This window comes from Alteromonas sp. PRIM-21, from assembly GCF_027563165.1.
Classification (GTDB): domain Bacteria; phylum Pseudomonadota; class Gammaproteobacteria; order Enterobacterales; family Alteromonadaceae; genus Alteromonas; species Alteromonas macleodii_A.
The window spans coordinates 1-57,671 of record NZ_JADOEK010000014.1 but is presented as its reverse complement, the minus strand read 5'-3'; the positions used below and the strand labels follow the sequence as shown (position 1 = coordinate 57,671).

Genomic DNA, 57,671 nt, shown 5'->3' with positions numbered 1-57,671 from the left:
ATCTGAATATCAGAGGCATTGACTGAAATAGCAATAGTCTTGTTTGAACGAGAGATAACATTAACCTCACCGCTTTTTAGCTCAATTTCGGTAGAGTTAAATAATTTAAAGTGCGAATGAGCAGAGAGCATTAAGCTATCACCAGAGCGCAATTCAAGCTCAACCGGTTGCTCGGTTTTATACATACCAGGATAAACGAGAGTGTTTTGTACCTTACCTTTTTCGTCAATTAACAACTCCCCACTAACTATTTCTCCTATAAAGGGTTCGTCGGGAAGCGGTTGAAATTGAAAAATTAGGTATACCGCCAGCATGCACAGCACGGTGAGTCCCCCCGCTAAATAAAACTTACGTTTTGTACTTGCGGTTCTCTTTTCAGAAGAGGCTTCATAAGGTTGGTTTTGATGAGGTAAACTTGAAGCGTGAGTGGGCCGCACAATAAGTTCGTCGACGAAGGTTTTACGCCTGACTATTTCGAGTTCTGGAATAGCATTCGATTTAAGATGAATGTGAAATTCGATGTAATCAAGGTAAAACCGTTGAGCCTGCTCATCATTACTCAACAGTGATTCAAGTTTTTGAAGCTGCACCTGTGTAACGGTACCTGCGCAAATATCATCTGCTATGGCACGGACTTCATCAAACCTTTCTGAGCGATTCAAGTGTCGTGCTCCACTTTTTGTTTATCAACGCAGTCGAAGAGCTTACGGCGAAGCAAATGGATAGATTTACGAATACCAAAAATCGAGCGCCCAGTTTTGTCTGCAAGTGCCTGTGCGCTTAAATTTTCTATGTAAAAACCATAATATAATTGGTGTGCGGAAGTAGTAAGGTGAGAAACGCAATGCTGCAGCATGCTCCATCTTTGGTCTGTATTCTCATGATGGGCAGCTACTGCTGACAGCTGCTCTAGCAACTCATCACTCAACCCTGAGACGAGTTTTTTTTGTTGTCTTCGGTACGTTCTTACACAGTTAAACACTATAGTATTTGACCATTTTCTAAAACTCGTTCCTTGCTCAAAAGTCGCGAACTCTTTCCACAGAATAACGCTTGTCTCCTGAAAAATATCATCTGCGGCTGCTTTGTCTAAAACAAAGGCATAGATATAGGCGTACAGACGTTGCTTTTCCGATTCAAATATTGCCGAAAACATGTCTGAGGTTGTATCCAAAGAACCTCGATTAACCTGTGGTGATGGCGTGTTTTGAGACACCTTATCCTCTTTTTTACGATGTGATCATCAAATTCATCGCGACAGTTCGCTAGTCATTCAGCAGCGTAATTACTAAACAAATAATTAAACCGTAACACTGAGTTAATTTACGCAAATTTAACATTTAAGACTTTGTTTGACCATATTTGATTGAATTTAAATTTTAAGGGTATCAATCTCACAATTCGATGCCTTTTCTAATTATACAAAGTCTGATTTGAGCCAAACAATGTCATATTATCGTTACTCAGTATTATGTTTATTCGCTATTTTTGTTGTTGCCTGCGAGCACTTAGGGCCTGACTCTATCAATGACAATGAGTCATCATTAATAGCTCCTCCCATTAGACTTACGGTGGGAGAAGGGATGGTAAATCCCATCGGCCACTACGAGAGCGTGCCACGTTTTAGTTGGCAGCTTGATACCGAGTCTTCTCAGCTAGCTCAGCAAAGCTACCAACTTCAAGTTGCAAGCGACGATGCATTCAAGCCCGAACAAATCATTTGGGATAGTGGGAGAGTAACCTCCTCTAGAAACGCTTGGATAAGACCTGAAGGTCTCGCTTTGGAGTCGAGGCAGCACGTGTTTTGGCGAGTTAAAACATGGGATGTACAAAGCAATAGTTCACATTGGAGTGAAATACAGACGCTCGAAACTGGCTTATTGAGAAACAGTGATTGGCACGCTCAATGGATAGGGCATCCAGACATTAATGAGCGTACGCAAGTGCTTAGTCCTAACGCTATTGAACAACCAGATAACCAATACTACCCGCCACAGTATTTACGCAAAAACTTTGAGCTTAATAAGCCGATTAAGCGGGCTCGTCTTTATATCACTGCAAAGGGCGTTTTTAAGCCATTCATCAATGGTCAGGCTGTCAGTGAAGATGTCATGACTCCGGGATGGACGCCGTATCATAAACGTATTGAGACGCTGACTTACGATGTTACTAACCTACTACAGCTAGGCGCTAATGCTATAGGTGCTGCATTGGCGGAAGGGTGGCAAGGTCGTATCTTCCATCCTACAAAACAGGATTACGTAACACCACTGCGTCTTATTGCGCAGCTTGAGGTCACCTTTGAAGACGGTACTAGCTCGCGAATTGTAACGGATGATAGCTGGCTATCAACGGACCAAGGCCCTATTCGCACTGCAGGTAATTACGATGGTGAGCGCTATAATGCGAATTATGAGATGCCTGGTTGGAATACGCCAGAGTTTGATAGTAAGGGCTGGAAACGCGTTTACGCTGAGCCACGTGAACCTGAGGTTAAGCTACGGCCGAAACGTCATGCGCCAGTAAGAGTAACAAAAACAATTCCTGCTATTGCACTTGTAAGCGTGAAAGATGGTGTAGCCATCTTCGATATGGGTCAAAACATGGTTGGCGTGCCCGAAGTATCGCTACCGGTGAAAAGGGGGCAAACCTTAAAGATTCGTTTTTCTGAAGCACTGCAAGGAGAGGAATTTTATGTTAAAAATCTACGCTCGGCCAAAAGTACCGATTGGTATATTCCTAACTCTGATGGTCTCATTACCTATCAACCAACATTTACGTTTCATGGCTACCGTTACGTAGAAGTGTCTGGCTATGACAAAACAGCAACGCCAGCGCTGGATTGGGTTACAGGGAAGGTGCTTCATTCTGATTTCGATGTATATGACAATTTTTCCAGCAACCATAGCAAACTTAATAAGTTATCAAGTAACGTTTCGTGGGGGCTAAGGGGTAACTTTCTTGATATTCCAACCGACTGTCCGCAGCGCGATGAGCGGTTAGGCTGGACGGGTGACGCTCAAGTTTTTGTGCGCACATCCTTATATAAAGCAGACGTTTACGCATTCTGGGCATCATGGCTAGAGAGCATGCGAGAAGAGCAGGGCATTGACGGGATGATCCCCAAATTTGTGCCGTTTCGCCCGTTTCTTACTGAGGGAACTGCCGCTGCATGGGGTGATGCGGCAACCATAGTGCCATGGGAGTTATATCAGCATACAGGTGATTTAACGATCCTTTCGGAAAATTACTCAATGATGAAGCGGTGGGTAAAATTCACCGAATTTAATAGCTTTGATTATATTTCAAATATCGGCACGTACGGTGACTGGCTACAGCCTTTTACAGAAAACGGGCGTGCATCAGGTGACACGCACCCAGATTTGATAGCTACAGCCTATTACGCGCGCTCGGTCGACATTTTGGCCAAAACTGCACAGACGCTAGGCTATGAATCTGACGCTCAGCAATATCGACGGCTATTTAATAACATTAAGCAAAAATTCAGAACGTTCTTTTTTGATGATGCCCTGAACGTTGTAAGCACAACGACTAAGCAAATTAAGAGAGAAAAAGGGAAACGGCTTAAATCACCAAAAACTGTTGAACTTAACCTCAAAACTACTCAAACAAGTTATTTACTGCCGCTAGCATTTGGTTTGTTTTCCGAGGACCAACAAGCCACTGCAGTTGAGAAGTTATTAGACTTGCTAGAGAAAAGCGATCGGCATTTACGTACCGGTTTTCTCGGTACGCCTATGCTCCACCAAGTGCTCCAGCAATATGGCCACAGCGAATTGATGTACGATATTTTGCTGAAGGAAACCTATCCGTCGTGGTTCTACTCAATCAACAATGGCGCAACGACCACTTGGGAGCGATGGAATTCGTATTCTATTGAAGACGGTTTTAACAAAGCAAATATGAATTCACTAAACCACTATGCTTACGGTGCAGTGGCTGAGTGGTTTTATACAGGAATGCTTGGAATAAGAGCACTAGAGCCAGGGTTCAAAACCTTTCAAATCAATCCGCAGTTCACGAGTAAGCTGAACAACTTACAGGGCACTGTGCCAACCACAAATGGCGATATTAGCGTGGCTTGGTCTATTGCCGCCAATCAATTATCAATGAGTATCACTGTACCCAAAAACACCCGTGCTGAATTGAAACTTCCGTCTATTGAGAAGCTAACACTGACCCGAGATGGTAAGGCGTTGGCAGATACGGACTTATGGCTTGAGCCAGGTTCTTATAGCGTCTCGGGCAACATGAGCACCTTAAGATAACGTGTTCTAGGCTCCTCAACCACATTTTTTGCAAGCGTTTATGGACAATAAAATATGCGTACAAAAGAAATAATAATAGCTAGCATCATGCTATTCGGCTCGGTTTTACCTCATTCTGCGCTTGCCGTTGAGTGGACAGCAGAGTGGATTTGGGCAAAAGAACGATTTACCGACCCAAATACCTGGATGGCATTTCGTAAAGAAATTAGCCTAGATGAAAAGCCCCAAGAAAGCCTTGCTTATATCAGCGCAGATACCAAATATTGGTTGTGGATTAACGGTGAACTTGTGGTCTTCGAGGGAAGTTATACAGGGGGGCCGTCTCCGGTAACACCTGCGCCACGTACTGATTTCTTTCCTATTGCATCTAACAAATACTATGACCACGTTGATATCAGCCAATACCTCACTGAAGGCACCAATACTATTGCGGCATTGGTATGGTATTACGGTGACAACGGGCAAAAGGGCACCCATATTTCGTCTAACAAAGGGGGCTTTATCTTTCAGGCTAACGTGAGCGATACCCAAGTTATTTCCGATAACTCATGGAAAGTAAGCTCACACCCAGCTTACGCCACGAGAGTGACAAAGCAATCACCGTATCGCGTGGCTGCATGGAACATTAACTATGATGCCAGAAGTAGCATGGAAGATTGGACGGATAATGCTTGGTATATGCCAGGCTATGACGATACCTCATGGCAACAAGCAAAAAGCCTGCACCGCCCACCGCGCGCGCCTTTCAATGCGCTTTTTCCAAGTGAAATCCCAATTCTTAACAACTATGGATTAGCGTACTGCGAGAATTATCCCGCCAGCAAGTTTCCCTTTGTGAGTAACGGCGAAACCATTAAATGTGTGCTTGATTTTAATAAAAATGTGACGCCTTATTTTGATATAGAGGCGGAACAAGGCCAAACCGTACATATCGATTCGAATATGCGACTTAACACCATAGCGACCGAGTACACGACAAAAAAAGGTCGGCAGCAGTTTGAGTCGTATTCATGGTTTAACGCCCGCACCATAGAGTACACCTTTCCAAAAGGTGTGACAGTGCATGGCTTAAAATACCGCTGGACTGGGGTTGGCTCAACGCCTGGCCATTTTGAAGCAGACGATACTTGGTTTACGCGCATTTGGCAGATGGCTGAAAATACCTTGTACATTTGTGCCCGCGATAACTTTATGGATACCCCTGACAGAGAACGTGGTTTATGGATTGGCGATGTAGCTGACCAAGCAAGCTACCTATTTTATTCAATGGATAAGCCTGGCCGAGACTTACTTAAAAAGGCGATTAAAGTGACACTTGCCTTCAGCGATAGTGAAACCGGTATTTTCGCAGGTTTAGGGCCTGGTCGATTTAGAGAATTGCCCGCACAGAGTTTACAGTTTATTGAGCAAGGTATTTGGCACTACTACTATAATACAGGCGATCGTGAGACGCTTGAGTTTGCTTATCCGTATGTACATAAGTACCTCACATTATGGGGAACCCGTGAAAACGGTCTCGCCACATTCAGAAGTGGCGCCTGGAAATGGACAGACTGGGGACCACAAGACACCATAGATTATGACGTTATTCAAAATGCACTGTATTACAGTGCGCTGGTATCTGCGCGCAAAATGGCCAGGGAGGTAGGTGACGATACTCACCTTAGTTTCTATGATAGCCGCATTGCCGCGCTAAAAGACGCGTTTAGGGCTATGTTTTGGCAAGACGGCTTTTACAGCAGTAACCCCACGCAGTTTAAAGATGACCGAGCTAATGCGGTTGCAATCTTGTTCGGTTTAGCCGAGGAGTCGCAATACAACTCAATAGTCGACAACGTATTAGTCCCCAACCACTTTGCCAGCCCGCATTTTGAATGGATGGTTTATAACGCCATGGCAAAGGCTGGGCGTTATGATGAAGCGCTCTCTAGAATGAAAGAACGTTATGGCAAACAGGTAGCAAATCCAGTTAGGTCTACGTTAACCGAATATATGAACGGCGGGGGAACTGAAAATCATGCATGGAATGCACCTAGCACGGTACTGAGTAAATATATTGCCGGCATAGCGCCAACTTCTGTGGCCTGGGAGACCTATCAGATTATGCCTAACATGGCGCACATGAAACACATTGAACAACGCGTGCCTAGTGTGCAAGGCGATATTGATTTTGTAATAAGTCGCACCTCGGAAAACCTTACGCTTGAACTCTCCTCCCCAGTTAATACAGTGGCCTTAGTCGGAGTGCCTAAAAAATATTTTGATATCAGCAAAATATCCATTAACGGAAAAGTAGTGTGGCAAAACGGGCAAGCTAGAAACAATGTGAGCGGTGTGAAGTTTGTGTCAGAGACATCAAAATACATCAATTTTGAAGTTGACCCAGGCACCTGGGAAATAAACGCAACTTAAGTTTTAGAGGTAGAAATGAGATTAATATTTAAATACTTAGCTGCGCTTATGCTCGTGTCTTCAGGTGTATTATTCAGCATAACGACTTATGCTAGTCAATCTGATAAATCTCCTAACATTGTGGTGTTTTTGATTGATGACCTTCGACCTGACTTGGGCGTTTATGGTCACGATTTGGTGCATAGCCCCAATATCGATCAGCTGGCCAGTGAAGGCGTGAAGTTTACTCGGGCCTATGCACAACAAGCTATCTGTGGGCCCTCTCGGGTCAGCATTATGACAGGCTTAATACCGTAAACTACGGGGCTGTATACGATTAAGCGAGACGGCAGACTTAGACCCAATCAACCTAATGTGATGTCGATGCCGCAGTTGTTCAAAGCAAATGGGTATAAGACGGCTAGTATTGGTAAGGTTTATCACAGTACAACAGACGATGCAGAGAACTGGTCTACTCATATTAAAAAGCTCGATAATTTTTACGTCATAGACGGTAATAAAGAGAAAGGGTTTGCCTATGAGGCTGGCGAGGTTGAAGTCGACTTTTATAAAGATGGAAAAGTAGCCAGCGATGCCATACGAGCGTTAAAAGATCTGAAAGACGACAGGTTTTTAATGTTCGTTGGCCTCAGTAAGCCGCATTTGCCTTTTAACGCCCCCAAACGTTATTGGGATCTCTATGACGGCGACGAGTTTGCAGTGCCAAGTCGAAATAAGCCAAAGGACATGTATCGCCTTGCACTTACAAACTGGGGGCGAGCTTCGAATGTATGGCGGTATTCCTAAAGAAGGCGACGTTGATAATGAACTTACCAAAAAGCTCAGGCATGGATATTTCGCATCGGTAAGCTACATGGACGCGCAAATGGGCAGAGTAATGCAGGCACTTAACGAAATGGACCTGCGAGAAAATACCATGGTTGTGTTGATGAGCATGGCACAAATTGATAGCGAAATTAATATTGAGCAGCAATTCTTCAATGACTTTCCTAAAGCCATGATTATCGAAAGTGAAGGCGGGTGGCGAAAAGCCGGTGCTCATCCTATAGCATCTGTATGCGATGCTTTAAATGAAACAGGGCGAAATTTCTTTCGCGAACAGCGTGAGAAATACGGGAAGGTTAACTTCTTAAAGTGGAGTGACTGGAAACGCAATAGTACTAAAGGAAATAACGAAGCATCGATAGTTACAATCGAAGAGACTATTCCCTCATTCGCTGTACAAAAATATGAGGTGAAATGGGCAAATGAATAAATTTATAAAAATGGTGTAAGGCAATAATTGATGCGTGTAACCGCTACCTTGTATATCAAAAGTGTGCTTTCAAGTTTGCGCGTGACTTAATATGATTGTTTTTGATGATTTAGTCTGAATTATTCGTTATTCTGTTGAACAATATTAGTTACCACGGTATGTATTGGATGAACAAAAAACAACAGATTATAACTTCCATGTTAGCCGCGTGCATTATATCGGCATGCAGCGCTACGGATAAGCAAGCCAGCGCGCCGGCCATAGAAGAAACAGTACCTAACACAGTTACTTATTCAAAGAAAATTGATTGGCCGGAAAATAATGCTAAATTTTGCGCAGCAGCATTAGATCATGCGACTATTCAGTACGACGGTTTTAGAAAAGCTTATACCGACACTAAAAATGTGCCCAGATCATATAGCCAGGGAAAAGTAAGGTTAGAGCCCATGCTAGGTTGGACTACTGGTTTTGTCGCTGGGAGCTTTTGGAATTTATACGAGCATAACCAAAATCAAAGTTGGCTAGACACGGCAACTGAATGGACAACTGCGCTAGAGAAGAATCAATTCAATCGCAAAACCCATGATATTGGTTTTATCATCTACGACAGTTTCGGAAATGGCCTGCGATTAACCGACAATAAAGAGTACGAGGCGGTTATTGTAAATGCAGCTAAAACCTTGATGGAACGTTACAACCCCAAAATCGGCGTTACCTATTCTTGGAGTTGGGGAACATGGGAATTCCCGGTTATTATCGACAACATGATGAATCTAGAGTTGTTGTATCGCGCATCTGAAATCACCGGTGACCCTGTTTACCGTAATGCTGCTATCAGTCATGCAACTATCACGATGGAACACCATTTTCGTGATGACTACAGTTCATTCCACTTAGTTAATTACGACAGAGAAACGGGTAAGCCCAACTGGAAACAAACTTTCCAAGGTATTGCTGACGATTCGTCATGGTCGCGCGGACAAGGTTGGGGGTTGTATGGTTACACCATGTCATATCGATTTACCCAAGACGAAAAGTTTTTAGAACATGCAAAGGGTATCGCAAACTATATTCTTAACCACCCGAATATGCCCGATGATTTAGTGCCTTATTTTGACTACGATGCACCAAAACATGAAGGGACAACCTTGTACCGAGATTCGTCTGCTGCTTCGTTGGTAGCAAGTGCGTTGCTTGAACTATCAACGTTTGTTGAAGGTGCCGAGTCAGAGCGTTACTACGATGCTGCTATGAAAATGCTACGGACACTATCGTCACCAGCCTATCTCGCTGATATTGGCGAAAACGGCCACTTCTTGTTAAAACAGGCAACGGGTAATTTTCCTGCGAATGATGAATTAAATTCGTCGTTAAATTACGGTGATTATTATTATCTGCAAGCGTTGAATCGTTGCAAGGTGATGTAGCATAACGAGCGATAACTAATGTTACTAAACCCGCGCGTTTAGCGCGGGTTGAACAAAATCTACTTAATTTAATAAGTCTCTGGGGACGACTTCGCGATCCGTTTTCATTTTTCGAAAAAAGAGGGTTCTTGCTCAAAAAACGTATAATACCTTCGCGTGGGTATGCGGTTTGCCAATTTCGGCATTAATCAGTTTATATCGGGTGGAATTTCGAATTTTGGGGGGGAGAGTCGCTTCTTAATATCTTTTTTCTATAAATCCCAACACGAAAAAGTAATCCGTCAGTAAAAACTAGTTGCAGATTGCACACTGAATGCCGAAAACGGTAATCCGTCAGTAAAAACTAGTTGCAGATTGCACACGAAATGCCGAAAACGGTAATCCGTCAGTAAAAACTAGTTGCAGAATGCACACGGAATGCCGAAAACGGTAATCCGTCAGTAAAAACTAGTTGCAGATTGCACACTGAATGCCGAAAACGGTAATCCGTCAGTAAAAACTAGTTGCAGATTGCACACGAAATGCCGAAAACGGTAATCCGTCAGTAAAAACTAGTTGCAGAATGCACAGGGAATGCCGAAAACGGTAATCCGTCAGTAAAAACTAGTTGCAGATTGCACAGGGAATGCCGAAAACGGTAATCCGTCAGTAAAAACTAGTTGCAGATTGCACACGGAATACCGAAAACGGTAATCCGTCAGTAAAAACTAGTTGCAGGTTGTACACGGAATGCCGAAAACGGTAATCCGGCAGTAAAAACTAGTAGCCGTCACGTAAACCCGATTTAAGTAAGCCTTACAGGTTGGAGCAGATAAACATTAGTTGTATTTCCTGAACAACGCAGCTTGTTCTGATAAGTTATTATTACCGCTGCTCAAGGAGAGAAACACCTTCATTATACTTTTCAGAAAGTTCGTTAATGAGTCCGACTTCCTCATCACTGAGCAAACCTTGATGGAGGTATTTAATTCTTTTACGAATGTAAAAAAAAAGTACACTTTCTTCAATTTCGTCTGTATTGAAATCCCATAAAATTAGCGCTATCTCAGGGTACTGAGATAATAAAAATATCCTTTCCGACATAAACATTTCCTCCCCCCCGACTTTGATTTTTGTTCTGGTATCGCTTTTTGAGGAAGTAGCGTAAATATCTTCCAATACTTAATTATCAACACACGGTATGATACGCCAATGCTCCTATTTTTTGCCATTTAAAAGCACTCCGCAACTATTTTTTCAATAAAAATCATGATGTTGCATATCATATACATAATATGCAACACCTCAAATACAAAACGCTATTGGTGCTGGTTTCGTGTCTCAATAGTTGACAAGGCCGAGCTTATCAAACGTTTTAAAAGTAGTTTCAGTAGGCGCTTTCACTTATTCAAGAAGCTGAATGGTGTCAATGACGTACAAATCTGCTCCATGCCCATTATCTAATTCTGGGAAGAGCTTAAGAGTATAGGCTATAACGTCGTAAGCATCGCCCAACTCTTCTATAATTGTCTCTACCGAATGTAAAACGGACTGTGGGTATTCAATAAACTGAATTCGACTAAAAGCAAACAACAGTCATTCGTCCTAACATCTGCATTTAATTTATATCATTTTTCCTAAAGAACTTACGCTTCAAGAATTTGATCAGCTATACCGCTCTTGATGTAATATTGAAATAGCGGACTTGTAACGAGGCGTTCATCAGAGAGATGACAAGCGCCTAAAAAGTTGGGCAGTAGTGCTTTAAGGGGGCAAATGTTCTCCCTAACGGAATAAACACCTAGCCAAACTATCTGTGGATACCTTATATCTGACACTTTTTGGTTCAGAGTCTGGCCTAGCTAAACAGTGGTAAAAGAGTAGCTACTTTGTTGAGACAACTAACTAAGAAAACGTCGTCCTTGCTCTGTCCACAATCATTGAATTCCAACCATTTTTCGCAGACCCCTTGATTTTAATGGGCTTAGCTAGGTACCACAATCTTTATAATGAGTTTTTTAATCCCGAAATAGGTGTTTTCGAGTTGTATTTTTTGCTCTGTCCACAATCATCAAATTCCAACCATTTTTCGTAGGCTCCTTGAGCTTAAAAGGCTCAGCTAGGTACCACAGTTTTCATAATGAGTTCTTTAATCTCCAATTTTTAATCCCAAAATAGGTACTACATTCAGAAACACTTCACATCGTTTGAAATTCTTAACAAAATCTGACTTTTTACAGGATAACTGAAGTGTGTGATTAATAGAGATCGTTTCAATATACTATTACTCTATGAACAAAGAACTTAGACAACGTTTAAAGTGTATTAAGCTTTACGAAGAAAGCAATAACGTGGTCCCTTATAGTCAGTGTGAAATTCCTAAGCTCAGTCTTTGAAAATAGTACGAGCGATGCGAATAGAAAGGTATTCCGGATACGACATTTTATTCAGCATAAAGAAATAGAGTATTTAGTTTTTGAGTGTAAACAGGCGTTACTATGACGTCTCAGTAATAAACTGTTAATCCAAAATTTGGTTCACGATAAATTTCAAATATTAATCAAGCAACTTTATATAACAGTGAGCGAAATAGAGGCAATATCCTTTGGACGCCACTAAGCCTAATTTTTTGCAGCTGGATCTGGCTCCCGGTAAATCCCTGGTTCTATTCTTACATTCACTATCTCATCGTTTGTGGGCCATGCGAGCACAACTAGCTGTTGTCTATCAGCATCCCAGATAAAATCGCTGGGTTTTGTGTTGGCTTTAGATGAATATACGCGGAAACCAGTTTTCATTGGACTGTGCGTAATAATTAAATCGTCGCCTACGTGAACGGAGAATCCATCAGGGTAGTGACGATCTGCGCCCACAAATATTCTTGATGCCCCTTTACTGTTATCGGTTTTGATATTGAGATCTAACGTGCGGGTGGCAAAATGAAACATAAAGTTTTTAATATCGCCAGCAATATACTGCGGGTAGGGGCGAGCAATTATATCGGTGATATATTTTCGCTCTACAGTTCCGTCGGCTTGTTTATCAGAGAAAATAGCCCAAGTCGATTCACCGCCTGGCAAGAAATTTTGGTAGCTACGGTTGCCTAGAAACCAAGCTTTAATTGAACCGACACCCATTTGATCAAAAATTTCTGCAGTACGAATATAAAACTCAATATAGTGCAACTGTTCCTCTACTGATTTGTCGGTAGTAAGTAGCGTGGGAAAGCCCCATTCGCCTACTAAAATTGGCGCTTGAAGTAAGTCCGCTTCTTTATCAAACCGTTCCATAGTTGGAGCGATGTAGTCAATATACTCTTGGTAAATGTGTGGTGCGAAAACAATGTTTTTGCGGTCTACCCTTTTCTTAATCTCCGCGTACTGATTTTTGTTTATTGCTTCACCTTTGTTCATAAAAATAGTTTGAATCAAGAACAACTTTTCGTCGCTGTAGGGCAGTGCGGCATCGATAATTTTTTCGTAGAGCGGAATTAAATAATCGCTAGTTAGCTCGTCATAAGACTGCGTTAGTTCTTTTTTTCTCGGCTCGTTTACCAAGTCGTAGCCGATAACTGCATCGTTGTCTTTAAACGCGTCCCAAATATGTCGCCATGCGCTAATGTACTTTTCTTGAGCATTATTTTGATTGAAGTATAAATCTGGCCATGAAAAACCTTTGGCGCCATATACCGTTAACTTAAACACGGTTTTAATACCGGCTTCTCTTCCAAGGCGCACAGCACGTTTTAAACGGGCCAAGTATTCTGGTTGAAATTTTGAATTGCCGAATGTACTCAATTTACCTAGTTCTAACCTTACAACTTGTACATTGGCGCCCATTCGCACCATGCGGGCATAATCTTCTTGTGAGAAGTTAACTTCTCCACCCGCATCGTTAGTGTTTACTACAAAACCGCGCGGGATCATGTGTCGGCCTGCTTCATCGCGCAGGCCATGTTTAATGTCTTGTGCAAGTACTACATTATTTGCAAAAAGTGGAAGCAGCAAAGTAAGTAGCAGTGCTCTCAATAGTGATTGTGTCATCTAAAAAACCTCTTGTTGTTCCTATTAGTTTCACACCGGCAGAGCGCAAATGAACGGGTTGTTTTCCATGTGCGCGATGGTATCTGTAATAAATGTTACTTTTCGCCTCAAAAGGGTCTGATTTTGAGTTCATAACACCACCGCGCGGTGAACTTTGAAACGAAATTACCTAGCGTTATTTCAACGAAAACACTTGTAGATACAAACTACGCGCATCGCCTGTACCTTCCGAGTCTTTCAGGAAGTAGTAGGCCTTATTGTCTTTAAAAAAGACCACGGCTTTATCGAATGTCGGACCTTGCTTGTGCTCGTAGATAGTAGTGAAAGTTTCTAAGTTATCCTCAGCCTTTGCGATAGCCACATGGCCATTTTTCAACCCAGTAAGATAGACATCATCCCCGTTACTAAACAGTTGCCCACCATACGGGACCTGAACGGTAGTGAAGTCCTTTTGCCCGAATTTGCGAAATGTGTGCAGGTTTATCTCTTCATTGAATTCAAGGTCTACTACTTTACTTATGAAGTGTTCATCGCCACTGTTCGTCACTGTGAAGTCAAATCCGTGAACAATGGATACTTGGTTCTTTTTCTTTGTTTTAGCCCAGTCTCCAGGCTCTTCAATTTGGATGTGCTCAGAAATAGCTAATGGAATTTCAATTGGTTCAGCGTACGCATTTTTCCAATCCGAGACGCCGTGCGGGTCTTCAGAATAAGCGTAGTAGATACCGTTTTGATAAAGGTATTTGTCTGACTTGTTTTTTGAGCGTCGTTGAAACGCTATCCGAAATTTACCGCCTGTGTATTTGAAGTCACCGTATAAACCCCAGTTGTATTCGCTACCATGCTCTGAAGCTAAAACCTGGTTGAAGTCATAATATCCATGCCACTTTCTGCCATCGTAACGGGCAAAAAGCATTTTCCCATTCGCTGAAAATCCGTAGCGCATTTTCATAAACAAATCTCCATCCTTTCCTGTGAAAAAAGCAGGGTAGGTAAGAAGTTTTGTCGTATTGATGTCGTCTATGCCATCGAAGGCTAAATGCTTGTAGTGACCAGCACTGGAGTTGACAAATTGTGCCAAAGTAAATTTGTTGTCTGGCACTGAAGCCGCGCCTTCTAGAGAATAAGAGTAACGAAGATAGTCTTGTGCGAACGCTTCCACTCTGCCGTTGCGATGCATGTCGTAAAGCAAGTGAATTGTATCGTTTACGGGGCTTATGCCCACCGCAATAGTATTGTGTGTTTCGCCTAACCACCATTTGCCTCTAAACCCTGTGTGCTGGTGGGGAAACTGAATCGTTTTAAGCACACCGGTTTGCATGTTGAGGCGAGAAAGCATCACATGCCGATTGTTTTTACCTCCTTGGTACCACGTCATAAATACAAAATGCTTATATACCTTAATGCAGTCACCGTGAGGAGATAATGCATTGCCAAAAATATAATCGTAGCCATCTGGATTATTGGCTGTATGAGAGCCTTTGACTTTATTTCCGTTGAAAAAAAGCGCGTTGTCGGTGACGAGTAATTCTGTATCTAGTTTTACAGTAGCGTAGGTATTTACACTAAAAGATAAGAACCATATAAGAGATATCGTGGCAAGCCTGTCCTTAACGAAGATAGCTAACTCTTTTAATCTTTTTGCGTGATGTAATAGCAAGTTTCGGCCCTCTATCTAAAAGTTGTATGCGTTCTAAGGTTACTTATTTAACGTTTTATGATTAGTTTTTATTCTTGCCCATAATTTGTACTCAATTTCGCGTGACTGAAAGTGGTTATTTTTGAGTGGAAATGGTTTTAATTAAATGTACACTGGTTGTAAGTGTATAGCGAGTGAATCCGATGATTTTGAAACAAAAAATACGTGGCTTGGCGCAGAAAACAAGCGCTCCTGTAAAAGCTATTGCCGTGCTTTCAATGTTAACAGCTTGTGCATTGAGCGATACTGTAGGCTTATCTTCAAATACAAACAAAGCAAGTGGGGTATTTCTAGAGAGCAGTACAAAAATAACAAATGGCGCGCTCCATTTTGATGGTAAAAAGCTCAATCACAAAACCTTCGAAAACCCTTCGACAGGGCCCGAGTACGATTACTTTTTTGGAAGAAATATTTCGGCTCATGGCGATGCGGTCAAACCGTATAAACACTACGTTTTCATGACGTGGTACAAGGGCGGAAAAGAAGAACGCAATGTTATGCTCTCTAGGTTTAACACTAAAACGGGCGTTGTAAAAACTGTTCAGTTTCCCCATCGACACACAGGGTTTCGAGGAAATCCGTTAGTAGGGGAGTCACATAACACGATAGGGTTAGCCGTGAGCCCGAAAAATGGCACTATTCATATGGTTTACGACATGCACGCCTATGTCGACGATGACGCAAGCGGCCGATTTAAAGGAAGGTTTGTTAACGACTTTTTCCGCTACTCTCATTCTGTGGTAGGTGCAGCAGATGTACCGGATGACGAATTTACATTAGAACAGTTTGTAAAAGATACCAGTGAAGTGAGTCAGGGCTCCGATGACTACAAACATTTGACCATGACAGGCAACTTAGCAGATAAAGAGAATTTTTCTGCGCTGACGTACCCTAAATTCTACACAAGTAAAGATGGCGAACTTTTGCATTACATGCGTTGGGGTGGCAATAACAACGGTGCTTATTATTTCAATAAGTACGACGCCGAAAAACAAGTGTGGACACGTTTTACACCTTTCAATCATAAAGACCAAAAAACGCATGGAAATGCGTACGACTGGGGCTTATATGGCCAGATGAAGTACATAAACGGTAAGTTACGCGTAGGCTTTCAGCAACGTAGTGCGAATAATAATGACCGCTACAAGTATCAAAATGGTGTCTACTATGCGTACTCTGACCATCCCGATGGCTTAGGTGAATGGAAAAATGTAGATGGCGAAGACATAACCTGGCCTTTGGTTAACTCTGATGAAATAAAAATCTTTGAGCCTGGTGATTACATCGATCATAAGGAGCCTAACTCCGTATACATTGTACGGGGCTTTGACTGGACGGTTACCGAAAATGAAGATATTCACTTTATTACTCAAGTTCGTTCTACAGATGCGAAACGAAGTGATTATAAGGAGGTGTCGATACATGCATTCAAACCTGCCAACGCAGAAAACTTTACGGTAACGACTGACTTTACCGGAGCCGACTCTATCTACACATCGGGTGATAGTATTTTCATAATCGGACTTAAAAATGGTTATCCGTTTGTTGAAAAAGCTAAAGGTGGTACCAACGCTTTTGAAGTAGTGTACCAGCAAACTACAGGTACGAAGTTCGACCACGGCACTATTCATATTGAAAACGGCAAAGCATATTACTATCTGATGGAGAAAGGGGCTGGAAATGCGCTACCGCTTTATCTACAGGTCATTGATTTAGGTGTTTCTGAGTAAAGCGACGATTCCATTCGGTGTAATTTAGAACACTGAATGGAGTAACGCCACGAATTTTGTGGTAACGGAGAATTAGTATGTTCAGTTTGAAAAAGTACTCTACCATTCTTTTCGCGGGCGTCTTTAGCTTTAATAGTTATGCTGTGAATGTCTTAAAAGCAAATACTGAGTTTAAAAAAGGAAATTACGAAGCTGCGTTGCCCTTGTATGAAGAAGGCGCCAAGTTGGGCAATGCCCATGCTCAGTATCAACTTGGTGTAATGTATTTAAAAGGGCTTGGGGTTAAATCAAGTGCTATATCTTCATTGATATATCTATCGTTGGCGGGTAAGCAAAACTACTATAACGCGCAACGCATTGTTGCAAAAATGCGTTCGTCTTTAGATGAACAAGACCTGTCCCTTCTTGATAAAGCCATAGAAGACGAGCGAGCTGCTCTTGGAAATTATCAGCGCGAGTTTTTACCTGAACTGAATCAACAGAACCTTGATGAGAAAGTAACATTTGACGGAGGTAAGGCTTTAACGCAGAAAGTGTACTTTGAAGAGTTAGTTGAATTTCAGAACTTTGATGATGAGTTACTAAACTCTGGTGGTTTTGATGATTTAGACGGCGGTAAATCTTTAGATACTGCTATTGTGGTGACGAACCCCGGCTTCTTGGTGGTAGAAAATGATGTGGCTAGTGATGGCTCTGTTCGGTACGTACGCGAAATTCAAAAATCTGGAAATGCGAGACGTTTTCTCGACGCTTATAAGCTATTCCCGTTAGGACAGCCTAAACTAGGTGGCGCGTCGACTGATTTTGTCCATCGAGCATATTTGGGAGCGGCCGTTAATGATCAGTTTTATCTCAACGACAACTTGCCTCAATTATATAAAGAAACACGTCGTGTCTTACGAACAGCCAAAAAAGAACCAACACTTGAGTCACTTTACGAATATGCAATGGCGATGGTCATTTTTCCTTGGATGGAAAGTGAAGACAACGAAGCTGAAACATTACTCAAGCAGCTTGCTGAAAAAGGGCACCCAGGCGCTATGTATGAGTACGGTTTACAGTTGTATATGCAGCAGAAAGACATACCTGAAGCAATAAAATGGATAGCTAAAGCGAGCAAATATGGTCTTTCTCGGGCAGAGTATCGTCTGGGCAAACTGTTGCTTGCCAGCCCTTGGGTAATTAACGATGAGAAAAAAGCACTGTTTTGGTTCAATTCTGCAGCAGAAAAAGAAGATAAAGCAGCAGCCTTGCATGTCGCAAAGATAAAACTGACAGCAACGGATGAATCGTTAATAGACGTTGCTGGCGCAATAAAGCATTTAAACGCTACTTCAAGTTCACAAAGCCTAAATCCGGAGTATCAATATTTACTGTCTATCTCTTACAGACTTCGCCCAGAACGCGACTTTAAAAAGTCTGTTGAATTGTTAGAGAAAGCTATTTCGATGGGAATGCGGGCTAATTGGGATACGTCTGAGTGGCAGGCATTGCTGTCAAAGATGTTAGAAGGAAATATCTCGGTTATAGACCTTTAACACAAAGCAGTGCTCAGTAACTTAACAAAGTGGCAAGCGCATTTGTTAGAGGTAAATCCCTCGGCGCGATAGACGACAATTGATTCAGCCACTATTCTAAAAGCGGTTTGTTTATTAGTGGGTGCGGAAATATAATCCGTAATGTTAAAACTTCTTCTTGGTTTATTTCGGCCAAGGCTTGTGGCCTAGTCTGATTAACAACGTCATCCTAGTAATTACTGAAATGATGATGTAGCTCAATCTAGTCTAAACCCTTACTCACGATCTGAGCGCGACCATTCGTTTTCGCTTGGTAAAGCGCCTCATCAGCTTGAGCGATAAGAGATTCGATATCGAGCCCAACTTGGTGTTCAACCATACCAATAGATAGAGTAACGCTTAAGCCTTTAATATTAAGAGCGGCCGGTATTTTTGCGACCTTTTGTTGGAAACGTTCTAACTGTGAAATCGCGTCTTTTAGATTAGTGTGAGGGAATGCAAACAAGAACTCTTCACCACCCACGCGTCCTCGAATATCTGTTGTTCGAAATTCAGCAAGTGCTAATTGCCCAAATGACATCAGCACTTTATCACCCACTTGGTGGCCGAAGGTATCATTTATTTTTTTGAAAAAATCTAAATCAATCATGGCAACAGTAAGCGAGTTGTTGTGGCGATTAGCCAACTCTATTTGCTGATCAATTAATTCAAAGCTGTGCCGGCGTGTTAAAAGTCCAGTTAAACCGTCGGTATTGGCAAGTTTTTCCAGTTTCTTTGCGTGTTGAAGACTCTTGCGATACTGCAGCAAAAACAGAATGCAAATAAGCATTAACAATATTATGACTAAAGCTAATAGCCCCCTGCGTTGTTGGGACGTCTCTAAAAGCTGTTTTTGTATCTGGTTTTCCTGTTGCAGGTAATTGTTCGCAGCTTCTTTTTGAGCTACATCAAATTGAGTTTGTAGTGTCTGCAGCTGCAACGTGTTTTGTCGCCGCAAATAGATATCCTTTGCTTCGTAGCTACCTAACAGTAAAGTGAAAGCCATTTCAAAGTCTTTTAACGCAGCATAAACCTGCGCCAACCTTCGATCTAAATTAATTCTTTGCTCAGGCATCGAGTCTTCGGATGTTAGCGATTTTGCTTGTTGCAAATAAGATTTAGCTAACTCCCAGTTAGACTGTTTTATTGCTATCTCAGCGAGGCCTGAATAACTACTTACTTGCATATCATTGTTATTTGCTTGGGCAAAAATGTCAGCGGCACTGCGGAATAACGCTTCTGCTCGGTTGTTCTGCTTTTGTTGTAAATAAATTCCGGCCATTTCGTTATAGGCGTACGCTATCCCTTGTTGATCGTTTAGCTTAATTGAAAATTGTTCAGCTTCTTTGAGATGAATAAGTGCTTCGTCAAGATTTCCTAACTTACGCAATGATCTGCCAAGGCCATATAAACTAATGCTGATAGCAAGAGGACTATTACTTTTACGATGATGCTCTAATGATTCTTTGTAATATTTGATTGCCTGACTATCTTCGCGTCGATAGTCATAAACGATTGCGATACTATTTGCTATATCACCTGTCGAAATATCAGTGTGATATTCCTTTGAAAGTGAATATGCACTTAACAAGTGTTCCAAAGCGTCGTTATGCTGCCCTAAAGTTAAGTATAACAAGCCAAGTGTAGAGTAGGCTTCAGCTAGCATGTTGTAATCTTCATTTTTCGATGCCCAACCTAATGCATTTTCAGCTAGTACTAAACCGGGCGTGGCGTTCGCCGCGATATCAAATGCATTGGCTTTGGCCAGAGCAAGTGAATGAAACAGCCAAGGCTGTGTGCGTTCTTGAATGAGTTCTAAGCCTTGCTGCGCATGAGAAAGCGACTGGTCAGGAAAAACCAGATTGTAGTAAGCTCGAGATAAAATTAGGTGCGCCTGAGCTTTTTGAATCGGATCGGAGGTGGTGAGTATTTTTGCTTGAACTTTTTCAACTACTTGTTGTGGTTGTGTATTAAGAGAGTCACTGAGGCCCTGCCATTTTGCCCCGAGCTGATATAAGACGAGGGAATTTTGACCTTGCGTATCCGCAATTGCGCAACACGAGACCATTGTCAGACACATCACCCATGTAAAAACATGCAAAATTGCCGACATATTAGTTAGTCTCAGTACAAGCCTTAACACTTTTTCTTTGCCATCCCTGTGAGTAAATCATTTGATTGATTCAATTAAAATATAACTATCATTCAGATAATCCTTTATAAACATGATAGACAATGAAACCGGGGTTTGCTATCAAACAAGCCTTATTTGCGTTGAAGGTTCAGCCCTGTGTGGGTAGACAATAACCGCCTTATTTTCAAAATTTTTACTCAAGCGTAAATTGGTCTATGTTAGGGCCGCTCTCGCCTACGGTTCTAAATTCTATATGGTTGGCGCCTTTTACTAGCGTGAAGCTTACTGCTTGTTCGTCCCACTTACTGTCCCAACTCCCGGTAGGCTCAAATTCAACCATAGCCGCCTTCTTGTCATTTACATAAATAGCAAGAGGCCGCTTCGAGCTTTTGTCGTTGTGCGTGTAACGAAAAACCGCAGTGTATACGCCCTCAGCACCATCGTTTTCGTGGTACCAATACATCGTGCCTTCTTTGTCATTAAAGGTGCCATAAGCCCCTCCATGAACACCGTGAGCGTCTCGCACTGCTGCAGCGCTTTGGCCATATTCTGCGTCTTCGCCCTGTAAGGATAAGCCGCGACCTACCCACATATCGGCTGAGTTTTCATCGCCCCAGAAAAGACCCACACCCTGTCCGAATTGTTGCTTCATTTGAAAGGCAAATCGGCCATTGATAATTATATTTGCGTATACCGTGTCACCATCGTTAACTGCGAAAGGGGTAAGATAAGGTTTCATTTCTTCTTCATTGGGGGTGTTCACGCTATAGCGAACTTGAATTTCTTGGGACGCGATATTTGCAGTGTCAGTGATAGCAATGGTTTGAACATCGATCGCCACCTTGTTCGAGAGCCTTAACGCCTCGTCACCCACGATAGCAGCTATAGTGACAAATTCGCGAGCATTAGGATAAGCAACTTCAACAAACGCGCGGTTTTTTCCCATAAATAAGTGTCGATAATTAGATTTAACACGATTGGTGTGTTCGTAAGGAGAGCCGTTTTCAAGTGCTTTTACTTTTAAACCTTCACTAAAGTGATAATAGGTCTTATGACTCCCATAGGGGTAAAAGTTGTTATTCTTATCAACGGTTTCGGTGGTGATTACTTTCGCAGTATTGAAACCATCCTCAGCGGCATAAGTGTCGATGCTGTGTCTTAGACCAACAGGTGAGCCAGCGGTTTTAATTTCTTTTTCTAAGAGCTTTTTACCGTTCTTGTAACCCACTGCGCGTATTGATCCCGGTGTCCAGGGTACGAACCATTCAGCTTGTATCTCATTGGATTGTTTTCCCGGTTTATCACGGCCAAGGGATTTACCATTTAGAAATAGCTCGACTTCATCAAGATTAGAATAAACCCATACTGGCACCAACGTACCTTCTGTCATCGTTGGATGTGTCCAGCTAGGTAGAATATGAAGCGAAGGTTCATCTAGCCATTGGCTTCGATAAAAGTGGAAAAGGTCTTTCCTAAAGCCGGCTAAATCCAGTGCGCCACCCATAAAAGCAATATAAGGCCAACCTCCGTGTGCTAACCCTGCTTCTCCATGGTAGTCGAAACCGGTCCAACGAAAGTGCCCCGCGTGGTGCGGCAAGTCACGTGCAAGCTCCCAGTTTTTACGTGCACTTATCCGAACTGTAGCATTATCGTAAGAGGAGTTAAGGTGCTGTTTTTGATTCGACCATTCTTTGGGATCTTTCCAGTCGTAAAAAAATATCTCCTTTTCTGTGATATCAGGTAATTCAAACGTGTCGCCTTTAGGACCGTCTCTCCACCACGTCTGGGTGCGATAGTATCCGCGGGTTTGCCAAGTGTGAGGAGCTTCCGTTGATACGAAAGGACGGTCAAAGCGTCGTTCGAAGAAGCTCTTGTTTTCTGACCCTCCGTTAATACCTATTACATCGAGTCCCTCCTTATTGGTAGAACCAGAGGTAACAAGTCGAGTTGGGTCATGTTTTTTCACAGCAGCAGCAAGCTCAGTAACAATGTCACCGTGCGTCTCATTACCTACACTGTAAATGATGATTGAAGGGTGATTTCTATTGCGTGTAACCCACTCAGTTAAGTCTCTCTCCCACCACTCATCGAAATGATATCGGCCGTAGTCGTGACGAGCCTTTTGTTTCCATCCGTCAAATACTTCATCCATCACCATTATGCCTAGCTCGTCACACAGCTCATAAAACATGGTGGGGTAGGGGTTGTGCCCGGTACGAATGGCGTTGACTCCCATTTCTTTTAGAAGGCTTAATTTCCATCTTAGAAGTGGCTTCGTCCAAGCGCCTCCAACAGGCCCTCCTTCATAGTGTTCGGCCACGCCCTGAATCTTCACATTTTCGCCGTTTATCCAGAAGCCCGTATCTGTCTTCCATTCGATATCACGAACGCCAAATTTTGCTATTTGAGAGTCAATGACGTTTCCGTTATCTAAAAGAGTTAGCGATAACCTATACAAATATGCATTATGCGGCTTCCAGCGTTTAGCACCGGACAAGTTGAAAGATAGGGCATACTCCGTCTTTTCATTTTCGACGTTGCTAACTTTTTTAAGCGGGGTGAGGTGCGTTAATATCTGTTTATTATCTTGATCGTATACAGCGTACTGAAGCTCATACTCAGAAATATTCTGGGCGTTGTCATTTACTACAAAGCTAACAGCGACCTCTGTTTCTTGGCCGACGCTGGGAGTATGGATAAATAACGAGTTATGTTTAATATGGACAGGGTTGAGGATAGCTAGTTTGACTGGTGCATAGATACCGCCTGGGTGATACCACCTGGCTGATGGTTGCAGTTCGTTATCTACTCGCAAGCTAATAACATTGTCTCCCTGCTTTAAATACTTGCTTAACTCATATTGAAAACTGATGTAACCGTACGGTCTATTCCCAAGATGGTGCCCGTTAATCCACACCTCACTGTTCATATATACGCCGTCGAACTGAAGCCAGATTTGTTTACCTTGCCAGCTTGTGTCGTACACGAAATGCTTTCTATACCAAGCTGTCCCTCCTCCGTGATAGCCACCTGACTGTCCTTGAGAACCAGACTTATTTACGCCCTCTTCAAATATATAGTCATGAGGTACGTCTAGCTTTTTCCAACCGCTATCGTTGAAGTTTTCATTTTTAAAGATTTCATTGTCATCAAGCTTAAACAGCCAGTCTTCATTAAAGCTTATGGTTTGTCTTGCGGCGTTTGCAGCAAATTCTTCGGCTGATAGTAGTGCGTTAAATAAGGTCAGGGCCAAAAACAAAAAGCATGTCAGGCGGTTATTATTTAAAACATTACGCGTCATTGTTATGGCCCTTTTTTAAGCTATATAAAAATTATGTTGTTACCTGAAATGCTTACTTAGATAGCCGAGGCGCTACATCCTCGTAAGTGGCGTCAGTTGCATCAGTCATCCGAATCTCATCAAGATATAAATAATGGTCGTTCTGCATACCGCTCAAATCACCGTTAAAATACATTCCCCACGATGGGTAAATGCCTTTATCATCGTTATATCCAAATCGGATGTTTTGTTTATCTAATACCTTTTTGCCATCAACCCAAAGTTCTAGAAAACCGGTGCTAGCTTGTGTGTAGTCAACTTTGGCGTGAAGAACGAAGTCGACCCAACGGTCTAGATAAGCTTGTTTTTTACCTGGTATTTCAAAATGAGCAGTACCATCACCATGTCGGGTAGGGCTTAGTTCGTGAGGGTCCCATTTCCAAGCCCCTCGCATGCCCTCTGGAGTGAGAGTCAAGGAAAAAGGTGGGTTTCGGGAATGCTCTTTTAATCGTTTATCGGCGCTACCGTGAATCTGAAAGAACAACCAATTGTTCGGTTCATTACGCGTGCCTTCGCTAGGAAAATAGAAACTAAAGCCGTACCATGCTTCAGCGCCTAAAACTTTGCTGGTTTTAAAGCCATGAAACATCGCTTTTCTATCTACGTTATCGATCTTTTGAGGATCTCCATTGTAGGAAGCTGGCGCTTTATGCTTCCAATACAATTTTGCTGAGTAATCACCGCTACGAACAATATTTTGTTCTAGCGAAAACGCGGAGTCAGTTTGTAGTTGATTAAACATGAAATTTTTCGCGAGCGCGTTGTCTAGGCCTGGTGTAAAACCGCGAGGAGAGGCCGCATTCCAGCCTCCATTTTCAAACGATTCATGAAACAGTGTTGCGTCAGTTGCGCCGTCGACACCAGTCGAGGCGAGCTGACCCGGTCGCTGAAACTCACCTTCATGCCAAAGGTATAAGCGTTGGGCTGCCCCCTTTTTAATATTTAAAATAACACCTATATTGAGTCCAGCATCATCTTTGATTGCTTCCATCTGTATACGCGTATTATCAAGTGCTAAATGGGCATTGACGACTTTCCAGTCAGTACCGTTTGAACTTTCCACAGTGGAGAAATAGGTTGTGCCATCTGCGTCGCGATACACAGTAACAGCGGTGTGTTTACCTGATGGCGTGCCTAACACTACCAAATCGAGAATATTAGAAATTGACTTATTTTCTTCATCTTTTAGCGTTCTGTTTACCGTACCTGGCATAGGTAAACTATGTTGCCATTGACCGTTGTTAAAGGCTGCCATTCGCCACTCGCGGTAAGCTTTAGTGCGAGCCTCATAAGCTACTGCTGGCTGACCACTTTTTAAAATGACTGGAGAAGTACCAAATGGCGTTTCCTCTCTATCTGTTGAATCGAACGCCAGCATTTTGTCGTTCGCCACATCAATTGTGATCGGAAGGTCAATGTTTTCACCTTGCGCGTTAAAGAATAGCCCGCTGTTTGTATCTAAACGCATGTAATAGGCGTTAATGCGGGCATAGGTTTCTTTATCGTGAATTTCTAAGAAGTTACATTCGTGCCATAGAAAGCTAATGGCTATCTCTGTATCTGAGATTTTAAGCGGGTTGATGTAAAACGTATCAACATTAATGGGCTCGTCTGATTGAGGCGTTGGCCAAGTAATAATGACAGGCTTCTCAAAACGTTTAGTTCCGGCAGGCATCTTATAATAGACCCATGGGGACTTATGAGTTCCAGCCCGCGTAAATAAGTAGATATCGCCATTACCCATCTTATAGCTTTTAGTGTATGACGCAAAAGGCGTAATATCATCTACGTATTTGAACTCGCTAATATCATAAGGTTTTTTAGATACAACATGCAGCATTCTACCGCCAGCGTGAGGCGTGTCGATAGAAAGCGGATTGAGCCCATCCTCACGTTCTCCACCATGCCCGCCATAGACTATGTGTAGGTAGCCTTGCGTATCCATTTCTATGATTGGCCGGCCGTGACTATCAATCTTTCTATCGCCTTTTGATAAGGTACTTTCGGCGGCTCTGAAAGGTCCTTTCCATTCTTGCGTTACAACATCATAGCTGGCGACGTATGGGTCAGTTAACTTACCTTGATAGGTGATATATAGCGTATCCCCATCAAGGTATTGCCATCCGCGATGAGGATTTCCAGGCAAATTTTCAGTAAAGTGACCTTTTGGTAGCTTTGGTAGAGCATCAGGAAGAGTTTTTTTGGACCCTAGGTCTTCTTTTACAAGAGGGTAAATATTTTCGAATTTCTTTCCCTCTTTGAACCCGTCATAAATTTGTTGATATTCCGGATACTGTCCATAGAGGTATTGATCAACGCGCCATTGCCAGTACTGTTTACTTGCAGGATCCGAAGGCTCTATTTGTGCTCTTAAGGCTGAAAAAACGTCGTCGGTTTTAGAGTACTTGGCAATCAGAGCTGCTCTTTGTGTGTAGAAGTCATTTTCCGAAATCGTTTCTTTGGGGGTCTCTGTTGGGGCGCAAGCCGCAGTTAAAAAGCTTATTGCCAACCCGAAAGCGGCGGTTTTGAATAAACCAGCACTTTTTAATCGAACTATCGTGGCCTTCTTCTTAATTTTCATTTTATTTCATCTCAATGAGAGTCGTCACCGTTGCCCTATTCTTCTGTTTCAAAGACAGCGATGTTGAGTTATATTCAATCACATGTAATCACAATGTAACAAAATTAGTCACCATGAATCAAAATCAATTTGTTTTTGTGTTAAAAAATGTCTTTGTGTTATTTTTTTTTATAGCAGTTGTGTTTATCGTCACCCCATTGAAAACGCTGGCGCAGTCTGTTTTAGAGTCGGAGTTCGCATCGCCTGAGCCATCCTATCTTCCTAAAACTTGGATGCATGCGATGAACGGCAATATGAGCAAAGAAGGGTTTACCGAGGACTTCAAAGCTATGCGAGATGCAGGCATTGGAGGGGCAATCTTCTTTCATGTTCATAGACGTAACTGGCCATATTCTTCCCGCGGCCCCATTAGATTTGATACTGACGAATTTTATGAACATTTAATTCATGCCGCCGAGCAAGCAGATAAACAAGGTATTGAGTTTGGTATTCACAATTCCGACGGGTGGACGTCGAGCGGTGGTCCATGGGTAACGCCAGAACAGTCAATGAAACGGTTGACGTGGTCAGAACTAAGCGTAAGTGGTAAGCAAATCTTAGTCCCCCCTCAGCCCGGATATGCAGAGCAGCTTTATCGTGATGTCGCTATTATTGCCATACCCAAAGATAAGTATGTATCAGGCAATCATTTTAGACACGCCAAGATCACTACTTCTGATAAAACTCTCGATGCTAGTGTTTTAAAAGATAGCGATTGGGATACTGAACTGACCTTTTCAAAAAATGAAGATGACGTCTATTGGGTACAGGTAGAGGTGGACAAGCCGTCTACACTCAGAAGCCTGCAGATAGAGACCCCAAATCGACATGGCGATGCTTCTCTTTGGGTATCGGATGATGGAGAAAACTTTCGCCGCGTTGTAGAGAAACTACGTAGACCAAGAACTGGTGCCAGAATGTGGGCTTTCAGCCCACAATTGGTGACTGACAAGAATGATGGTTTTAATGCCAAGTATTTTCGCGTTGTATTTGATAAACCTATTACCATCAAGCGTTTCGACTTGTGGTCAACGCCGCGTATGGATAACTGGCTTTCAATGAACTCTATGGAACGAGGAAAGTTAAGCTTAGCACCGAGTATAGCGCCTGATGCCTTGATTAGGCGTGATGACATTGTTGTATTGAATAGAGGAGAACTGCCGCCAGAAGGTGTAAATGTGCCTGATGGTGACTGGCAACTTTTACGTTTTGGATACACCAGCACGGGTGCTTTTAATGTGCCTGCTACGGTGGAAGGAGAAGGTTTAGAAGTTGATAAATTTGATGCCGAAGCCTTGCGTTTTCACTTTGAACAATTTGTTGGAAAAGTGATGGAAGGAGCCAAAGACGCCGGTATCAAATCACTTAAAACGGTCGAGATTGATAGCTACGAAGTGGGTGGGCAAAACTGGACTGATGATATAGCGCAAAGTTTTGAACACAAGTTTGGCTATGACTTTATTCCGTGGTTACCTGTTATGACTGGCCGAGTTATTGAGTCGCCTGAACATACGGGAGCTGTTTTACAAGAATTTAGACAGCATCAGTCAGACCTAATGGTAGAAAACTACTTCGGTGAATTTACCCGTTTAGCAAACGAATATGGGCTTGAATCCTATATTGAGCCTTACGGATGGGGGCCCTTTGACGAACTCGCTGCAGGTGGAAAAGCAGACCGCTTGATGGGGGAATTCTGGGTACGCGAGAAAGAGTACAACGGTCGCATTATGGCTGCCATTTCGTCAGCGCATATTTATGGTAAAAAAGTGGTTTCGGCTGAGTCGTTCACATCCATCAATACGGTAAATTGGTATGGACACCCTTACTTCTACAAGCATTACGGTGACGAAATGTGGGCGCGGGGCATCAACGAAACCATGTTTCATCGATTTGCCCATCAACCGAATAACCATATAAAACCTGGCATGACAATGGATTCTATCGGTTCTCACATCGATAGAACGCAAACATGGTGGAACAATGGCGGCAAAGTGTGGTTTAAATATTTAGCCAGAGGCTCTTATTTACTCCAACAGGGCGTACCAGAGGCAGACTTCCTTGTGCATTTAGGCGATGTGGCGCCTCTTAGAGTGGGTAACTCTAACAACACTTCTGTGCCCAATGGCTACGGCTACGATTACACCAACACAGATGTTTTACTTAACCGCGCAAGTGTAAAAGATGGCATGTTAGTGCTTCCCGAGGGCACCAGCTACAAAGCGTTACATTTGTACAAAACTGAGTATTTACACTTTAAAACGTTGCAGCGCATTGAAGAGCTAGTCGCTGCAGGTGCAACTGTTATTGGCGACAGGCCCAAGCATGTTATTGGTTACAGTGAGTGGGCGTACCAAAATGAGTTCGACCAGATTGTAAAGTCACTATGGGGCGATGAAGAGAATAATGCACCTCGATTAAATCGCTACAAAAAAGGGGTCGTTAGTAGCTATTCGTTAGACGAATCAATCGACGTATTGGAGATGGAGGCTGATTTCGAAATTAATGGCGAACCAGCACAATTTTTTGCGCACAGACGAATTGGGCCAAACGATCTTTATTATTTCTACAATGACGACCCTGAATTCAAACGTGTCGAAATAAGTCTACGTGAGGGAAAGGGGACGCCGGAAATATGGAATGTGGATGATGGCACCATAGAGAAAATTAAAGACTTCCAAATAAACAACTCTCGACTCACAGCTAAGCTTTCTTTAGAGCCATTTGCATCTAGGTTTATTTTTATTCGACGTGATGATGAAAGCCCAATATATAAAGGCAATCATAGTTCAAAGATCGATGATATTTACGTACGAAAGAGTGAGCATGAGACTATTTACACATTCAGCAGACCATGGCTTGTCAAATTTGATCAAGCATGGGCAGGGCCAGGCGAGGTTACGTTTGATGAACTTATAGATTGGACAGATAGTGACATCGAAGGCATTAAGTATTATTCCGGTACAGCCCAATATCAAACTACTTTTCAATTAGACCGCGATCGATTAGTAAAAACGGGTCCAGCATATTTGGACTTGGGAAACGTACAACAAATTGCTGAGGTTACAGTGAACGGTCAAGAATTCGAAACCTTGTGGAAGCCTCCTTTTGTTCTAAATATTCAAAGCGCATTAAAGTCCGGTGGTAATACGCTTAAAATTTCGGTGACAAATACGTGGGTAAACCGACTTATTGGGGATGAAGCATATCCAGACACCAGCGGTTATTCGATGACTGGCGATACTGTGCCCTGGCTGGTCGAAAATAGACCTCCACCTCAAAGTCAGCGTGTCACTTTCACTGGATTCAATTTCTTTGTTAAACAACCGAAAAAGCTGCAACCATCTGGCTTGATTGGACCTGTAAGGCTTCTAAAGATGAAAAAAACGTCTGGTGAAGAAATTCACTAGAGCCAGTCGTGCATCGGCTTGTTACGTGGTAAATGCAGTTTAATCTGAACGTCATTGTGAAGAGAATTTTTGATTTTTGTACTGAAGCAGCAAGTATTTGCAGAAGAGTATCCTAGATGAAATTAACAATAAAATGGGCAGTATGCCTACTTGCAGTTGTAACCTGCACCGGCGAAGTTAGCGCTCAGAATGTTGTGCGCCCTTCTATTTGGGTGACACCATCCGAAAGACAAACGATATTAAACAAAATTGAGCGCAACGAATGGGCAGAAAAGCTTTTTCGTAGTTTACAAAGCCGTGCTGATGCAGCAACGTCGCTCACATTTGAAGAAAGGCGAGAAAAACTTTTGGACTTACCCTTAGTATGGTCACAAAGTTCGGAAAACAAACAGGCGCCGACCTTAGTCACTTACACAAAAGGTTTAGGTAATCAAAGCGACGATAAGCTTAGGTGGGGGTATCCCAGAGAGCCCCAAGAAAAGATGCTTAAAGGCATTCAAGACGCAGTTGACTGCTCAGTGCTTTATTACCTCACCCAACAGGATAAGTACGCAACATGCGCAGCTGACATACTAGCCGTCTTTATAAATGCACTTGTGCAGATACCGGTGAATGAAAATGGGTTTATGAATAGCGGGTGGATGTATCAGGACGATCATCTATTGGAGGCAAGATTGGTAGGCGCGCAATTACCTATAATCTATGACTTCGTGTATCCGTTTCTAAAAAATGGCGGGCAAGTCTTAGATGTTGCATCTAATCAGTTGGTGGATTTTGACTTTTCCGCAGCACAAAAAGTGTTCGAAACCTATGTTTATCTGGCACTTAACCGTGGGTTACTTGAGTCAAACTGGCCTGTATTAGAGTCGTCGAGCCTATTACATAACATTCATGCACACGATGACCCACAAAAGGTTGCCGAACTACTACCTTACTATTTAGATAAAAACACTCAGCATCAAGCTTCTTTGGCGATGATTGCCGAGATGTTTAAAGAACCCGGAGATATTTGGCCCGAATCAATTAGCTATTCTAAACACGTAACTTCTTTAAGCGTGTACCTGATGACTTTAATTGACCGTAAGTACCCTCACTACAAAGTGGGTTCTCTCTACAGTAACATCCCTCAGTCATTAACTGCGATGTACAACTTACAGTTTCCTAATGACGGTTATCCTTATTTTGGCGACACAAACCGTTTTATGGATGTTGATTTTCAAGCATATGAAATGGCATTGCAATTGGCTAAACTCAACGACAATCAAGAGCAGATAGCCCAATTTTCAGGTGTGTTGAGGGGAAGTCTTCAAAATGGTGAGTATGATAGAGGCACGTTGCCAGAACGGGACTATTACCCAAGCCCCTATATTTTACCATTAACACTGCTCTGGTCGCTTGATTTACAGGAGTTAGAGCTGCTATCTACAGACAAGTCAACAGTAAAAAAGCCTCTGCGTCCTCGTAGTAGTCAACTGCCTCATGCTGGTCTAACTATTCAACGCAACCGAAGCCAAATAGATCCAGAGAAAAACAGTCTTATGACATGGGTCGGCGGCGGTAGCTACATTCACGGTCATGCTTCAGGCATGGATATGGAATTGTACGGCCAAGGCTACGTGTTAGGCATTGATGGAGGCAAAGGCACCTATCGCACTGACATTCATGAAAACTACTATCGTCTGTTTGCAGCCCATAATACCGTGATTAGTAACGGTGCTTCAGGAAGCCATGGAGGGTGGATTAACATGGGTATTGATCAAGTAAAGACAATTGCAATGGAACCCGCCATTAATATGCAAGGCGTTTCACCCAACCATTCTTTTGCTACCACTGAATTTTATGACGAGTTTAACCTTGTTGCCCCGGCTCAGCATCAACGAACAATGGCGCTCATCCAAGTTAACGACAAACAGGGGTATTACGTTGATATATTTAGAGCCAAATCGAACGCGTCAAAAGAGTTTCACGATTATGTGTATCACAACATTGGCGATACCATGGATGTGGTAAGCAATGGTAAAAAAGTAGAGTTGGCGGCAGAACCAGAAAGGTATCAAGACTCTGACAAAATAAAGTGGGAAAAACATAAGGCTTACCAGCATCCCGGTTGGCACTTTTTCAATGATGTGCAAAGCGGTAAGGTGAGTAACCAGAACTTTCAGGTTACTTTTACTGCTTATGAACTTGAGCCGCATCCAATCATCATGGAGGCATTTATTCCCCAAGATTCAAACATTCAGTTTACTCAGGTCAATGCGCCGCCATCTAGCGCTGCTGCTAAGCCATACAATAAGAAACCATTACCCACATTTTTACTGCGTCGACAAGGCGAAGCTTGGGAAAACCCTTTTACGGTTGTATACGAGCCTTATACTCAGGATGGTCGGCATCAGGGGGCTGTACGAAAGGTAGAGCGGCTGATGGATAAAAAGATGTTTAAGGGGGTGAAGGTGACACTCAATGTGGATGGTGAATATCTCCATCAGTATGTGCTTGTGCAAAACGAAGACGATGATGTCTATAATAACTTAGCGCTGGATATACATTTTACTGGTCGCTTTGCTGTGATTACTGTGAACTCGACAGGTGAATTGTTGAATGCATATATCGGCAAAGGTCACGCTTTGCGTTACCAAGATATCTCGCTAAAAACAGACAAAAACCAAGCTATATTTAAGACGTTTTAGCGAACGGGAGCTTCATGGTGGGCTTTTATTCCATCAGCTCGGTACCGGTAATGTCTAGGTAGCGTGTGTTAAGTAACCAACGTTTACTGCGACCTATTCTTGGCTGATAACGCTCACTATTTTCGAAGCCGCTTTCTGTTCACCCTGCGGCACTTAGAAAATTATTCTCTCGTAAAAAGCTCGCAGTCATATGTTGGATGATCAGGAAATATAGCTCCTGCTTGACTCAAGGTAAGTCCAAGGTGTTGTTTTATAGCGGTAGATATCCAAGAAAACGTATTCGTCGTTGGAGCAAGGTCGCGCTTCTCGAAAAGAGCGTCATCTGAAAGCCCAGGCCACGTTCCATGGACCGAGCCTCCTAAATGAGAGCCACCCGCAATAAACATACTGCTGGCTGTGCCATGATCTGTGCCGCCTGTTCCATTTTGTCGCACTGTTCTTCCAAACTCGGACGTGACTAAAACAAGGGTGTTTTTCCAGTCTTTGCCTAATCCTTTCTTTAGTTGCGCGATGCCGTCATCTAATTGCCCTAACTCCCGGGATAATCTGGCATTCTGGGCTTTGTGGGTATCCCAGCCTCCCGACTCTATCATTACAAACTGAATGTTTGGTTTTGATTGCATTATGTCAGCACATTCACTGCATAATTTAGAAAAAGAGGCAGATGGGCGCTTCTTGCTATCACTCATTAAGGCACTTTTTATTTCTGTGCCAGAGGTCAGCGCTTTGGTCAGCTTTTCGTCATATTGATAAAGCGCAACGAGATCATCGGTTAAGCTGTCTATCGAATTGTCAAAATTGGATGGGTAAAAGTTGCGTCCTCGTGAAGAATCTCTGAATGCCAAAGGTGTTGACTTTGATATTGCAATGCCTTCAGTACCAAGAGTGTCCATAGCGCGACCAAGCCAACCAGATTGAAGGTTAGGAGCCCCTAAACCGCTTTCAAGATAATCTTGACCATCGAAGTGGGAGCGACCTTTATAGCCTGTAGAAGTTGCCACAATACACGATAGTTCTTTGCGCATGAATAAATCATGCACATTAATTAGCGACGGATGAAGTTTGTATTGATCATCTAATGAAAAAGCGTTTTCAAGCCCAGTCGCTAAATCTGGGCGAAGAGAGATGAGGTTCTTCTCAAAGGCTGGAATAATAGTATGTAGGCTGTCAACAGCGCCTCGTTGCAGTATCCATATCACACGCTTTAATGGTTTTGCCTTTTTTACTTCATTAACTGCGTACAATGTTGGAGAGTGAAGCATAATTGCACCGCTCGCTAAGAGCTTTAATAATGCACGTCTTTGCATAGCTATCTCCTCATAAACTCTGGGCTTAAAAATAAAAGAGCAAACGCACGGTCACGACTTTCTGCTCGAGACACTAGTTGTCTCGTGTGTTCAGATAGTGTTGATCCTAATAATTTGCTGGCCAGTTCGGAGATTTTAACCTGTCGGTTTATGCGCAAAGATGAGAGCCAATCTGCTCTTGCCATCAATCCATAGCCACTATTCCAGAAGTCCTCTGAGTCTTCATAACCAGCGGGACTACCTGCTTTGAAAGGTGCTTGGCCCATTTCAGAGAGACTACGCATTGCAAACCCTTCTTTAAGTGAAGTAAGGCCTATCCCTCTGCAAGTAGAGATCAGAAACTCTCTGGGAGTCTTGAATTTATTTAAGGTGTCGAACCAGGCGTGCGGATGAGTAACCAGTGCATGATACACGGATTTGAGATCACCCTCTGTGTCTAACCAAGTTTGTTCTACATGTTTTAGTAACGCTGGTGAGGGAGTATCACAGACAACATGCTTAACTAACTTTTCGCTGATATGTTTAGCTGTTGCTGGTCGAGCTGCAATATACCTGAGCATGGCTTCACCTTGCTCTTCGTTTTCTTGAGTAAATAACCTGCCCAACAATGACTGTGAACCGGGTTCATGTCCGGCTTTTCTAAAGAAGAAAAGCCCAGCTTTTGTTTTTTCAGGGGCCTGAACACCCCACCCGGAAATACCGTTTGCTAATGCGATAACATCGCTTTGGGTATATCCACCATTTAAGCCTAAGGTATGCAATTCAAGTATTTCCCGTGCTAAGTTTTCGTTGAGCCCCTTTCCTTTTTTTCCCAAACGCGAGTTCTTGCCAAATGACTTTTCATTATTCAGGTATACGAGCATAACCGGATGGCGACAAACAGAAAGGAGCATGTCTGAAAAATTACCTAAGAGATTGGGAGCTATTGCCTCGCGTTCCAGTGTCGGTGAAAGCGCTGTCAGATATGCTCCCTGCGCAGTAACGCTAAAGTGATTTGAAAAGAAATCTAGCATTCTCCACATAAACGGCTGCGTGCTACTAATTGCGTTATTGAGCGTCCCAATGGAGAGTCGCTTGTAGGTGGCTTGCCTAAACTTACGAGCCTCGTCTTTTGATTCTTCAGAGTTGTCTTTACGATATCGGTTAAGTGTCAAAGCAATTGATTGAGACGAATTCGTTTTATTTAAATGTATTGGTACTATTTGAGCGACTACATGTCCGACAGGGTCGTCAGCTGCTACTTTTAGCTCGACAGGGGTAGCTCCTAGACCAAATCGATTCGTTGCTATTGCAGCCTTCATATTTTTACTCGTCATCACACGCGCTGGCTTATTGAATAAACAATAATACCGATAGGTAAGATTGCTAACTACAGTCATCAAATTTACACACTATTTACACTACTTTCGGAAGAAGATACAAGTCAGGGGTGACATCTATTGATTATTAATGGCTGAATGTGACTCCTTGATTTTTACTACGCGTCTAAATAAACACGATGGCTTTTCTCTTCTATATGATTGTAAATACAATTTTTATTGTAATTCACAATCCAGCATGAAAGTGGCGTAAGATGTTTGTATATTTTCCATTGAAATTATAAATCTTGAAGATTAAAAAAATTACGATCGAAATTGATTGTTAGTGATTTTTTATGATTGTGGGGGGTGATATTATCATTCACAATTCCTTAACATGATGTGTTGTTGGGGAAGTTGGGTTCCAAAAAACCATATTTATATTTGTTGTATTTATAGAGATTGCGTTCATGCACACCAACAAAATTAATGGCTCTCACCTAATTTTAAATAGCACGACGGCCTTTTTACTCGCCGTGAGCTCACCAACTATTATCGCTCAAGAAGTTAACGCTGCAATTAACAAGAGTATTTCTGATGACACCGAAGTAATTGAAGTAACTGGCGTGAGAGCTTCTCTTGAAAACGCCTTGAACGTGAAGAAAGAATCTTCTTCAATCGTCGATGCAATTTCTGCTACCGATATTGATGCGTTGCCCGCGCTTGACTTAGGTGAAGCACTGCAGGCTATACCGGGTATTCAACTAAACAGCGACGAAGAAGGGCGGCAAAGCACGATTAGCCTTCGAGGGCTTGGCAGTGGCTTTGTCAACACAACCGCATTCGGACAAACATTTGCTACCCCTTCAGCAGCGAGCGAACTAAATGCTGTAGGGTCTCCTAATCCGTTTGCGGCATTTGAAGCTGGTGTATTTGATGGTGTAACGGTAATAAAAAGCCCTACAGCAGATCTACAAGAAGGGGGGATAGCGGGTGTTGTAGACATGCAACTCCAACAGGCGTTGTCTAAAAAAGATGGTAATTTCAATATAAGTGTTGGGGGGCGATACGAAGAGCTTACCGGAGAAATTGATGAAGAGCTAAAGCTAGCAGGTGTTAAGCATATCATTGATGACAAGTTAGCTGTTGCTTTTAAATTTGCTGGATCAGGTCAAACTTTTAGACGCGACACGTTTGATATTATTGACTATATAACAGTGGATACAGAAGAAGGCTTTGTTCGGGCAACCAATATAGACGAATATCGAGCACGTTGGGGTCTACCCGAGGATGCACAGCTAACTGCACCGGCGAGAGGGAGAAATGTCAGCGAGTTTAGTGAAGGAGATCGTCTTTCTTTCACTGGGAACATTGAATATAAGATAACGGACGACTTTAAAGTTGGAGCTCATGTTCTTTTTTCTGAGCGTAATCTTGATAACGGAACGAAGGAAGCAACGACTTTTAGCCCTGGATTCAATACCACACGACGAGACCGTGACAACTTTGACGGAAGAATCACTCTTGATTTGAACTCTGCACCGTTTGTATACGATAGAGTGTCAGATGACCCCGATTCTCCACTTGTTTATGCAGCTCCGAGATACAGCTTTGTGAACGGAAACTTGCAAACTGAGAACCGTAAAACTACGTTCAGGGAGAAGTCCGAAGGGCTTATCTTATATGCTGACTACATCACTGATGATTGGAGTTTCGACAGTAAAATTACGCATTCCGAAGCCACAAACCAATTTGCAAATGTAGGTATAAACTTTAATCATACTCAAGATTGGAGACGCCAATTTAATTTCACCGATTCAGAGGGCACTAGGAGAGATCTTATTACAGTGCCTACTGGGTTTGATGGGATTATTGACAGTGGTTATGGGAACTTGAACGATATCGTAGTACAAGGCGGCTTTGCAGTTCCTTATGTGTATAACGGATTGGTCTGGCAAGAAACTAATTTGAGTTCATCAACGGTAAGCTCTATTTCAGATGCAAACCAAGGTAGGCAACTGATTTTTGGCATAAACGGTCGTGTGCAGGACCTCGACCGAAAGGTTAGCAGTGTGGAGTTTAACAGCGCTCGCTTTCTTGACTTGGGTATAGGTGAGGTATTCAGGGCTGATGCAGTTAAATTTGGTGCTCGATTCTCACGTGAAAAACTTAACAGCTTTGACCAACGGCAAGGGGCACCTGGTATTGATACAAGCAATATATCTGACGCATTTATAACTTCAAATGTCTTGTCGGCGGTTCAGAATGAATATTTCAATGGCAACATTCCTGGAACATTTGATAATACTTCGGGGTGGTTAACGATAGACAATGATCTTGCTATTGCCATTTTACAGCAGAATATTGCGCTCAATGCCTCCGAAATACCGACGGCTACCTCGTTTAGTGTGGCTTCTCCTATTTTAGAGAGAAATAGAACGGGGTTTTGGGATACTCAAGATCGTAACTCGGGCTTGCCTACAAATATCGGGTTTAATTTTGGGGCTCAACAAGATATTACAGCATTTTACGTAATGTCAGATTTTTCCGGAGAATTCGGACCGGTACCCTATACTGGAAATATCGGTGTGCGTTATGTGGAAACCGACAACACCTTTGATGGTTTTGAGACACAAGTGGATGCTCAAGGACGCAATGGTATAGCGGTCTTAACTGAATTCAAAGATGAATATTCACATACGCTGCCGATGGCGAACATCGCTTTCGAGCTTTCAGATGATATTATTGTTAGAGCAGCATATTATGAAGGTATAGTTCGCCCAAACCTTCTTTCACAAAGGCCCACAGCTTCGCTTCGCGGGGGAAATAACTCGGTTAATTTGGATCTCCCAACAGCAACGGTAAGGCCTTACGACGCAACTAATTATGATGTGTCGTTAGAGTGGTATAACCGTGAAGGTAGCGCTGTTACTTTAGGATTTTTCAAAAAAGACATTACCAATTTGTTTGACGAGGAGGAAGGCTTCTGCCCGTCTTCTGGCACCAACCCAGTCGTTGACCGACTATTGGGTCCAATTGAACGCGTTCCGGGAACAGGGGGCCGCGAGTTTGGCTGTATTCAACTAACGCCGATTGTTGACGACGATGGTAATGAAAACTTACGTGAAGTAATTATTACTTCACCAATTAATACGACTGAAAAAATATCAGTCGAAGGTTTTGAACTCGCTATTCAACAAAACCTAGATTTCCTGCCTTTTCCATGGAGTGGATTTGGTGGCGTGTTCAACTATACAAACCTAAGACAGTCTGGCAGTGAGCTGGAGTTAACTCGTGTGTCGCCGGAGTCATTTAACGTAATAGGGTATTGGGAACATAAAGGTATCAGCTTGCGGTTGGCATATAACTGGAGAGATGACCAAACTTTACGAGGTGCAAACTCCTTCTTGGGGACCAATGCCAGAACGCGGGAATCTACTGAGCGTCTTGATTTCGTAGGGTCGTATCAATTAAATGACCAGACCAAACTCTTCCTGAGAGCGTTTAACCTCACAGACGATGTTGGAGTGGAGTATTTGGGGTCCGACGAGCAAGCGTTAAGCCGTTTGACATATAACGGCCGGATTTACCAGTTAGCGGTCAATTATCGATTCTAAACTATTGAGCAAATAGCCACCTACTTGTGGGTGGCTATTCTCTTGCTAACCAATATCTCGATTAGTCTTAACCAATACATATTATAACTGATCATCTATTGCCATCAGTGTTAACGTTATGTGACATGAGCTGGCCTTAGAATGGAAAGACACCTAGTTACTTTTTATCGCAGTATGGGAGTCTTTAAGCGGCAGGATATGCAGTTACATAAACAAAATGCACCAGAATTTGAATTGACGTGCACATCGGACTATTTTCTTTCATTGTTCTTACCTGAAAGAGCGCGCATCTATGGCTGTATATTTGCGCTTGTACAAAATCAATCCGTTGCTGATGACATATTTCAAGATGTTTCCGTGATACTTTCAATTCATTTACTCCTGGAAGTAGCTTTACAAAATGGTCCAACGCAATTGTTTATAACTGCATTCGAACGTATAGACAGAAAAATAAACGTTATTTGGTAGGCTTGGAAGATGAAACATTCGAACAACTGACAAGAACGTTTGATGATCAAGTTCGAATAGATAAAAAATGGTCGCTAGTTCAGTCCTGTCTATCTAAACTTACTGCTCACGCCTATCGCGTCTATCACGGCTTTTACATTGAGAACTTAAGCGCAGACGACATTGCAAAGCGGTCTGGTCGTTCGATATATGGCGTACGTAAATCTCTAATGTTACTTAGAAAGACATTGTTTGAATGTGTTGAGAAGAAACGCGTTGAGGCCGATAGTTGAAAAGAACTAAACACTTTTCGGAACTCGTAGACCTTGCGGAGCAAGTAATCAATGGGGAAGCCTCTGATTCTGCACTAGTGCGCCTAAATGCGTTATTGCATGATAATGTTGACGCTCAGCGCTTTTATTTGGATTACATGCAACTCCATACTTCACTAAAGGCTGAGTCCAAACCGAATGTAGAAGTAGTGAGAAGACGTGCTGTTGTCGATGAGGTTGTAGTAAGACCTCTACATTCAACTAATGAACAACGTTATTGCGAAACTACAGAAAAAAACAAATTCGATCTTCAGCAGCGCGGCTCGAATTTAACGACGAACTCTTCCTATTATTTATTAGCAGGCGCCCTATTTCTATTATGTATTTTAGGGGGGGCTGGCTCTTCAAAAGTGTCTCAACAAGTGAATTAGTTATTGCTACAGTTTTAAAGGGAGAGCTTGTAACTGAGGACTCTTCTAGGGAAAGCCTCAACTATTTGACGCCAGGCTCATATAGAAGTCTTTCCCCGCTAAAGAAAGAACTAAACTCAGGAGTTGTTTTGTCTTTCGACGCTGATTCAAGCTTTAAAGTTTTTAATGCTAGAGAAATAAAGCTGACTCAAGGAACTATTGAGGTACATCCAAGCAAAAAAGTTAATTTACAGATACATTCACACGCTTTTGAAATTAATACATTCGGTGGGAGTCTAGCTCTAGACTTGATGGAAAATATAGCGTTCATTAAAGCAAGCAAAGAAGTCAGGCTTTCGCCATCTATTTGGAAACCTCGTCATCTTTGGACATTCGATGAACGAGGAGCTTCGGCATTTGACAGTGCAGGTTCTGCAACGGGCGCTTTAGGAAAAGGTATAACGAGAGTGGATGGCATAGTAGGGAAAGGAGCTCTACACTTTGACAATAGCTCGCATGCTAGGGTAGACGTAGGAAGCGGAGGTGGAATAGCGCCAGCTACGGGCACATTTTCTGTGAGTGAGGGAATAACAATTGAGGCGTTAATAATACCGGGTTATACAGGAAAAGCTCCTGACGAAGGGCGCTTTGGTGAAATTGATGAAATATTCCGAAAAGACCAAAGCGATAAAGAGCACAGAATTTTGCTCAGTTTCCAAGACGATCGAGGCAAGTCAATACTTCGCCCTGCTGGAGATTACAAAGAGTCATTGAGTTTTGGTCTATATATTGTAGGTCAAGGGTACCATGAGCTCAAGCTTCCTCTGGATGGGAAATCTGGTAGGCCAACACTGAAAGCAATTAAAGATGGTGAGCCTCACCACATAGCAGCAACTTACAGTGTGAAAACTGGCCTTAAAGCTATTTTTATAGATGGTCAAATGTTAGCGAGCTATCAATATCCGGCAGGTTCAAAAGTTTTAAGTGGCGGGACTGGCGGAGCGAATATAGGAAACTCTCCAAATACATTAGGAAGCGATTCAGAAGCATATGCCGGAGTGATTGACGAAGTGGCATTTTACGATTTTGCTTTAACATCTTATACAATCATAAATCACTTTGAAAATACAAAGAGTGGTCTTAGGTATTTCGGCTCTCGTCCCTTCAAAAAAGAGTTACCTTCTTCTTTATACCTTCAATTGCCTCCGTTGCAATGGATAGAAATTGACATGGATACCGGTCAGCCAATTTCCATATCAAAGCCTCAATAAATAAAAAACTAAGCTACGTTATAAATCTACTAAATCTCCCCCCTTATTACCAAACATAAAGCGGTATGCAGTTGGTGCTAAATGCGACTGTAACAGCGTAAATTGGCTTCCTGAAAGAAATAAATGCCGGTTGAGCTATAGTATAGCTGCTGATATGGAAAAGTATGGTTTGACAATTCATAGTACAGAGGCAACTAGACTACAAGATACCAAGAATAACTGTTAAAGCTTTGAAATTATGTACAATCATACTCACCTAAAACATTTATGATAAGTTCCATAGCGGTGTGACAGAGACATTGTTATTGGGTGCAAAGTAATTCATCCATATTGAATGATCGCCTTTAGTTAGTTAATTAGCGAATAAATTTTAAAAATGCTAGAAAGGAGTCAGCTGGTGGATAAATCACTTGCTAAAGGATTAGTGAACCGGATCATGCGCAAACTGCATCATCAGTTTAGTGAACTGGATTTTGTGGTTCATGGTAGCCATCGCAAACAATGCAAGGCAGTACTTGCTAGGTGTAAGGAACGTTCATCAGCCACGCTGATTTCACAACGCTTTAAAGATACAAAGAATTGGGAAGTTATATGGGGTGAATGGGTTTTGTTTTCTAGTAAGGCATCACTTAATGCGCCTCGCATGCCAATTGAAAGTTACGACAAAATTGCCTTTGATTTAACGTTTACTAATCCTAAAACGTCGATGGGCGCTGGCGTCTTCTTTGTAGAGCTTTCAAAACATTCGCTTGTAAGGCTCATTATGCGGTGCGGTCACGAGGTGAAAACGCCATCGGACCTTTGGAAATTTCTGCAGAGAATTACTCGCCAATTATTATTTGCCGCGCTTGAATTGTCTCGTTATAACAGTGGGGCAAACGATGAGGGGTATACACTTGATGAATACAAAGCGATTGCTAACGGTTTATCTCCTCAAACACAACAATACATTATAATCGATGGCTTTTATATACCCTTAAGCTACACAATTAAGCCGAATAAATTCGGCGGGGTTTCTCGAGTAGTGACAGTGAAAACGTTTATGCCGGAAGAGTACGAAAGCAGTAAACGGGCATTGGAAAACGAAAAGCCCTTAACACCTGGGCGTGATTTTTTCGATTACACTGATGTATTTCCATTTTTGAAAAATAATATCGGGAGTTAGCTCCATCTGTTCAAAAAAAGAGCGGCATAGCGCGCATAGTATCGTATAATAAGATTGAACGTTGAGAAGAGTCCGGCTATTTAAAATCGCAGTGAAAAAAATTAAATAAAAATGAAATAAGGGCAGTTCATAGCCCTCGCATCAATCGCTAACAGACAAACGGCCTTTTAATATGTTAGATACTACGTTTAATTTTATTAACATGATGCATACAACCCAACCAGCACTCTGCTATTTGGCCATAATGTTCCTGTTCTTTGACAGGGGATGTAAAACCATGGAGGTTTATTGGCAAACTAGGAAATAACCGCTGGTCATTGTTAGCTAAAAATTCCAAGCCCTCTTCATGAGGGCTTTTTTGTTCCTGTGACCCATCCTAAGTAATTTATAGAGGCTATTTACAGTGTCTAAATCACCAACTTTAATTGAGGGCCAGAGTTAATATTGCCCTGACATTTATGGGGGAAAGTTAGACGTGCTCTCTATTGCCCGGTACGCTAGGGTACAAGAGGTAAAATCTTCGAAAGTGAATTGAAAATTTGGAACGGTCTGGATAAGGCGTCAATTTGCTACGTTTACTTGTACTAACTCCCCTAATGTAAATATGTAGTCCTAGAAGCTATGCACTTTGCAAAATTCTTATCTATGTAAAAAGAGTAAATATGAGTCCGCGTGATGCTTTAAAGCTCTAGTTTCATAAGCCATTATTACTACTAGTCATCGCAAGCCTGTAGCGTTAGATATTCTTGAAATCCGAATGCGGATTCAACTCACTGGCGGTGTCTCATTTCTTTTTATCGCGCCTAGTGAAATAGTTCTTGTTTTTTTGCGAATATCATGCTCTTAATTATCAACTTCGACATTGGAAGTCTATATCTCAAAAAAGGAATTTTATGAACCACTCTTATTTTTCTGGTTTTAAAAAACCGCCTAACATAAAGCTTTTTATTATCATTTTCACATTTATGGCCTTCTCTTCCGAGAGTAGCCAAGTCTCTACTAAATCGTCTGCTAAAGGTGAAGTTAGTGCAAGCGTAAGTGTCATCGATCCTGGAGGACCTGGGTTTGAAGATAGTATTGAAAATTATATTCCGCCCAAAACCTTCACGTATAATTTTAATGAGTTAAATAACGTTACAACCGATGTTCCCACACTGACAACTGAGCTAATGGGGGACCATATAGATCCCTATACTGGTACAGTTTCGTGGCAACATACAGATGTTTCCATACCCGGTAATTTCGACATAGATGTATCTTTAACTAGAACTTTGCACGACACAGGAAATTGGTTTGGCGCTACTAGGGAACTTGGCAATTGGAGCTTAGCCATTCCCCATGTTAGGACATCTTACGTAACTGAATTAGACGGAACTCTTACGTCAGCTAAGTTTGGAATTCAACCTGCATGGTATCGTAACGAGGCTTGCTCAGGAGGTCTCAATGCAAATCCCGACTTCCACAAGTTAATAAGAGAAGGAACGGTTAGATATAACTTCGAACTTAAGAAAGAAGATTATTGGCAAGGTGACACAATTAGTATTCCTGGGGTTGGCAGTCAAAAAATCTTACAGGATGGAACGGTTAAAAAAACAACTTCACTTTGGAAAATTGAATGCGTCGATGTAAATGGAGTAGATGGTTTTAGAGTTACACTTCCTGATGGAAAAGCTTATACATTCGGTAACCTTAAAAAATTAAAATCGTTTAAAGATGTTTTTCTTGTATCTATTCCAGCTTGTATTCCTCAATGTACGGTTCCTCCTATTAGCGGAGAAAGTCTACCTAACGAAAAAACCCGCATGCAGCTTGTGCATGCTTTTATGCAGGTTACTGAAATCCGAGATCGATTTGGCAACTGGGTAAAATACAGTTACGACACTAATGGTAACCTCGATAAAATCACATCATCGGACGCACGCACGATAGACGTCAGTTTTACCTCAGGAGCCGATGCACGTGTTCAGTCTGTAGTAGCCAATGGCAGGCAGTGGATCTATTCGTATGACGCCCCTACAGCAACTAATAATAGCAGTGTCTACAGGTTGAAAACAGTGACTCGCCCTGACGCCCGTAAGTGGCAGTTCGCATATCCAGATTCGAGTGCGAAATTCTGGAGACAAGACAGAATTGCCGAGAATACGCAAATTGATGGCGCTTTTGCCACAATGTGTTCAGCCGCTCTTAATGGCGACTTTATTACGATAACTCATCCAGGTGGAGCAGTTGGTAGTTTCGCATTAAAGGAGCGATGTGTAGGCCAAGCTGCTGTACCGAAGCTTCCTGAACATAACCACTTTGGACAAGGTCGTCCATATCAAAGTTATGAGCTGCAAATTTTTAGTCAACAATTTGTTCTTAGCAAAAAGACACTAAATCTCGGCGGAGGTACTATTTATCCTTGGTCCTATAATTATAGCGATATCAACGGATACTTTTATGGGGATACTAAACCAAACAATGCTACGTTAGAAATAGACGGCATGCCAACATATGCTGATGTGAGTTTTATCGAAGAAGATACTGCAGATGTTAACGCTACGTTGGTCTCCAATCCTGATGGAAGTCACAACTTGGCCGTTAGTGATCGGCGGTATGGATATCTCAACGGACAGCAATTATATAGTGCGACATACGATAGTAACTTTAATTTAGTGAGTTATTCTAAGTCATTATTTGCAGTTAGCCCAATCGATTACGGAAATACTAAAGAGTGGGTAAGTGCTATTCCAGAGTACATGACAAATCCTGTACCCCCACAATTTTCTGGGCAATATGCTTATGATAAGGCAATTTCTTCTAGTAAGCATATTCGATTAGTAGAGAAACATATTTCTTTAAAAGACGAGGGCATCAGCACCGACTATAAAGAAATTTTCAGTAATTTTAATACTTACGAAAAGCCTCAATTGATTGAGCAGGACGGTCCGAGTGGTAATCGGCGAATTAAACAAGGGTTTGCGCACAACACTGCTACTTGGGTTCTCAATAAACCCACTACTGTAGACGTAAGTATAAATAACGAATCTTATAAGAGGTTATCAGAGTTAACTTATTATAGCGCGACCTCTTCTAACACTTCCTATCGGTTTCAAGTAAAAGACGAAAAGTACTTTGGAACAACACGTAAGACTTATTCTGGCTACCACAGCGCAACCGGGTCAAAAGGTCAGTTGCAGCATGTTGATTTGCACTTGAACACCTCTGGAGCCAAGCGACGAATAACCTTTGAAAATTACAAACGTGGCATTGCACAAACTGTTAGGGTCCCCAATCGTTATACAACCGGTACAATGTCAATGACGAAAGTGGTAGACAATAACGGCTGGGTTATAACGTCTACAGATTTCAATGGTACTTCTAATCGTTATAGGTACGACAACGTTGGCTTAATTGCGGCAATGGACTTAGAAAGTGATACGTCTGTTAGTGATGGAAATTGGCGTGATCAGTTATTTAGCTATTCTTATCTAAGTAGTGGAGGTCTGGTTAGAACAACTCGACATTGTACCTTAAATGCTGCGATGGATGCTTGTAGTGGAAGTACTTCAATTACGACTACAGAAACGTTTGATGCACTCTATCGGCTGACAAAAAGAAGAGTTAATGGAAGTGCAGAAGATCGATATCAATTGTTTGATTACAATTCCAACAATCAGGTAACTTTTGAATCATTCAAAAGTGGAAGTAGCAGTGAGTCTCGTGGTACGACAAAGACTTATGATGCCATTCGCCGTTTGAGTACGGAATCCGTATCAGGGTTGGGCACTACTCAATACAACTATCTTGCAGACAACTCTCTAGAGGTTGTTGACGCCAATGGCAATTCTACAACAATTTCGTATCGCTCTTTTGCGGCACCGAGTTATCAAACAACTACGATGATAGAGTCTCCAGAAAGAGTCACTACCAATATTACTTATGATACCTTTGCCAATGTAAAAAGTATTACGCAAAGTGGTGGCAGTCAGTCACAGACTGAAAACCGTTTTTATGATAGCAACAATAATCTTTGCTTAGTCTCGCGGAAAGATATTGGTAATGTTCGAAGCAGCTTCAATCTTTTGGGAGAACTTCAGTGGCAAGCTCATGGTACTGTGAGCAGCTGCTCGAGCTCAAAGCCGAGTTACGCAGTTGACTTTAGTTATGACAACTTGGGGGATTTACGCTATGTAAACTACCCCGATAGCTCTCCCGACATTGACTACACACTTGATAACGTAGGTAATATTAAAACTCTGAAAGCGGGCAGTGTAATTAGCAGTTACACTTACAACAATCAAAACTTAGTCGAAAGCGAGTCTGTTGTAATACCTGGACGCAGCGGAGCACTGAAAGTAGATTATCACTACAATAGTAATTTACATTTACGCGGTATCACCTACCCGGGAGGAAATCGAGTTGTCAACTTAACTCCAAATGCGTTTGGAGAGCCCACAAACATTAACCGTTCGGGAAGAACTTTTGCTAGCAATATAGACTTTTATCCTCATGGAGTCATAAAACAGTTTACTTACGGCAATAGCGTTACACACAACACCACGCTATTTGGTCAGAGTAATCTGCCATCTCGTATGGCAGATATGAAGGGTACAACTCGTTTAGCATGGTTCGATTATACCTACGACAACAATGCAAACATAAAAAGTATTCTAGACGGCACTGACAGTGGTTATAACCTCACTAATTTAACATATGATGGGTTAGATCGCCTTAAGTCAACCACCGGAGGCTCAAAAGCAGGTAGCACCTCTATAAATTATGATGCATTAGGTAATATCACGCGTTTGAACACCCTTAATAGGTCATTAATCTATTCTATTGATTCAAACCAAAATCGACTTAAAAGTGTCAGTTCTTCTGGAAGCAAAGCAAAAGCTTATGGTTACTTTAACTACGATACTCGTGGCAATATTATTCATAACAGTCACTTTAGTATGAGTTACAACTTGGCGAATCAGATGACTGCGGCGAACGGATTTTCATTTACCTATGATGGATTCAATCGCCGAGTAAAGTCTGCGAAGAGCGGGAGCACGGCATATTATCATTATAGTCAAGATGGAAAGCTTCTCTTCAGCGAGAGTAATGGCGTTTGGAAAAACTACATTTATATTGGAAGCCGTCTCATTGCAAAAGATTCTAGTTCATCAACAAGTTTTATTCATACTGATATTCTAGGCAGTACTACGGCGCAATCTAACAGTAGTGGAACACTTATTAACAACAGTCGACGACACTATAAGTCATTTGGGGATACTTATGAGACTGCTAGTAATGAAATAGGCTATGCGGGACACAAGTTCGATAGTGAATTGGGCTTAAGCTATATGCAGGCACGATACTATGATCCAGTGATTGGGCGGTTTTATTCGAATGATCCCGTCGACGCAGCCACATTTTTAGCTAAAGGGAATATGCATGGGTTCAATCGTTACTCTTATGCAAACAACAACCCTTATAAATACATTGACCCTGACGGGAGAGAAAGCATATTTAGGCAACAGTTACACCATGAAACGATGAAAAGCGTACCCGGATACCATAACGCATCAAAGAGGCTTGCAAAAGCATCGACGTTAAAAGTTAGTCTTGGTGGCTTGGGTTTCAAGGCGGGATATAAATCGCCAAACTCTCCGTTGCAAGCAGATTTAAGTGCTGAAATTACTCCGGCTGCTAAGTTGGACAATGACGGATTACATATTGAGGTAGCGGTGGAAGCTGCGTTTGAAGCAACTGCACCAGATGGGTCGAGTGCAAAAGGACAAATTGGCAAAGTAGGTACTTCTCTGAAAGGCGGAGAAGTAACTACTATTTCAGAAGGCCCTAACCTAGAAGTGTCGCCTGCGACTAGCGGGACTTTGCAAGTGGATGGCATTATGAAGGTTAACGGCAAACTAGGGACTGTAAAAGTCGAATATGAGTTAAATACAAATGAATTATAAGAGCTACATCACTTTTAGGCTTTATGTAAAATTTTGCGGAATTGGGTTTAAGAAATATGATTATTTATGAGTACGATGTTGTATCGATTCTTCTTGTTGCTTTCGGTTTTTTTGCATGTTGCAAACGGAGCCTCCAACTCAATCTAAAAGTTGGAGAAAGTAATTTTAAGACATCAGTAGAAGAAGATGAAGGCAGTGAATACAAGGAGATACAATTAAACACAGTGACTACGAAAATTTTTGGTATAGCGCTTATCCTTGGAGGCATATTTTTGTATCTAAATTTGAAAGGTGAAATTTTATTTTCTATTTAAGTACTATTTCAAAGGTTAGCTATGAACAAATTTGAAAAACAAAATTTTTTTACACTATTTGTTTGTTTTCTTGTCTTTTGTAACTTTGCGGCTGAACATTACTCTTGTGCCTCATTTTGTACTTTCATGAATATGGAGTTTGATTTTAATTTTTATCGTTCGATTTTGATGTTGATAAGTTCAGCGTTAAGCCTAGTTGGCTTAATCTGTACATTATTCAAATACACCGTTGGTTTGAAAATTTGCTTAATAACTTACCTTTTTCAAACGCTTGGATTTGTGCATGACGGCTATCATTTTGTTTTATCGTTTGGCCTTATAATCAACTGGTCAATTGCCATTGGTAACTCATCTTTAGAAATCGGTCTAGTTGGGGTTCTCATGAGCTTACTGTTGTATACAGCATTACTGAAAGTCAACATTAAGAAAAAACCGAGTGCACAAACTGGTTCGATCATATAAACAAAAAGGCTAAGTATAGTTTGCTTTTGATTGAGTCCGCGAATTCAAATGCCTCGCACTCGCGGGGCTTTGTTTTTTGGTGCTATAGTGATGACGAGTAAAGAATACAAGAGTTTATTTCATTGGTTTACTATAAGTACCGAGAATGGAACGACTACACAAAAAAACTGTTGGAAACTAATGAGTTTTGGTTCTCCAGCCCAAAACATTTCAATGACCCCTTTGATTGCCAGATTCGCATCAATAGAGACGACATTAATGAAACTCTGGCAATAGATTTTCTTTCGCAATCTTACGCAAAATCAAAAGATGAAAAGTCTCATTTTTACAATAGGGCCTACTCTAATTTTGATGAGTGCAAAGGTGACTTAGAAGAAGTATGTGACTTCTTGCGTGAGCGCATTAGAGATTTTGAGGAATACTTTGACGATAAGGGGATTTTATCTTTGTCGGCGAACCCGAAAAGTCTGCTTATGTGGGGCCACTATGGACAAAATCATAAAGGTATTTCAATAGGTCTTGCAGACACTAGTGGAGCTTTTCTTGCGGATTCAAGATTTTCTAATGACGTAAATTACCAATCTGAGTACCCCAAAATAACCGCAAGAGACATCGTTATGGCAAAGTCTTCTGAAGACTGGGATGTTTTTGTGGATTTAATTTTTCACACTAAGTCTAGTGAATGGTCTTATGAAAAAGAGCGAAGAGTTGTAATGTCGAAGGGGGACAAGCTGTACAAAACACCGTGTGTTATAACGGAGGTAATTTTCGGTGCGAGGTGCGACAAGAGCACAGAACAGGAAATTAGAGATCTTCTTCACGGTAGCGATGTCAGATTCCGCAAAGCGCTACTAAAGACTCAGTCCTTTGATATGGTTATCGTAGATGTATAGCAACCGATATTAATGTGAAATAAGAGTGAATAGTTAATTCTGCTTGTGATTGAATCCAACCCCATCGCCTCGCACTCGCGGGGCTTTGTTTGTGCTTAAAGGTTTTTTATCTGCTTTTTAGGAAAAACAAGCCGATAAGCATAATCACGATTTTTTAATTATCATCTAGTTCAATACCATACCTCTTGCCACAAGGCATTAATCTTTTTTTTAAAACAGGAGATTTTGTGAAAAAAGTTGTAATCATAGAAGGTATATTAGTTTTAATAACAGGTGTAGCGCTCGTTTTTATTAAGTTGGCTAGCGGTGGGTCTAAAGCGGTTAGTGATATTGTACACTCAGTAGAAACAGACCCATATGTTGTATATCCACTGTTTATTTTTTTAGGGCTTTCTGTACTAATTAGGGCTATCAGAAAGAACTTTGGTGTTTCTGTATATCGCATAAAAAGTCACATGCAGTTTGTTGAAGAAGTTTTTGAAGGAGTAGGAGCAGGACTACTAAGCATCTATCGTCTTGCAGTCGGTGTTGCTATAAGCGTCCCTCCGATTTGGTACTTCTTAGAAAATGATACATTTGATCTCCGGCAAGCTGTTGTAATAGAAGTAATCGGTATTATTTTCTTCTGTGGGCTATGTCTCCTTTCCTTTATTAGCCAAAAGGGAAAATAGCGAATTGAATCCAAAGCCTCGCACTCGCGGGGCTTGGTTTTTACAGAAGGCTGACGACTTGTTGAAATTCTCCATTGCGCAAATGGCCGAGTGATTTCTTGCCATTGGGCGTCATGCGTTCGAGGTAATCTTGAAACTCTACATTTTTACCATAAAGCGTTTGCCCCTGAGTTAGCAAATCACAGCTTAATTTCCCGGATTGGCTATCACGTGCAACCGTTTTAGATAAGGTGAGCACATCAAGTTGACTAGTCATATTCTGCTCCTATCGGTTCCTAGTTTAATCGCTACTGTGAGTGATGAAGTAATGCCATGCTTGGCGGCAAAAGTTTGAAGCTTCTTGTTGTAAAAGCCTGCATCGCGTTTATAACGGCAAAAAAATCGGATGACCGTGTTAGATTCATCGCAAATTGCCTGAATATCATTTTCTCCCGCATCAATAGAAAAAGCTCCGTTGTCTAGCCGATACGCTGCTTGTCCCCCGACGAAGCACTATTGGGCGAACTTGGACAGCACGTTTTCAACTTGCTCGGGCTTTACTTTACGCAGCACAGTGTCGCAATAAGGCATGTCTATGGCTCTTGAGTTGCTGAGCCATAAGTATAGCAAATGCAATTATACAAGGACGAAAAAACGCAGACTTTGGAACATTTCAAGAGCGAGGTGGAACGTACTAATGAGCCATACTGGAACGTTTGATGAGTTCAGGTGAACTTTTTTATAAGCGTAATCATATGAGTAGGCTTTTCGTTTGTTCCATCTGGGCTTTTTTTCGCGAACCGCCAGACTACTTAGTACGTTCCACTGGAATTTTAGAATGTTCCAGTCACGGCAAAGGTAAAAAAGTTACTAGCATTAAATTAACCGCCCGTTCGGTAGTGTTTGAGAATTATTGATGACTTTGGTTGGGCCGCGATAGGCGTTCACTTTGATTGCATTTCCGGTAGCAGTAAGAAGTGCCAGCAAACCAGAGTTATTTCTCGCATCATTCGAATCGACCATACCGTGAACAAAATCTAAGTCCTCAATCAACTGGGCAATATCAATAAATTGCATGTACACACGCATTCGGTATTTGGCTTTCTCAGATCGCTTCGTTACTACCGTTATAAAATAATCAGTAAGCAAATTTATGGTGCTAATTCGGCTTAAAGATGATGAAAATGATGTTGTTTTTAAATCAGGGTAAGCGCTGTCGATAATGAAAGATAAATTGGTTTTTGGATTGTCAAAAAAGGTATTCTGCATGTAATAGCAGAATTCTTCTTTGATAAACCGTAGCGACCGCCACTCTATTGCAAAAGCCATTGTGCTTAAGTAGCTATTAATCAGTTTTACAAGCGCCTCACGGTTTTTTATAACAGTAGTTCGAAATAATGAAATGTGAGCCGCCATAACATCAAGCTCGTTGTTCGTGGCAACTATGTCACCTATTTTCAGAAGCGAATTATCGTCAGCCAAGCAAATTTGCTTTATTTGGGTGGCAAGCTCGCTGATTAAGTCGCCCCCCTGTGATTCAAGGTTTGTTATTATCTTATCCTCGCCAATTAGTTCCCAGAGTGCGTGATCATACACTTGTGCCATTCCGAAACGTTGGGCTGCTTTCTTGACCTCATCATAAGTGCGAGGGTGTAATTGTGTTCGCCCATGAAAAGCACGGGTGAACTTTCCATTAACTACCTCCTGCCCAGTGACAGGGTCGATATGTACCGTTCCCATAAACCGTTCACATGCTTTCCCAGAGCAATTAATACCTGTTGCGGCCACAAGCAGCCTCATCTGACACTGTGCGGCTAGCCGGTATTGCTTGCCATATCGATGTTTCATGTCGGCATTCCAAAAATTTTTTATGAATTTTAGTTTAGTTCATATTTGGTAAGTCACGCTCAGTTATGGGGGGAGGATCGCAGTACCGCTCTGTCATCCTCCTACCGGAAAAATGATGGGGCACTACAGTAAACATTCGACGCCCTGATAACGGTATGAACATGTCTGAACTTGAAAAGACGCAAAAAGAGTACCTGTGAGCAGTAAGACGTTGAGGTAAACATTCGCATTACCAGCAAACATTAATACGGATTGCCACTGTATCGCCAGGAGAGTTTGTTTAAACAATACGGAATCGACTTGAGTCGACGAACAATGGCTGATTGAATGATTCGATGCAGTGCGTTGATTAAGCCATGATGTGACCGAATCAAAGACATTTAGTTTTAGCAACCTGTGAAACAGGCGGGTAAAAAGACGGTAAGAATTATTAAGGAATACAAGTCAACCTGTTACATGTGGCTGTAATGCAGCGGTACAGGCTCGCCCATTGATGGGGCGATATCGAACTACGATTATCAAAACAATCGCAGGCAACATTGGTAGGTTGCTGGGTGCATGCGCGGCGCTAATTCAAAGAAGCTGGGACATCACAACCGTATGAGATAAGACAGCGAGAAACCCAAACATTACTGAATCATTTTAAATTATAGCTAGTTAAGTCGGCACTCGGCAAAGCCATTGGGTACAGCATAAATCAATGACCAAAACTCTCACGATTTGTAGAAGTTGAACACTTGTCTATCAGCAACGACCGTGCGAAGCGAGCCGTCAAGCCGTTTGTTATTGGACGTAAAGCATGGTGGCTCAGTCATACTCGAAAAGGCGCAGAGGCCAGAGCCATATTCTACAACATCATTGAAACGGCAAAGCCCGATGGCTTAACCTCATTTGAATACATAATCCATTGTTTGGAGCGCATTTCGAAAGTGCTCAGACCGTGTTGACTCAATGCCTTGGAACATCAAATTGGCAAATTAATTTTGTAAAAACGAGGGCCGTCATGTCAAAAAATCTACCAAAGTAAAAGTTCGACTCTATCCAACGGGCTCAACAAATTTATGCTTGAAAAGGATGAGAATTGCTTGTAGCGTAAAAATCGACGGATAGGTTTTGATTAAAGGAATGACTATGCAATCCCTGCAAGCTTTGAACCCTTTTCTTCTGTGCAGTGCTCTAGCTCGCGGTGGCAGTAGCACCGAACCGGTTGAATCTCACCCTTTCTATTCCCAACAAGCTGTATCATAAATCTTCAACTAAGATTTTCCAGTATTTTTACAGCTGTCCACGCTGTAGAGCGTCCGGACAATAATCAAGTGTTCGTTGTTTTCAAGGAATTTGATGGGGTGTAAGCAAAGATATAAGGTTGCTATTTTTTCGCATCTGTCATAGCGCTAAAACAGATAAGGCGACATAGAATAAAAAATTATCATCAAAGGTGATGAGCGAGAAAGTTAGATTGTTTTTTGAACGAAAAAACTTAAGGAGGAATCCTAGAGTGCCAAAAGGTTGACTTGGGAATTAATCAAAGATTATTAATTATATAATAATTATTTTATGAAAGGAGTTATTAAAAGTGTTCAAACATATTCTAAAATTATTGATGTTATACTCTATTTTTGCTTCAAACTCCGCGTATTCTTGCGAATCCTTATTAAGAAACCATGCACTTGATAAGATAATCTATCAAAATGATTTATGCATCAACATGAATGACCTCGCTTTAGGGTCTTCATATATTTTTATCGACTCAAGTTTAAACAAGAACGCCGCATTTACAGCAACTTTGGATACGTCTAGTGGGCAAAATTTGTTTAGTCAAGACTTTAGTCACGCCTCAGGTGTATTCAACGCTTCAATGAATATTGGAGACAATTATAGCGGTACTGACTTAGTATTGACACTAACTCCAACTACAAACTATCGCAAATATACGTTCACTGTAATCCATGATTACAACCCCCAAGAAGATTTATCTGTGTTATATGTGACGTTAATTTCAGAAGTTTACGGAAGCAATACTCCGCCTATTGGGGGAGGAGGATTAAATCCGCAGTCGATGAATGTAGTGCTTTCATCAACCTCAAGCAACGCATTAAACGTGCTTACAGAAGCTGCCCAATGCTCCGACTCAAATCGCCCGCCAACTGCTCTACCTGTAGATGATTCGGGAAAAGCTCTTGATTTAAATGGAGTACTAAGGGAGTCAGCTGCTATCAGAGCAAATTTAACGGGAGCTGGTATGTTGAATCCATCTAATGAAGTGGCCGCTAATACGTATTTGTTTCTTCGTGCCTATATACAGCATAAGCCTGGAGGTTCGCTGGACTTCGGTCATAGCCCTCCTATCTATATAGGTTCGCTGGCAATTGGAAATTTTGTGTATGGGGCTAACATGAGAGGCATGGGATTCTCTAGAGAACAAATTTTGGCAATTTCCGCTGGTATCGATGCTGCTACAAATGGTAGTTTTAGTTGGAATGAAAAAATTGGGCACGGCATCATGAACTATATTACAGGGTATGGAGAAGAAGCTATCGATGTTATCAATGTTACTAAGGGAATGGACTATTACGACCAAGTACACGTCAATAACACTTCCGACTCAGCGTTCAGCTCATGCTTAGATATGGATTCAATTGATAGCTACGACGACGTTCAAGATCAATCCAATGGTTCCGCAGGTTCTGGTTCTGTAGGAGGTGGCGGGGATTCTGGAGATATGCCAGATGGTGACGTATATTTACCTGGTACTGGCGGTGGCGGAGGTGGTCGCACTGAATGGTGTTTTGTAGACTCATTCGGAACTATTCAATTTTGTTGGCTTGAGTAGAGTTTGTAACAGTTGTTTTAATATTCAAGGAACACGGTTTAAAGACCCTCACATATTGAGGGGCATTGACCAAGGACAAAATATGAAGAAACTTATTTTATTAGTTGTTTTATCGATAATTTTTGTTTTTCTTTTACTTCCTCCCCCCGACTTAGAGGAGAAGTACATTAATGAGTTTTATGATAATGCTTTAGTATTTGAAAAAATCGAAGATATTATTTGCCAAGATGTTGAGAAAATCCCCACATTAAGAGCTACACCAGGTGACCTTGAAAACGATGGATTAGCTCGCTTGCTAAATAAAATGAATATAATTCAAATAGTCGTGAAACCGGAAAATCATATTTGTACAATTACTTTGGTTAGAGATGTATTAGGCTTTGCTGGGAGCGGTTATAGCTATAAATACAGACTTAATATTCGCCACCCCATAACCTATGATAAGACAATTCATGGCGTGAAGAAGAACGCTACAGAATCATTAAAGTCTGGAGATGATACAGTAACGTATGATATTCATTTATCAAATAACTGGTATTTAACTTACACTGAGTCATAAGAGTAAGAATGAAATCAGAATGTGGTAAATAGAGTAATTTTTTGACAGTTAGGGGCTGCTAATTGTCACTCTTCATAGGTTACTGAGATTGCAAAAAATACATAAGCCTGCTCTGATAAGCTTGTAATTATTCATTCAATCGTCTCAGAGTAAACGTCCGCTAATCCCACTTAGCGCCCAGAAAACTGCCAAAATGGCAGTTGCTCAATATCATTGTCAGGCTTACTCAATTCATCAAGGCAAGTCATCGCATCTAAGATATTGATATGTAATGATATTTTTTAATATTTGTAGGTTATTGAGTTTGTAGTAGCGTAGAACGCTCCATACGATGATACTTTATTAGCATATGAGCATTCTTCGATAGCTCTGTAGAATAGCAAGATACCTTGACTTTTCAATAAGATAGTACACTACTATGCGCCGACCTTTAAGGGCTGGGTTGAAATGTCATAACTTTATTCTTACCCAACAGTTGGCCTTTGTGGTTTCGATGATGCCGTAGAGCGCGGCTCTGGCATTTGCGCCTGTGGCGGTTTGACTAAACAGCCAGTTTTTCTGACTATGACGAACGACTTAATCGCGCTCAACGCGATTATTATCGATACTCAGTAAACCGTCTAGTGCACAACGCGCTAGCTTTCTGATTGATTTAAGCAGTATTGTATCGATTCGAGTAATATGGTTTTCGACTTCGACAGCACTTGTTGAGCCGATTTCATTAGCCACGTATGGAGCTGCTGATTAGCTTACATTATTAACACTATTTCGTGATCTTTAATTGTTATTAAGATCACAGGTTATAAGCCGGGTGCGTTGTAGTACAACGGTTGATGGCCTATCACATGATAGCCCGATAACAGCCACTGTATTTGATGTTCACTCACATGCACTTTCTGTAAGTTCGCATCGACAGGTCACTTAAACCGAAGCTTCTTTGCGTTCATCATCAGGGTAAAACTCGCTGACGGTACTGCCAAAGTAGTTTGATGAGACTTTTAGGCCATCGGAAGAAACGGCGTCGAGCGTTAACCTTGTTCCATCTTGGATAAAGATAGTGTCTTCAGAGTATTTGACCTTTTGAATAACGTCCGCTGTTCCGTAGGAATAGCAAAAGTACCCGTTACCCGACTTATCGAAACTGAGGCTCGCGAGGTAAGGGCCCATGTTACCTGTCCAGAACCCAATGATTTGTGAGGGTGCCGGCTCAGCCTTTATCTGCACAAAATTGTTGTTAAGCATATCATCAACGGGAGACTGGCATCCGGCTAAAGCTAACGAGCCTAAAACGAGATATTTGCGTACATTCATAATCGTCCTTAATGTGAATAGGTGTGGTAGGTACCAGTGTAGTACGGAATGACCATAGTACGCGTGATTCTGAAGAAAAAACACAACCACCTGCCAATTGCTACGGCAACATACCTCTATACCGTCTTGCTAAACTTCCCGCAGCTTCGCTGCGGCGGCCGCGCGCTCCGCGCAGTTGTGCAGGTAGAACGTGAGAAATTGGAGAGTGAGTAGGGGAAGGAAGCGAAAGTGGGTCACAGGTAGTGGACAAGTAACGCACGTTTACGATGGGGCAGGCTGGTGGATGTATAGTGGTGTGTGAGGTGAGGTTTTTGGTGCGGTAGATTCGTCCTAGTTTATGTTTCGGTCAATGAGTCCGTGCAAGTGTCCACTTCCCCTTTAGTGAGACAGTACTAAATTAGAGTTTTCTAGTTTTGCTCGGTAAGCTGCCGGAGGCAGGTTACCCAGACTTTCATGTGTTCTTTCTTCGTTATAATCCAGTCGCCAGAACC

At 42.0% G+C, this 57,671-nt stretch carries 34 protein-coding genes and 3 pseudogenes (1 of these 37 running past the window's edge); 22 read left to right on the top strand and 15 right to left on the bottom strand.

Annotated elements, in window-relative coordinates:
* Together IW644_RS17135 and IW644_RS17130 are read right to left on the bottom strand one after the other, a co-directional pair.
* A protein-coding gene (locus IW644_RS17135) for a LamG-like jellyroll fold domain-containing protein (protein ID WP_269918613.1) crosses the window boundary here: on the bottom strand, nucleotides 1-662 show its 5' portion. Its footprint begins 988 nt before the window's first position; the window shows 662 of its 1,650 coding nt (coding positions 1-662); it begins with the start codon at nucleotides 660-662; its stop codon lies off the left edge, out of view.
* Nucleotides 659-1,216, bottom strand: coding sequence for a sigma-70 family RNA polymerase sigma factor (locus IW644_RS17130; protein WP_269918612.1), 558 nt, complete (start codon nucleotides 1,214-1,216; stop codon nucleotides 659-661). Before IW644_RS17130 ends, IW644_RS17135 begins: the two co-directional genes overlap by 4 nt.
* Nucleotides 1,217-1,445: 229 nt before the next feature.
* Between IW644_RS17130 and IW644_RS17125 the strand changes: the two genes are divergently transcribed.
* The 5 genes and pseudogenes from IW644_RS17125 to IW644_RS17105 all read left to right on the top strand — a co-directional run bounded on the left by IW644_RS17125 (nucleotide 1,446) and on the right by IW644_RS17105 (nucleotide 9,383).
* Complete coding sequence (locus IW644_RS17125) at nucleotides 1,446-4,289, top strand: alpha-L-rhamnosidase (RefSeq protein ID WP_269918611.1); 2,844 nt, start codon at nucleotides 1,446-1,448, stop codon at nucleotides 4,287-4,289.
* 54 nt (nucleotides 4,290-4,343) lie between these two features.
* Nucleotides 4,344-6,701, top strand: a complete 2,358-nt coding sequence (locus IW644_RS17120; RefSeq protein ID WP_269918610.1) for an alpha-L-rhamnosidase-related protein — start codon at nucleotides 4,344-4,346, stop codon at nucleotides 6,699-6,701.
* Nucleotides 6,702-6,716: 15 nt separating this feature from the next.
* Nucleotides 6,717-7,487 (top strand): annotated as a pseudogene (locus IW644_RS17115) (sulfatase-like hydrolase/transferase).
* Nucleotides 7,438-7,956 carry a hypothetical protein gene (locus IW644_RS17110; RefSeq protein WP_269918609.1) on the top strand — a complete coding sequence of 173 codons (519 nt, stop codon included), beginning with the start codon at nucleotides 7,438-7,440 and terminating at the stop codon, nucleotides 7,954-7,956. Before IW644_RS17115 ends, IW644_RS17110 begins: the two are co-directional and overlap by 50 nt.
* 167 nt (nucleotides 7,957-8,123) lie before the next feature.
* A complete protein-coding gene (locus IW644_RS17105; protein ID WP_269918608.1) occupies nucleotides 8,124-9,383 on the top strand; it encodes a glycoside hydrolase family 88 protein in 1,260 nt (419 codons plus the stop codon).
* 864 nt (nucleotides 9,384-10,247) lie between these two features.
* On the opposite strand, the gene IW644_RS17100 is transcribed toward IW644_RS17105, so the two are convergent.
* The 4 genes from IW644_RS17100 to IW644_RS17085 form a co-directional block, all read right to left on the bottom strand.
* Nucleotides 10,248-10,466: a hypothetical protein gene (locus IW644_RS17100; RefSeq protein ID WP_269918607.1), complete on the bottom strand. Its 219-nt coding sequence runs from the start codon at nucleotides 10,464-10,466 to the stop codon at nucleotides 10,248-10,250.
* A gap of 300 nt (nucleotides 10,467-10,766) precedes the next feature.
* Nucleotides 10,767-10,955 carry a hypothetical protein gene (locus IW644_RS17095; RefSeq protein WP_269918606.1) on the bottom strand — a complete coding sequence of 63 codons (189 nt, stop codon included), beginning with the start codon at nucleotides 10,953-10,955 and terminating at the stop codon, nucleotides 10,767-10,769.
* A 1,028-nt stretch (nucleotides 10,956-11,983) separates the two neighbouring features.
* Nucleotides 11,984-13,405: a cellulase family glycosylhydrolase gene (locus tag IW644_RS17090; RefSeq protein ID WP_269918605.1), complete on the bottom strand. Its 1,422-nt coding sequence runs from the start codon at nucleotides 13,403-13,405 to the stop codon at nucleotides 11,984-11,986.
* 175 nt (nucleotides 13,406-13,580) lie between these two features.
* Nucleotides 13,581-15,065 (bottom strand): BNR-4 repeat-containing protein, encoded by a 1,485-nt coding sequence (locus tag IW644_RS17085; protein ID WP_269918604.1) that lies wholly within the window; start codon nucleotides 15,063-15,065, stop codon nucleotides 13,581-13,583.
* Nucleotides 15,066-15,322: 257 nt separating this feature from the next.
* On the opposite strand from IW644_RS17085, the gene IW644_RS17080 reads away from it, so the two are divergent.
* The gene (locus IW644_RS17080) at nucleotides 15,323-16,834 is read left to right on the top strand and encodes a BNR-4 repeat-containing protein (protein WP_442864460.1); all 1,512 of its coding nucleotides are present in this window, start codon (nucleotides 15,323-15,325) and stop codon (nucleotides 16,832-16,834) included.
* Nucleotides 16,835-16,911: 77 nt separating this feature from the next.
* Entirely contained in the window at nucleotides 16,912-18,372 is a 1,461-nt protein-coding gene (locus tag IW644_RS17075) for a tetratricopeptide repeat protein (protein WP_269918602.1), read from the top strand.
* 241 nt (nucleotides 18,373-18,613) lie between these two features.
* Here IW644_RS17075 and IW644_RS17070 read toward each other — a convergent pair whose 3' ends face one another.
* The 3 genes from IW644_RS17070 to IW644_RS17060 form a co-directional block, all read right to left on the bottom strand.
* The gene (locus tag IW644_RS17070; RefSeq protein WP_269918601.1) at nucleotides 18,614-20,458 is read right to left on the bottom strand and encodes a tetratricopeptide repeat-containing diguanylate cyclase; all 1,845 of its coding nucleotides are present in this window, start codon (nucleotides 20,456-20,458) and stop codon (nucleotides 18,614-18,616) included.
* A 259-nt stretch (nucleotides 20,459-20,717) separates the two neighbouring features.
* Complete coding sequence (locus tag IW644_RS17065; RefSeq protein ID WP_269918600.1) at nucleotides 20,718-23,825, bottom strand: glycoside hydrolase family 2 TIM barrel-domain containing protein; 3,108 nt, start codon at nucleotides 23,823-23,825, stop codon at nucleotides 20,718-20,720.
* A gap of 52 nt (nucleotides 23,826-23,877) precedes the next feature.
* On the bottom strand, nucleotides 23,878-26,445 hold the full coding sequence (locus tag IW644_RS17060; RefSeq protein WP_269918599.1) for a heparin lyase I family protein: 2,568 nt from the start codon (nucleotides 26,443-26,445) through the stop codon (nucleotides 23,878-23,880).
* Nucleotides 26,446-26,600: 155 nt separating this feature from the next.
* Between IW644_RS17060 and IW644_RS17055 the strand changes: the two genes are divergently transcribed.
* Both IW644_RS17055 and IW644_RS17050 read left to right on the top strand, forming a co-directional pair.
* Nucleotides 26,601-29,891, top strand: a complete 3,291-nt coding sequence (locus IW644_RS17055) for a glycosyl hydrolase (protein ID WP_269918598.1) — start codon at nucleotides 26,601-26,603, stop codon at nucleotides 29,889-29,891.
* A gap of 116 nt (nucleotides 29,892-30,007) precedes the next feature.
* Nucleotides 30,008-32,578: a heparinase II/III domain-containing protein gene (locus IW644_RS17050; protein ID WP_269918597.1), complete on the top strand. Its 2,571-nt coding sequence runs from the start codon at nucleotides 30,008-30,010 to the stop codon at nucleotides 32,576-32,578.
* Between the two features lie 161 nt (nucleotides 32,579-32,739).
* Here the strand turns inward: IW644_RS17050 and IW644_RS17045 are convergent, their stop codons facing one another.
* Nucleotides 32,740-33,885, bottom strand: coding sequence for a DUF1501 domain-containing protein (locus tag IW644_RS17045; RefSeq protein WP_269918596.1), 1,146 nt, complete (start codon nucleotides 33,883-33,885; stop codon nucleotides 32,740-32,742).
* A 2-nt stretch (nucleotides 33,886-33,887) separates the two neighbouring features.
* The gene (locus IW644_RS17040) at nucleotides 33,888-35,186 is read right to left on the bottom strand and encodes a DUF1800 domain-containing protein (protein WP_269918595.1); all 1,299 of its coding nucleotides are present in this window, start codon (nucleotides 35,184-35,186) and stop codon (nucleotides 33,888-33,890) included.
* 467 nt (nucleotides 35,187-35,653) lie between these two features.
* Between IW644_RS17040 and IW644_RS17035 the strand changes: the two genes are divergently transcribed.
* The 9 genes from IW644_RS17035 to IW644_RS16995 all read left to right on the top strand — a co-directional run bounded on the left by IW644_RS17035 (nucleotide 35,654) and on the right by IW644_RS16995 (nucleotide 50,650).
* The gene (locus tag IW644_RS17035) at nucleotides 35,654-38,800 is read left to right on the top strand and encodes a TonB-dependent receptor (protein WP_269918594.1); all 3,147 of its coding nucleotides are present in this window, start codon (nucleotides 35,654-35,656) and stop codon (nucleotides 38,798-38,800) included.
* A 470-nt stretch (nucleotides 38,801-39,270) separates the two neighbouring features.
* Nucleotides 39,271-39,540 (top strand): hypothetical protein, encoded by a 270-nt coding sequence (locus tag IW644_RS17030; RefSeq protein ID WP_269918593.1) that lies wholly within the window; start codon nucleotides 39,271-39,273, stop codon nucleotides 39,538-39,540.
* A complete protein-coding gene (locus IW644_RS17025; RefSeq protein WP_269918592.1) occupies nucleotides 39,537-39,950 on the top strand; it encodes a hypothetical protein in 414 nt (137 codons plus the stop codon). Before IW644_RS17030 ends, IW644_RS17025 begins: the two co-directional genes overlap by 4 nt.
* A gap of 128 nt (nucleotides 39,951-40,078) precedes the next feature.
* Nucleotides 40,079-41,200, top strand: a complete 1,122-nt coding sequence (locus IW644_RS17020) for a LamG-like jellyroll fold domain-containing protein (RefSeq protein WP_269918591.1) — start codon at nucleotides 40,079-40,081, stop codon at nucleotides 41,198-41,200.
* Between the two features lie 397 nt (nucleotides 41,201-41,597).
* On the top strand, nucleotides 41,598-42,365 hold the full coding sequence (locus IW644_RS17015) for a hypothetical protein (RefSeq protein ID WP_269918590.1): 768 nt from the start codon (nucleotides 41,598-41,600) through the stop codon (nucleotides 42,363-42,365).
* 893 nt (nucleotides 42,366-43,258) lie between these two features.
* Nucleotides 43,259-48,310, top strand: a complete 5,052-nt coding sequence (locus tag IW644_RS17010; protein ID WP_269918589.1) for an RHS repeat domain-containing protein — start codon at nucleotides 43,259-43,261, stop codon at nucleotides 48,308-48,310.
* 335 nt (nucleotides 48,311-48,645) lie between these two features.
* A complete protein-coding gene (locus IW644_RS17005) occupies nucleotides 48,646-49,086 on the top strand; it encodes a hypothetical protein (RefSeq protein ID WP_269918588.1) in 441 nt (146 codons plus the stop codon).
* A 122-nt stretch (nucleotides 49,087-49,208) separates the two neighbouring features.
* Nucleotides 49,209-49,979, top strand: coding sequence for a DUF2971 domain-containing protein (locus IW644_RS17000; protein WP_269918587.1), 771 nt, complete (start codon nucleotides 49,209-49,211; stop codon nucleotides 49,977-49,979).
* Between the two features lie 227 nt (nucleotides 49,980-50,206).
* Nucleotides 50,207-50,650, top strand: coding sequence for a hypothetical protein (locus tag IW644_RS16995; protein ID WP_269918586.1), 444 nt, complete (start codon nucleotides 50,207-50,209; stop codon nucleotides 50,648-50,650).
* Between the two features lie 40 nt (nucleotides 50,651-50,690).
* Here the strand turns inward: IW644_RS16995 and IW644_RS16990 are convergent, their stop codons facing one another.
* Nucleotides 50,691-50,906 (bottom strand): hypothetical protein, encoded by a 216-nt coding sequence (locus tag IW644_RS16990; protein ID WP_269918585.1) that lies wholly within the window; start codon nucleotides 50,904-50,906, stop codon nucleotides 50,691-50,693.
* Between the two features lie 599 nt (nucleotides 50,907-51,505).
* Entirely contained in the window at nucleotides 51,506-52,477 is a 972-nt protein-coding gene (locus IW644_RS16985; RefSeq protein ID WP_269918584.1) for a hypothetical protein, read from the bottom strand.
* Between the two features lie 252 nt (nucleotides 52,478-52,729).
* On the opposite strand from IW644_RS16985, the gene IW644_RS20025 reads away from it, so the two are divergent.
* The 4 genes and pseudogenes from IW644_RS20025 to IW644_RS16970 all read left to right on the top strand — a co-directional run bounded on the left by IW644_RS20025 (nucleotide 52,730) and on the right by IW644_RS16970 (nucleotide 55,869).
* Nucleotides 52,730-52,804, top strand: coding sequence for a hypothetical protein (locus tag IW644_RS20025; RefSeq protein WP_442864459.1), 75 nt, complete (start codon nucleotides 52,730-52,732; stop codon nucleotides 52,802-52,804).
* A 392-nt stretch (nucleotides 52,805-53,196) separates the two neighbouring features.
* Nucleotides 53,197-53,424 (top strand): annotated as a pseudogene (locus IW644_RS16980) (IS66 family transposase); the annotation flags it as partial.
* Nucleotides 53,425-54,053: 629 nt separating this feature from the next.
* Nucleotides 54,054-55,310: a polymorphic toxin type 44 domain-containing protein gene (locus IW644_RS16975; protein WP_269918583.1), complete on the top strand. Its 1,257-nt coding sequence runs from the start codon at nucleotides 54,054-54,056 to the stop codon at nucleotides 55,308-55,310.
* A gap of 82 nt (nucleotides 55,311-55,392) precedes the next feature.
* Nucleotides 55,393-55,869, top strand: coding sequence for a hypothetical protein (locus IW644_RS16970; protein ID WP_269918582.1), 477 nt, complete (start codon nucleotides 55,393-55,395; stop codon nucleotides 55,867-55,869).
* A 474-nt stretch (nucleotides 55,870-56,343) separates the two neighbouring features.
* Here the strand turns inward: IW644_RS16970 and IW644_RS20020 are convergent.
* Both IW644_RS20020 and IW644_RS16960 read right to left on the bottom strand, forming a co-directional pair.
* Nucleotides 56,344-56,609, bottom strand: a pseudogene (locus tag IW644_RS20020) (IS66 family transposase); the annotation flags it as partial.
* A 181-nt stretch (nucleotides 56,610-56,790) separates the two neighbouring features.
* Entirely contained in the window at nucleotides 56,791-57,180 is a 390-nt protein-coding gene (locus IW644_RS16960) for a J517_1871 family lipoprotein (RefSeq protein ID WP_269918581.1), read from the bottom strand.
* Nucleotides 57,181-57,671: the final 491 nt, after the last annotated feature.

Excerpts from the sequence above, each read along its gene's own strand:
- IW644_RS16960 (WP_269918581.1), bottom strand. The coding sequence starts at position 57,180 with ATGAATGTACGCAAATATCTCGTTTTAGGCTCGTTAGCTTTAGCCGGA.
- IW644_RS17005 (WP_269918588.1), top strand. The coding sequence starts at position 48,646 with ATGAACAAATTTGAAAAACAAAATTTTTTTACACTATTTGTTTGTTTT.
- IW644_RS16970 (WP_269918582.1), top strand. The coding sequence starts at position 55,393 with ATGAAGAAACTTATTTTATTAGTTGTTTTATCGATAATTTTTGTTTTT.
- IW644_RS16990 (WP_269918585.1), bottom strand. The coding sequence starts at position 50,906 with ATGACTAGTCAACTTGATGTGCTCACCTTATCTAAAACGGTTGCACGT.
- IW644_RS17045 (WP_269918596.1), bottom strand. The coding sequence starts at position 33,885 with ATGCAAAGACGTGCATTATTAAAGCTCTTAGCGAGCGGTGCAATTATG.
- IW644_RS17040 (WP_269918595.1), bottom strand. The coding sequence starts at position 35,186 with ATGAAGGCTGCAATAGCAACGAATCGATTTGGTCTAGGAGCTACCCCT.
- IW644_RS17070 (WP_269918601.1), bottom strand. The coding sequence starts at position 20,458 with ATGGTCTCGTGTTGCGCAATTGCGGATACGCAAGGTCAAAATTCCCTC.
- IW644_RS17065 (WP_269918600.1), bottom strand. The coding sequence starts at position 23,825 with ATGACGCGTAATGTTTTAAATAATAACCGCCTGACATGCTTTTTGTTT.
- IW644_RS17120 (WP_269918610.1), top strand. The coding sequence starts at position 4,344 with ATGCGTACAAAAGAAATAATAATAGCTAGCATCATGCTATTCGGCTCG.
- IW644_RS16985 (WP_269918584.1), bottom strand. The coding sequence starts at position 52,477 with ATGAAACATCGATATGGCAAGCAATACCGGCTAGCCGCACAGTGTCAG.
- IW644_RS17035 (WP_269918594.1), top strand. The coding sequence starts at position 35,654 with ATGCACACCAACAAAATTAATGGCTCTCACCTAATTTTAAATAGCACG.
- IW644_RS17080 (WP_442864460.1), top strand. The coding sequence starts at position 15,323 with ATGTTAACAGCTTGTGCATTGAGCGATACTGTAGGCTTATCTTCAAAT.
- IW644_RS17100 (WP_269918607.1), bottom strand. The coding sequence starts at position 10,466 with ATGTCGGAAAGGATATTTTTATTATCTCAGTACCCTGAGATAGCGCTA.
- IW644_RS17060 (WP_269918599.1), bottom strand. The coding sequence starts at position 26,445 with ATGAAAATTAAGAAGAAGGCCACGATAGTTCGATTAAAAAGTGCTGGT.
- IW644_RS17075 (WP_269918602.1), top strand. The coding sequence starts at position 16,912 with ATGTTCAGTTTGAAAAAGTACTCTACCATTCTTTTCGCGGGCGTCTTT.
- IW644_RS17050 (WP_269918597.1), top strand. The coding sequence starts at position 30,008 with ATGAAATTAACAATAAAATGGGCAGTATGCCTACTTGCAGTTGTAACC.
- IW644_RS17105 (WP_269918608.1), top strand. The coding sequence starts at position 8,124 with ATGAACAAAAAACAACAGATTATAACTTCCATGTTAGCCGCGTGCATT.
- IW644_RS17010 (WP_269918589.1), top strand. The coding sequence starts at position 43,259 with ATGAACCACTCTTATTTTTCTGGTTTTAAAAAACCGCCTAACATAAAG.
- IW644_RS17090 (WP_269918605.1), bottom strand. The coding sequence starts at position 13,405 with ATGACACAATCACTATTGAGAGCACTGCTACTTACTTTGCTGCTTCCA.
- IW644_RS17125 (WP_269918611.1), top strand. The coding sequence starts at position 1,446 with ATGTCATATTATCGTTACTCAGTATTATGTTTATTCGCTATTTTTGTT.